The sequence below is a fragment of the Pusillimonas sp. MFBS29 genome, assembly GCF_020687695.1.
Lineage (GTDB): Bacteria > Pseudomonadota > Gammaproteobacteria > Burkholderiales > Burkholderiaceae_B > Pusillimonas_C.
In genome coordinates this window covers 1-55,166 of sequence record NZ_JAJEWL010000007.1, presented here as the reverse complement: position 1 = coordinate 55,166, position 55,166 = coordinate 1, and the positions used below count along the sequence as shown (strand labels likewise).

Here is a 55,166-nt window from a genome sequence, read left to right as displayed (position 1 = left end):
TGGTAACGCGTGCAGTGACCAAGATCTTTGAAGGCGATCGCACGCAAATTCGTAATGCGTCAGTGGAATTCGCCCTGAAGACCGCCCTGGAGATTATCTCGCCGCGTTGATGGCGTCGCGCGTGGCGCGTGCCGCCTCGGCTGCCGCTTCGCGCCAGTTGTCACCGCCGCTGGCGTACAGGATCGCACGCGAGGAATTGATCATCATGCCGGTGCCCTGGCTGTCACGGCCCGCCATCACGGTGGCCGGAATATCGCCACCTTGCGCACCAATGCCGGGAATCAGCAAAGGCATGTCGCCAACGCGTGAACGTACCTTGGCAATTTCTTCGGGGAAGGTGGCACCCACTACCAGAGCGCACTGACCGTTGGTATTCCACTTTTCGGCTGCCAGCGAAGCAACGTGCAGATACAGGGGCGTGCCGTCGGCAGACTCGATGAACTGCAGGTCGGATCCGCCCTGGTTCGAGGTACGGCACAAGATAATGACCCCTTTGCTTTTCCACGACAGGTAGGGCTCAAGCGTATCAAACCCCATATAAGGGCTAACGGTTACGGCATCTGCCTGGTAGCGTTCGAACGCTTCGCGGGCATACTGTTCAGCTGTCGATCCGATATCGCCGCGCTTGGCGTCGAGCACAATGGGCAGGCCAGGATGGTTTTCCAGGATATGGCTGCACAATGCTTCCAGCTGATCTTCGGCACGCTGGGCCGAAAAATAGGCGATTTGCGGTTTGATGGCACAGGCATACGGCGCGGTCATATCGATGATGGCGCGGCAGAACTCAAAAATCGCATCGGGCCGACCCTGCAATTCGGCGGGAAAGCGTTGCGGGTCGGGATCCAGGCCCACAGTAAGCATGGAGTTGGACGTTGCCCAGGACTTCTGGAGTTTTTGAGTGAAGATCATCGGTTACTCGGTAAATGGGTGCGTATCGGACCAGGCCGTAATTATAGATGCCAGGGCGGTCTGCCTTGCGTGAGGCCTGTCAGGCCAGATGCGAAACGATCACGCTCAGCCAGATTACCGTGCCAAAGAGTATAGACAGCATGACAGCTGCGCTGCCCAGATCCTTGGCGCGACCTATCAGAGGATGCTTTTCCAGCGTAATGGTATCGGCCAGCGCCTCCAGGCCGGAGTTCAGCAGCTCGATGACCAGCACGAAAACCAGTGTGCCCAGCAGCATCAGGACCTCGCCCAGGCCGCGGCCCAACCAGATGGCCACCGGTGCCAGCACCGCTACCAGCATCAGCTCCTGACGGAAGGCCGCTTCGTGCCGGAAGGCGGCGGCCAAGCCTTGTGCCGAGTAGCGCAGGGCGTTGAACAAACGGCGAAATCCGCCTTTGCTTTTATAGGGGGAGTCATGCGGAGTCATGCGTGTCCTGCGGTCAAGTGGAGGCCCATTATAGGATCCATTTTTTACAGCATGATCCGGTGCCTGCGGCGGAAAATAAAAAACCTCTGGCGAACCAGAGGTTTTGATCTGCGGTAATCCGGGTGGCGCGTACACCCGGATTCCTGTCAGGTGGGAAGTTGGCTTAGAAGCCGCCCATGCCACCCATACCGCCCATGCCGCCCATGTCGGGCATAGCAGGAGCTGGTTTGTCTTCAGCGATTTCAGCCACAGCGGCTTCAGTCGTGAGCAACAGGCTGGCTACCGAAGCAGCGTTTTGCAGTGCAGTGCGGGTTACCTTGGTGGGATCCAGCACGCCTTGCTCAACCAGGTCACCGTATTCGCCGGTAGCGGCGTTGTAACCGTAGTTGCCCTTGCCGTTTGCCACGTTGTTGACCACAACGCTTGGCTCGTCGCCGGCGTTGGCAACAATGGTGCGCAGCGGAGCTTCAACAGCTCGCAGGACCAGCTTGATACCGGCTTCCTGATCGACGTTTTCGCCTTTCAGTTTGGTAATGGCAGCCTTGGCGCGGATCAGTGCAACACCGCCGCCAGGAACGATACCTTCTTCAACTGCAGCACGGGTAGCGTGCAGAGCATCTTCAACGCGTGCTTTCTTTTCCTTCATTTCGACTTCGGTGGCAGCGCCAACACGAATCACGGCAACACCGCCTGCCAGCTTGGCAACGCGTTCCTGCAGTTTTTCGCGGTCGTAGTCGGAAGTGGCTTCTTCGATCTGAACGCGGATTTGCTTGACGCGTGCTTCGATCGATTTGCCGTCGCCGGCGCCGTCGATGATGATGGTGTTTTCTTTACCAACTTCAATACGCTTGGCTTGACCCAGATCTTCCAGCGTGGCTTTTTCAAGCGACATGCCGGTTTCTTCGGAAATTACAACGCCGCCGGTCAGGATGGCGATGTCTTCGAGCATGGCCTTGCGACGATCGCCAAAGCCAGGAGCCTTGACAGCGGTCGTCTTCAGGATGCCGCGGATGTTGTTCACAACCAGGGTAGCCAGTGCTTCGCCTTCAACGTCTTCTGCAACGATCAGCAGAGGACGGCTGGACTTGGCAACTTGCTCGAGCACGGGCAGCAGATCACGGATGTTGCTGATTTTCTTGTCGAAAATCAGGATATAGGGATCGTCCAGAACCGAGACTTGCTTGTCGGGGTTGTTGATGAAGTAGGGCGACAGGTAGCCGCGGTCGAATTGCATGCCTTCGACGACGTCAAGTTCGTTTTCGAGCGACTTGCCGTCTTCAACAGTGATCACGCCTTCTTTGCCGACCTTGTCCATTGCGTTGGCAATGATTTCGCCGATCGAGGAATCGCTGTTGGCCGAAATGGAGCCAACCTGGGCGATTTCCTTGCTGGTGGTGCAAGGCTTGGACAGCGACTTGAGCTCTTCAACGGCGACTGCAACAGCCTTGTCGATACCGCGCTTCAGGTCCATGGGGTTGATGCCGGCGGCAACGTATTTCAGGCCTTCTTCAACGATGGACTGGGCCAGTACGGTAGCCGTGGTGGTGCCGTCGCCAGCGTTGTCGGAAGTCTTGGAAGCAACTTCCTTGACCAGCTGAGCACCGATGTTTTCGAATTTGTCTTTCAGTTCGATTTCTTTGGCAACCGATACACCGTCTTTAGTAACGGTAGGAGCGCCGAAAGAGCGATCGAGCACCACGTTGCGGCCTTTGGGGCCCAAGGTGGTCTTAACAGCGTTGGCGAGAGTGTTTACGCCACGGACGATGCGCGTGCGGGCGTCGTCACCAAATAAAACTTGCTTAGCAGCCATTCTAAAATTCCTTGTTTGATTCGGGTGTGATTACAGAACCACGGCGAGGATTTCTTCCTCGCGGATGACGAGGACTTCTTCGCCATCAACCTTGACCGTTTGGCCGGCATACTTGCCGAACAGAACCTTGTCGCCCACTTTCAGGTCAACAGGCTGAACTTTGCCGTCGTCGGACCGTTTGCCGGGACCTACGGCAATGACTTCACCCTGGTCGGGCTTTTCAGTCGCACTTTCAGGGATAACAATACCCGAGGCTGTGGTGCGCTCGTTGTCCAGACGCTTGATGATCACGCGATCATGCAAAGGACGCAGTGCCATGGAGGAACTCCTGTTCAAAATTTAGGGTTAACAATAAAAAAGCTGAGAAGATGATGTTAGCACTCATCCCCTTCGAGTGCTAATTATAGGGACGAAGTATGAATCTTCAAGAGGGCGGGCGGGGCTTGTTACAAATTTGGGTGAGTTGTCGATTGTCATTTAGTTTGGCAATTCCGTCATTCAGTTTGGCAATTTGCGGGAAGGCTACGGGCAAGCCTACGGTTGATGGTGAAGCGGATACTACGCAAGTATAAGTATCCGCCGGATATGGCTGATGCGGCTGTGGAACTGGTGTTGCAGCAGGCCGAGGTGCTGGGCGACGAGTGGATTTAATTTGAAAGTTATGTGCACTGAGTCATGGCTTGCGATGCAAGTCTTTTCGCATCAGTGAATTTTGCAGCATCACGCCTCGACGAATGGGAAACCTTCGCTCCACCACTTGAAAACCGTGGTGTAAAAAGAATGGTTCAGCGCTCGTGCTTACATCTGCCGTGAGCTGGCTGATCCCCAACAGCCTTGCTTCGTCATGGATGCGGCTCATTAGCAAGGTGCCGACACCTTGTCGAGACTGGGCCCCTGACACAAAGAAATGATCGATGTATCCATTGGGCTGAATGTCAGCGTATCCAATAATTTTGCCTTTGGCTTCAGCGACAAACGGCTGTAATTCCCTCATGCGGCTAGCCCACACCTCTGGGGCACGGTCTGCTTGTGCCCAAGCCTCCACTTGTGCCGCCGTGTAGTCACGCGATGCGATGTCATGTATGGACGATAGAAAAACCTGAAATAATGCGCTCGCGTCCTCGACTCTGAAGCGTCTAATTTCCATGGATTCCTCGTTAAATAGCCACTTGAAGTGCTGCGTTTAACTTCCGTACTGAACTTTGGAAGATTGCTCCCGATGCTAAATGCATGCGGAATCCGTATTTTAATGCAAAGTGATGCATATAGTGATGCGCGGTTAACGGAGGCAGCAAATGCGAACCACAGTAACCATTGACGATGCACTGTTTGAAAGGGCACTGCAAGTAGCCGACCCAGGAATTGAAAAAGCGGACCTTATTCGTGAAGCAGTCAAGACGTATGTACGTGTACAGTCCGCGAAACGGCTGGCGGCTCTAGGAGGGGCAGTGCCACAGATGCCCGATATACCGCGTCGTCAGCCTGAGCCTTTCTCGTTGCGATGATAAGTATGCTGATGCAGGGCTAATAGGAAACAGAAATACCTGAAAGCCGGCCGTGATGCGCAAGCTCGCGCAGCAGCACGATGTCAGCGACGGCATCGCTGTCTTTGGTCCGCCCATGGGCCACTTCATAGTGGGTGTCCGAGAATGCTTGCTCTACCTGCTCGACCGAGTGATGTTCAGGGCCACTCAAATAGTGTTGCAGCCGGCCTGTTTTGTCGTTGACCTTTAATTGCAGCCCTTCGAACAACTTGCTGAACGGCATCAGCCAATCTTCGGCATGTTCGATTGCAGCCTCGATGTCGCTTTCCCGCAGTTGCGGGCCAGCTCCACCGAGTAGCGATGCAGCACCGCCGGCCAGGCGCGTCAGCAGCTTTTCGTCCAGCCAGAGTTCGTAGGCCTGGGGTTCAATGATCAGCAGCGGTTGGCTCATTGCGGTAACTCCAAATAGGTATCTTCATCATCTTAAGGTCAGTCTACAGTCTGCAAAACGGTTTGCGGCTCTCGGGGGGAGGGCAGCGCCACAGATGCGCTACTGAGGCAAGAAGTCAAAGTAATCATCCGGAAAGGGCTCATTGTCCAGCGTGAAGTGCCACCACTCTTTGGGGTAAGGCTTGAACCCGTGCTTCGTCATGACGGTTTGCAGCAATAGACGATTGGCGCGTTGCTGCGTCGTCAGCACCGGATGCTCGGGCCAGGACTCAGTGCCAAAGAAATCAAACTCTGAACCCATGTCCAGAGGTTCGGCCCCGTCAAGAGAGGTCAGCGTCAAGTCAACCGTGCTGCCGCGACTGTGGCCCGACCGTTCTGCGATGTAATCTTCCTTGAACAGGTTTTGCTTTTCAACTGCCGGGTAAAACTCGGGCTTGGTGCGTATGTCATCGAGGTCGCTCGCCCATTTCACGAAGTCATCAACTGCCCGCTGCGGCCGATAGGCGTCGAAAACCAACAAGGTCAGGCCAAAGCGCTTGAGATCCGCCTGCACTTTTACCAATGCTTCTGCGGCCCGCGTGCTCAGTACCGGGCGGGCCTCTTCGTATCCGGTTACGGGTCTGCCTACAAAGTTATGGCTGCCGGTGTAACGCAGCTCGACCTTCAGGTCGGGAATGACGTCGTCAAGATATACAAAGCCTGCCGGCAACCCGGCAGAAGCTGCGCCGGCCCAAGCAAACAATGCACAACATGTCCAAGCCTTCAGCCAAATCCACCTTGGCAATTTCATATTTTCTCCTTGGGCAAGATGTGCTGAAAGCGACGCAAGCTGATCCAATAAAAAGGCCAGGCTACGATTCAATAAAACGATGTTCAGAAGCTTGGCTCATCCAGAAATTATATATAAAAGCAAAAGCCATTCTTGTTTTATTGGTAATAGTTCTTATTATTAATTGATTTGACAAAACAGGGCTATTTATATATCTTAAGATATATCGTTAGACTTAAGTTTACTTGCATGGCTGCCACGACCATCATCGACCAATCTGGAATCCAGTCTCCGCTCCAGCGTGATGCGCGACTGACCAGGGGGCGCAAGTTCAACGCCGAAGAGTTGCAATTGCTGCTGCTTTGGTCTCTGGGGGGTGAACCGGCGCATGGTTACGAGCTCATCAAGCGCTTTGATGAGCTGTCCTACGGCTATTACAGTCCCAGTCCCGGTGTACTGTATCCAGCGTTGGGCCAGATCGAGTCTGCAGGTCTTGCGCAAGTCGAGCTCAAGGGCAAGCGCAAGAACTATCGCATTACCCCGGCAGGCCGTGACTATTTGCAGTGTCATGCCGAGCATACGCAGCATCTGCTTGCCATTTTCAGGCATGCTGCAAAAAAGATGTTATGGATGAATCAGTCCACCGAGAACGAGGCTGCTGCCGCGCAGGCCACCGGCTGGTTGCCGGAATTTGTGCGGGCCGGCAGAGCGTTAAGAGCATCGCTGCTGGCGCACAGCGAGGCAGACCACACCGAGCAACGACGCATTGCTGCCATTTTGCGGCGAGCTACCCAGGAAATTCAGCAAGTGCCCGCTGGCGACGACATTACCAGGGCAAACTCAAGAGAACAGTAATGACCACAGATAAATTCAAGGTAGAAAAAGTGCAGCATCCCATCAAGGTTCGTACCTTGACGGTGAAGCGGACTGCGCAATTAAGCCCGGCAATGCGGCGTATTACCCTGACGGGTGACGATCTTCACGGGTTTTATTCGGCTTCGTTCGACGACCACGTCAAGCTTATGGTGCCCGATGAACCGGGTGCCAGGCCCAATGTGCCGGTGGTAGGGTCCACAGGTCTGAATTTTGCGCCCGACAAGCCCAAGCCGGCCATGCGCGACTACACGCCGCGTCGCTACGATCCGGTGGCCAACGAGCTCGATATCGATTTTGTCCTGCATCAGGCCGGGCCGGCTACAGATTGGGCCGCCCATGCGCAGCCAGGGCATTTCGTGGGTATTGCCGGGCCACGCGGGTCGTTTCTGGTGCCTACGGCCTTCGACTGGCATTTATTGATCGGTGACGAAACCGCCATCCCGGCCATTGGCCGACGGCTCGAAGAGTTGCCGCCTGCGGCCAAGGCCATCGTGATCATCAAAATCAATAACGAAGATACCAGGCAAGCGTTTTCCTGCCAGTGCCGGCTTGATATTCAATGGGTGGTGGGTGATGGTCCGACCGAGGGCATGGGTGCCTTCGACTCGGCCTTGCGCGGCATCCGCCTGCCGGAAGGCGAGGGCTATGCCTGGGCGGCAGGTGAGTACAGTGAAATCAAGGCTGTCCGCCAGTACCTGACCGACGGCCTGGGGCTGGATAAAAGCCGTATTCGTGCCGCGAGCTATTGGCGCAAGGCGGCGGCCAGTTCGCACGAGCGATTTGAGTAGCGTCGCGGGTTACGGTCAGGCATGGCATGACTGATCATCAAGGGCGCGCAGTATTCCACACGAGGCCGCCGGCGCCGGGCTTGCGCATTTCTGGCGCAAAGTAACCAGATGCCGCTTTAGTTGCTGCAATTCTTCCATGCGGTTTTCGACGGCCTGTATGTGCTCGTCCAGCAGTGCATTGACGTCGCCGCAATCTTCATGCGGTGCGTCGCGAAACTGAAGCAGGGTTCGTACTTCGTCCAGCGCCATGTCCAGGCTGCGGCAATGCCTGATGAATCGCAGTCGTTCAATGTGCTCCCGGCCGTACAGCCGGTAATTGCCTGCGCTACGAAGCGGCTGAGGCAGCAGCCCTTCTTTTTCGTAATAGCGTATGGTTTCCACCGTGGATTCCGTGTGCCTGGCAAGCTCGCCTATCTTGATGTTCATGCCTGTCCTTGATGGTTAAACACTATAGCTACTATACATGCTTGACTCTGAAGTCGCTACAGGGTTTCTAATGGTTCCATATACAGGAGAAACCTTATGCAGTTTCATATCAAAGGCATGGATTGCGCCAGTTGTGTCAGCAAGATAGAAACGGCACTGGCGCGTATGTCGGGCGTTTCCGGTGTCAGTCTGAACTTTGCTGCTGAAAAGCTGGAGCTGACGCTGGCGCCTGGATCGTCCACCCAGGTCAGCGATGTTGAAAAAGTCATCAGGGGCCTGGGGTTTGGCGTGGTCGCGCTCGCCGGTCCGGGCACGGTGTCCAGGGCAGACGGATGCAATGACGCGGCCGGGCAAGATCAGCGCTGGTGGCAAACCACGCGCGGCAGGCAGGTTGTGGGTCTGGGTATCCTGATGGGCGCCGCTTACCTGATGGCAATACTTTTCCCCGGTTACGGGAGCTGGGTGTTCACTGTCGCGGTGCTTGCCGGAGTTTTTCCGTTTGCGCGCCGGGCGCTTGCGCTGGCACGCTCCGGTACGCCGTTCTCGATCGAAATGCTGATGTCGGTCGCTGCACTGGGAGCACTGTTGATAGGCGAGGCCGAGGAGGCTGCAGCCGTTGTATTTCTTTTTTCAGTCGGCGAGCTGCTGGAAAGTGTGGCCGCGAGCCGTGCCAGGGCGGGCATTAATGCATTGGTCGCCCTGGTGCCCAAGACCGCCGTTCTGCTTGATGCGGAAGGCGGGCAGCGTGATGTTCCCGCCGCGTCGTTGAGTGTGGGTGACCATGTGCTCGTACGTCCTGGCGACCGTGTGCCCGCTGACGGCATGATTATCCAGGGTGCATCCAGCCTTGACGAGTCGCCGGTAACGGGCGAGTCGATTCCTCTGGCCAGGTCGGTTGGCGGTCATGTCTTCGCCGGTTCCGTCAATATCGATCGGGTGCTGCATGTGCGTGTCGAGAAAACGGCCGCCGACAACACGATTGCGCGCATTATTCATCTGGTTGAACAGGCGCAGGCGACCAAGGCGCCTACTGCCCGTTTCATCGAACGGTTCAGTCGCTATTACACGCCGGCAGTAATGGCGCTGGCCGCGCTGATCGTCATGGTTCCGCCGCTGGCCATGGCGGGAGACTGGCAAACCTGGCTTTATCGTGGACTGGCCTTGTTGCTGATTGCCTGCCCGTGTGCATTGGTGCTGTCCACGCCGGCCGCGATTGCTTCGGGCCTGGCGGTGGCCACGCGTCGCGGGCTGCTGATCAAGGGCGGCAATGCCCTGGAAACCATAGGCCGGGTTGGCACCATCGCGTTCGACAAGACCGGCACGCTTACGCAAGGCCAGCCGCGTGTCACCGACATCGTATCGCTTACCGACGATAGCCAGGATGCCATTCTCGCGCTTGCCGCAAGTGTGGAGTCCGGCTCGAATCATCCGCTGGCGCACGCCATCTTGCGACGTGCCGGGTCTGCGAATATTCGTATCCCCGTCGCAACGCAGGCTTTTGTCTCGGCAGGCAAGGCGGTGCATGCAAGCGTGTCCGGCCGTGCTCTGGCAGTCGGATCGCCTGTTTACGCCGATCAGCAGGCCGTGCTTTTGCCTGAACACCACGCCCGCATCAAGACGCTGCAGAACGACGGCAAGACGGTGTCGGTGCTGTTTGATGAACAAGCCCGCAAGGCGCTGGGGCTGGTGGCGCTGCAGGACGAACCCCGAGAAGATGCACAGGCCGGTATTGCCCGGCTTCAGTCCATGGGTGTGCGCCCCGTCATGCTAACCGGTGACAACAGCCGTACCGCCCGGGCCATTGCTGGTCAACTGGGTATGGACTGGGAAGCGGAACTTCTGCCCGAAGACAAGCTGAGTCTGATCAATAAGATGAAGCGCGACGCCAAGGTCGCCATGGTGGGTGATGGCATCAACGACGCACCGGCACTGGCTGCGGCCGATGTGGGTATTGCCATGGGTGGCGGCACCGATGTGGCGATGGAAACGGCCGATGCTGCGCTGTTGAACAGTCGGGTTACGGATGTGGCCCATCTGGTTGCGCTATCGCGCGCGACCATGGCAAACATTCATCAGAACGTGGTCTTTGCGCTGGGGTTAAAGGGGATATTCCTGGTCACCACCGTGCTGGGAGTCACAGGCCTGTGGATTGCTGTGCTGGCCGATACCGGCGCTACCGCGCTGGTTACTTTGAATGCGCTGCGTCTGTTGCGCAAGAAGTTCGATTAAGGCCAGGGCCACCGGCAGGCCACAGCACCGATGCGTCGATATCGCTGACCGACCTGCAGCCACACTGCACCATGGCCATCTCAAACTCGGTTCTGAGTATGTGCATGACGTGAGCGACGCCGGATGGGCCGTTCGCCGCCAGACCATGAATGATGGGTCGGCCCAGCATGACGGCCCTGGCGCCCAGTGCCAGGGCTTTCAACACATCGGTGCCTCGGCGTATGCCCCCGTCGAGCAGTACCGGGGTCGTGCCGGCGGCTTCGACCACAGCAGGCAATGCTTCAATGCTCGCGGGTACGGTGTCCAGCACCCGCCCTCCGTGGTTGGACACGATCATGCCTGCCGCACCGGCCTGAATGGCGCGCCGTGCATCTTGAGGCGCAAGGATCCCTTTGATCAGGACCGGTAATCGCGTGTGAGCGACCACCCACTCTATATCGCTCCAGTCATGCAGCCTGGCCAATGCGGGGTTCTGGAACAGCGATGCGCCTGCGGGAACCGACAGTCCATGTGCGGGCAGTTTGCGGCCGTCCAGGTTTACGGCTGAGATGTGATCCGGCAGCACAAAACCTGCACGCTGCTCGGCATTACGGCAGCCATTCAATGCTGCGTCTACTGTGATGACCAGTGCCCGATAGCCGGCCTCTTCGGCGCGCCGTATCAACGCCAGGCTGTCGGCCTGTTCCGTTTGCAGGTAAAGCTGAAACCAAAGCGGAGAGGACGCCGTGTTTGCGATGTCTTCGAGTGTTGTGCTGGATAAGGTACTGACCACCATGGTCGCACGCATGGCCGAAGCGGCCAGTGCGCAGGCCTGTTCGCCGTCGGGATGAGCCAGCTTCTGGTAGGCGACGGGCGCAATCAGTATGGGGTAATCCAGCTTGGTGCCGAACAAATCAAGAGCGGTATTGCCTCCTTGCATATTCTGCAGATGACGGGGGCATAGCCGGATGTCGGTGAAGGCTTGCTGATTGCGCACAAAGGTAAGCTGATCGGCCGCGCCGCTCTGGAGGTATGCCCATGTTTGAGGGCTCAAGACTTGCTGGGCCAGTGTTTCGTAATCGGCAAGACAGGTGGGGGTTTCGTGGCTCATGGGTGTGGATCAGGTATTCGCCCAGCGGCGTACCAGGTTGTGATAAACGCCGGATAGCCGGATGACCTCGTCGGCGTTTGCGCCGCTGGCCGTCAGGGCCTGGATGGAGCCGTCCAGCTCGTACAGCAAGGCTCTTTGGCCGTCGTCCCGGATCATGCTTTGCACCCAGAAGAAGGCCGCGTAGCGCACGCCCCGTGTTACAGGGTTGACCCGATGCAGGCTGGTACCTGGATAAACCACTATATGGCCGGCCGGCAGCTTGACCGATTGCTGACCATAGGTGTCGTTGATGACCAGTTCTCCGCCATCGTAATCATCGGGCGCAGATAGAAACAAGGTGGCTGAAATATCGGTGCGCACGTATTCCTGCGTGGTGGGAATGGTCCGGATGGCGTTGTCGATATGGTCGCCATAGGTTTCAGTGCGGGCGTAGCGGTTCAGCATGGGCGGCAGTATGCGCAAGGGCAGGGTTGCCGATATGAAAGTGGGGTGCTGCGACAGCTGCGACAGGATAAGGTCGCCAACCTGTTGTGCCAATGGGTCGGCAACATCCAGCTGAGCATTCTGTTTTTGCCGCACGGCCAGGTGGCCCGCCGTTCCCTTGCCGTCTTTCCAGTCAGCCTGTTCAAGACGATCGACGATTTGTCGGGTCGTCTCTGTGGTTAGGATGTCGGGAATGCTCAGCAACATGCTTGCCGCTCCTTTTGCTGGTTGGCGGGTGAATACTGCATAAAAAAAGCGAGCGGAATACCGCTCGCCGCTACGCCTATTATCGCGTATTACTCATAACGGTAGGTTGCCGTCAGCATGTAAGAGCGACCGGCCCCTACATTGGCGAACAAGCCCACGTGCGAGGCGTCGTAGATCTCGGTGTCTGAAATGTTGTTGACGTTCAGCTGCAGCGAGAACTGTTTGTTGATGTCGTAGCGGGCCATGGCATCGTAGCGTACATGGGACGGCAGCGTCATGGTGTTGGCATCATCGACATAGCGTTCGCCCAGATATGAAACACCGCCGCCCACCAGGAACTGCGGATGCACCTTGTAGGTGGTCCACAGCGTAGCGCTGTGCTTGGCGATGAATTTCATCTGGTTGCCATCGTAGTTGTTTGCCCCGTTCTGGTATTCGGTCGTCTTGGGGTCCAGGTAGGTATAGCCCGCCCAGACATCCCATTTGGGCGTGATGGACCCGGTCAGGCCAAGTTCCAGGCCGCGCACGCGGTTGTTTCCTGCCAGGGTCACGTCGCCGGTAAGCGGGTCAGTGCTGCGGGCGTCTGTCTTCTTGGTTTCAAACAAGGCGGCGGTAAACGACAGACGGTCGTTCAGGAAGTCCCATTTGGTGCCCAGTTCCAGGCTGCGGCTCTTTTCGGGTTCCAGGTCGCGAATGGCTGCGCCGCTGGCGGCACCGTCGGCACCGCCTGCCTGGCCCAGATTCTCACCGCTGGGGTTGGCCGAGGTGGCATACGACAGATAAATGCTGCCGTTATGCGCCGGCTTGTACACCACGCCCAGCTGATAGTTGAAGAAGGTGTCTTTGCGTGAGTCAGTCTGGTTGGCCACCCGGAAGTTGTCATAGCGCAAACCCAGGTTGACCGAGAACTGTTCGTTCAGATCCATGGTGTCCATGACATAGATGGAGCTGGTCTTGATGTCACCATCTTTGGTTTTGGGGCCACGCGTCAGGTTGTAGCTATAGTCGCGATCGGGATTGGGGCTGTACAGGAAGTCACGATCACTGCCGGGCAGGCCGGATACCGATTTCGAATAAATGTCTTCCTTGCTGAACTCAAAGCCGGCGGCGAAGTTGTGCTTTACCGAGCCGGTCATTGCACTGCCGTACAGATCGGTCTGGTTGATGATGGTCTCGGAACTGCGCCAGCGTGCGCGGTCGCTGCGAGTGAATTGCACGCCGGGGCCTTCGGTGCTGCACGGTGGGCCATCGCCCACGTCGCAATTGTCAAAGGATGGTCGTGTCATCAGATAGTTGTTCAGTGTCGTGCCATAGCGTGTGGTGTTGCGTACGGTCACATCGCTGTTGATGTCGTGCTCAATCTGGGCGGTGGCCACGTCGAAGACGTTTTCCCGGAAGTCTACGTTGTGACGGCCATAGAAGTTGTTGCGGTCTACGCCGGGCGGGGTTGTACGGTCAGGATTGGCATCATTTCTGAACGGTACGCCCAGATCGGGCATGTCGTTGTTCTCAATGTGAGAGTAGCTTAGCGTGACCCGTGTTGGTGTGCCCAGCCCGAATGCGATCGACGGTGCAATACCCCAGCGATCCACGGTCACACCATCGCGGCCGGGCACGTCGCCGCCCATTTTCATCAGGTTCAGGCGGAAGGCGCCCGTATCGGAAAAGGCGATGTTGCCGTCGGCAGTCATGCGCCACTGATCTGCGTTGCCGAAGCCCGCCGTTGCCACGAAAAAATCATCCAGCTTGGGGGTTTTGGTCTGCAGGTTGATGCTGCCGCCGGTACCGCCCCGGCCCGTGTAGGCTGAGCTGGGTCCCTTGATGACTTCTATGGATTCCAGATTGAAGGTTTCGTGCGAGCCACGGCTGTAGTCGCGCACGCCGTCTACAAAAATATCAGTGCTGGCCTCGTAGCCCCGGATGAAGGGACGATCGCCCACGGGCGTGCCGCCCTCGCCGGAACCCAGCGTCACGCCCGGCGTGGTGCGCAGCACATCCTGCAGCGATGTGGCGCCACGATCCTCGATCAGCTGTTCGGGAATGATGGTGACGCTGCGTGGTGTGTCGAGCAGAGGGGCGGTGAACTTGGGCGAGCTGATGCTGTCCGGTGTTTTGTAGTCGCTCGCCTGGCCCTGCACGGTTACCGGGGCCAGTATGGTTGTGTTGTCTTGTGCCAGGGCCGGGTTGATGGCCAGGGCGCCACCCACCACGGCCGTGGCAAACATGGACTTGCGAAATGCGCCTTCGAATGACTCCGTTGGAATCAGGGTGTTGAGTTCCGGATGGTCGGGCACTGTTCCTGCTGACATGCGTTCTTCCTTTAGATGCGACGTTGTCCCTGGACGCGCGTAGCGAAATCAGGTCAAATCAGTGGTTTTCTTGGTAATAAGATTGGTTTGCATTAGCATTCTATTGATGCGGATGTGAAGCTGGCGTCAAGTTTTCTTGATGTCCATCAGGTTTTAGTGGTCAGGTCCCGCTGCTGGATCCAGGCAATCAAATTTTCTAGATGTATTTATGGACAGAGATAGTGCTTATTACTCCGCATATTCCATTCTGGTCGTGGAAGATGATGCCGCGCTGGCTGGTAATGTTCGCACGGCCCTGACTCTGAGCGGTTTTCTGGTCGATGCGGTCTATGACGGCAACATGGCGATTCATGCGCTGGCCGACAGGAAGTTTGATCTGCTGGTACTCGATATCGGCCTGCCAGGTAAGGATGGGTTGCAAGTTCTGGCCCACCTGCGTGACACGCTCAATTCCCGCATCCCGGTGATTCTGCTGACGGCAAGAGGCAGCCTCGAAGACAAGAAAGTCGGTTTTACGGTGGGGGCCGACGACTATCTGACCAAGCCTTTTGCACTGCAGGAGCTGGTTTACCGGATCAAAGCCTTGTTGCGTCGCGCCGATAACAGGCCTGGATTTCTGGTCGAACTTTGCCATGGCACATTGCGTATGTCGGTACGCAATCAGCAGGTATGGGTGGATGGCAAACAGGTCCATCTTCCCAAAAAGGGGATGTTGATACTGGAACTGTTGCTGACACATCCCGGACGCCTGATCAGCCGCGCAAGTCTTGAGCGTGCCTTGTGGAAAGACGGTCCGCCGAACTCCGATGCGCTGCGTAGTCAGGTACACATTCTCAGACGCATACTGGCGGAGCACGGTTATGCCGGGATAGAAACAGTTAGTGGCAGCGGTTGGCGTCTGAGCGATGCAAAATAGTTTTTCCGACCAGAAGCGGCCCAGCAGGCATTCGCTGGTCTTGCGCGTCACTTATGCTTTGACCGCATTGGTTTGGGTGTCTGTCGTTGCGGTGTGCTTTCTTGCTTACGAAGCTCAGAAAAGCATGGGCGAACGCGTGATCGCCCATCTCGTGCAAACCGAGGCCATGCGCTTGCAAGCCAAGAAATCCCTGGAAAGCGATAGTTGGACGCCGGCATTTGAACGTCAGTTGGGGCCCAATATGCACGCCTGGGGCGAGAGCGATGCACACCCTGCGGCGAACATGCCTGCGATATTGCGCACGCAGCCCCTGGGCTTGAGTCGCGTGCGCATAGAGGACAAAACCTGGCAGGTGATGGCGGTAGAGGCACGTGACGGCCGGTTGTATGTTGCCTACGATATACACAGTGCCCAGGCGTTTTCCGGAAGATTTGGCTGGGTGCTGCTTGGCATCGCGCTGTTTTTTATGGTGTTGTCATACCTGTTGGCTCGTTTGCTGGCCAAGTGGGCGGTACAGCCCATACAGGCGCTTACTGCTCACCTGGCGCGCTGGGCGCCCGGCCGTCCGCGCATGTTTGGCCTGGCTTCCAATGAAGGCGCGCAATTGACGGAAGCCTTCAACAGAATGCAGGATCGCATCGACCAGGCGCTGGCGGATCAAAAAGAATTTTCATCGAACTTCAATCATGAAGTCAGGACGCCGCTGGCACTGATCAGAACGGATGCGGAACTGGGTGGACTGGAAGCGGGCTGTCCGGACAAGGTGGCATTGCGCTTCGAGCGCATCATGCGATCGGCTGACGAAATGACACAGAGCCTGGAGGCCACGTACTGTTTGGCACAGGCAGAGCATGGTCAGGTTGAACCGATATCGATAAAAGAATGTGTCGACGATGTGTTTGCCCGTGCCGAACCCGAGGCCAGGTCACGCGGACTGGCGCTACGCAATCAGGTGGCCGGTGAGCATATCGAACACGTCAACCGCCATATGCTGCTGACCGTCATCAGGAATATCGTGCGCAACGCGGTAGCCCATGCGGCGCCTGCCACACTGGAAATTGCCTCGGCCGGTCATGGCCTCAGATTCAGCGATGACGGGCCGGGCATCAACCTGGAAGGCGTTCCATGCCTGTTTGACCGGTATTACAGTACCCGTCGAGTCGATGCCCGGTCCGGCCCGGGCACGATGCTGCATCCCGGCGACGAAGTCGGCCTGGGCCTGGCCATTGCCAAGCGCGTGTGCGTGGTCCAGGGGTGGGATCTTGAAGTTGTCGAGCCGACGGGGCCGGGCAAAGGCCTTACGCTGACTTTGTCGTTCAGGCCGGTCGCATAAGGCCATGCGCATGCATGTTGCGCTGGTGGTGCTTAGTCCCTGTGGCGGTGACGGCGATCGCGGTCACGGCTGCGGTACGAGTCTGACCTGCGCCTGTAATCGCGTTCACGGTAATCATCACGAGAACGATAGTCGCGGTCCTGAGTCAGGATATTGCCCAGCAGGCCGCCCGCTGCGGCGCCTCCCAGGGCATACACCGGGTCACCTCCAGAGACGACTGCGCCTGCGGCGGCTCCCAGCCCTGCACCCATCATTGTGTTGTTCGCTCTCCTGTCGTAAGAAGAGGTGCAGCCGGCCAGTGCAAATGCCATCAGGCCAACTACGATAACCCGTCCAAATTTACTTTTTGTGCTCATATTGCTGCTCCTGATTCAAAGAATATGGAGCCAGCGTAGTGGGCGTGCGCTATGGCCGCAAGCGCAATTGGCGGTTTTGAAATGCGCTGAAAGACTCCGGCTTTGATACGCTGTTTTTGTAATGGCCTGGAAGTATTCCAGACATGGTTTGGTGACATTTGCTGCGGTATGCAACAGCCTTTCAGTGCCACCCGGCGGGGCCTGGATCAGGACTTGCGCGGCATCAGATTGGCGGGGTCAGTAATGAAGTGGTGGTCATGCCTGGAAGGCAAACGTGTTGCGTTCGCGTTCGTCTATTTGTGCAAGCAGGCCGGTTTCCCATTCCAGGTACTTTCTTGCCGCCGCCTTGTTTCCGTCGTGCCGGTCATGCACGAAAAACAGATAGTCTATGCAGGCATCGTCCGGCATGTTCTCGTGGGACACGATCTGCAGTCCAGTGTCGTGTGGAAAGCCTGCTCCGACGACGCAAATATGAATGTTGGTGCAGCCGTTGGCCTCAAGTTCATGGGCAAGCAAAGACATGCGGGCGGTATCGTGGCCCATCAACACGGCACAATGGTTCGACAGGCCATCCAGTTCGATAGCCACGTTCGGCCTGATCACCCAGCGTGCGCCGGCTATGCTCGCTTCGCGAAACTTAAGGCTGGGGCGCGCGTCAAGCAACAGGGCGTCCGGGTTCTGCGTCAGAAATTGCGGCAAGTGCTCGGCCGCAAGCAAGCGGGTGTGCCTGAGCACCGGCTGATGGTGAACCGGTCGGGGCAGGTCGTGCAGGCTCCTGGGGTCTTCCAGCAGAAACACCTTCCATCCCAGCTGTTTAAGCCAGCTTGCAACGACGGGTGCACGGATGCCATCGGTATCGCACAATACAAGAGTGGCTTTGCGTACGCCCACGTACTGGTCGGTTGCCTGTATCAGTTGCCCTCCTGGGGTGTGCTGAACCATGGGTGGCAGGTCGGCCCGGGCGTGCTCCTCGGCGGTGCGGACGTCGCACAGAAACACGGACCGCGTCTGGTCGCGGAGCCAGCCTCCGACGGTTGCCGCATCAACAGACGGAATGCCAAAACGGTGGCGCAGGGCCTGGGAACGTGCCTGCAAGGCGGCCGTATTCTTTGTGTCAGTTTGCCGGGGATACAAACGGTTGGACCCATGCTCCAGCGGCAAGTCGGCCAGATACCAGCCTTGAGTGCCGTTCTCAAGAGCGTAGACCTTGTTAGGTATGCCAAGATTGATCAGGGTTTGGGCGCCAATAATGCTGCGCGTGCGGCCTGCGCAATTCACGACTATGGTGGTATCCGGGTCGGGCGCGATTTCATCAATGCGCAGCGGCAGCTCACCGTTGGGGCAGCAGATCGCCGACGGAATGTTCATTTTTCTGTACTCGGGTACCGGGCGGCCGTCGACGACCACGACTTTCTGCCGGCTATCGTGCAGCAGCGCGTTCAGATCAGTCGCTGATATATGCGGTGTACGGTATATGTGTTCCGCGATCTCGCCAAACGTTTTGCTGGGCAGGTTTACTCCGGCAAAGCAGGCGAATCCGGCGGTTTTCCAGGCGTCTGTACCGCCTTTCAGGATGTTCACGTCGGAATAGCCCAGGCCTTTCATGATCTGCGCTGCTGCCCGTACTGCGTGTTCGGTATGCCGGTCTCCGTAAAGCACTACCCGCGTTTGCAGGCGAGGCACCAACCGGCCAAGATGCAACTCCAGCTCGCTGTATGGCAGGGACACTGCAAAGAACAAATGGTCTTCGCCGAACTGTCCATATTCGCGTACGTCCAGTACGGCCACTTCATCTGCGTCGTGAATCCACTCTTTCAGCTGGTGTGCGCTCAATTCGGCGGGTGCCGGCATCCATGTCTCCGTATTTCGGGTTCACTATAGAGGCAAGCGGCCGGATGCACAATGGCCGTGATGCGTGCAGTGTCGCGGGCATCTCCCGGTACCTTTACGTGATGGATAAGCGAACCAGACAGCCGGGTGGGGGTATGATCTGGCATTCAATCCACCCCACAGCCTGGGGCACCAGACCCCGGCAAGCCTATAGCCGTACTATGACTTCAGAATCGAACCCTCGGGGACTTCCCGCTACAGCGTCATCCCGGAGCCGGTTTGCGACGATCTTGCTGGGCCTGAGCCTGATGCTCATTGCCTTGAATCTGCGCCCCTTGTTTGCCAGTCTCTCGGTGCTGCTGCCCGATCTGTTGCAGCAAACCAGTCTGTCGTCGGCGCAGGCCGGTTACCTGACTACATTGCCGGTGCTGTGTCTGGGCCTGTTTGCAACGCTTGCCCCGGGAATTTCGCAAAAAATTGGGCCGGAGCGCACGCTATTGTGCGTTTTGCTGGTAATCATGGTGGGTACTGCATTGCGTGGCACGGGCAGCCTGACAACCCTGTTTATCGGGTCGGCCCTGGCCGGTGCCGGAATTGCGATAGGCAATGTGCTTTTGCCCAGTGTGGTCAAGCGTGATTTTGCCGGCCATGCTGCCCTGATGACAGGGCTGTACACCATGGCCCTGTGCGGAGGCGCGGCCGCGGCGGCGGCGATTACCCTGCCTGTCGTGCATACGTTCGGAGGCTCCTGGAAGCTGGGCCTGGCATTCTGGGCGATTCCGGCCGCGCTTGTGGCATTGATCTGGGCGCCACAGGCACTGCGGGCCAGCGGGGCTGCCGGCCGTGCGCGACGCACAGTAACGGGCTTATGGCGTGATCCCCTGGCATGGCAGGTAACTTTCTTTATGGGGGTTCAGTCTGCGCTGGCCTATTCTGTGATGGGGTGGATGGCACCGATATTGCGCTGGCGTGGCCTGGATGGCATCGAGGCCGGGCTGGTTGCATCTGTGTCCATCATGGTGCAGGTGGTGACCTGTTTGCTGGTACCGACACTGGCCCTACGATTCAAGGATCAGAAATGGATCAACGCGGTTCTGGGGCTGGTCGCAGCCGCCGGACTGATAGGTGTGGTCCAGGCACCAGCGTCTACGATCTGGGCCTGGGCGATATTTCAAGGAATAGGCCAGGGCGGTTTGTTTGCCATGGCCATGACAGTCATCGTCCTGCGTTCACCCGATTCTCACGTGGCCGCGTATTTGTCCGGCATGGCTCAGGGCGTAGGGTATGTGCTCGCCACGCTCGGCCCATTGCTGGTGGGCGCGGTGTATAGCGCAACGGGAGGCTATGGCGCGACCGTATGGCTGTTCCTGATTTTCGGATTGGTGGTCGCCCTTAATGGCTGGGGTGCCGGTCGCCCGCTGCTGGTCAGGGCGCGTAGTGTTGCCGCGAGCGCGGGCGAGAAACATTGACCTGATTCGTGACATTGAATCAGGGTTAACCTTGCCCAAGCACGGGCGGCACTGTACACTAGTACCCGTCTGTTAGGCATTCGACCTATGCAAGTTCATCACGGAAACATTTCCGTGTTTTTTAATCGCCTTGTCATAGTTTAAGTCTATTGAATTAATAATATTAATCAATTTTACAAATCAATAGGGCTTGCCTATACTGATCGTGTACTCAGATTTTCTCAACCCTTTTCAACGATAAGGAAACGCAAATGTCCCTGATCAATACCAAAATCAAACCATTTAAAGCAACCGCATACCACAACGGCAAATTCATCGACGTCAGCGACGAGTCCGTAGCTGGCAAATGGTCGGTTTTCGTTTTCTATCCTGCTGACTTCACTTTTGTGTGCCCCACCGAACTGGAAGACCTGGCTGAGCAATATCCAGAGTTCCAGAAGCTGGGCGTTGAAATCTACAGTGTTTCGACAGATACCCATTTCTCGCACAAAGCATGGCACGACACTTCCGATGCAATCAGCAAAGTGAACTACCCCATGCTTGCTGACCCCACCCACGTGCTGGCCAAGAACTTCGAAGTTCTGATCGAAGAAGAAGGCATTGCGCTGCGCGGTACTTTCGTGGTTAACCCCGAAGGCGAAATCAAGGTTATGGAAGTGCACGACAACGGTATCGGCCGCGTTGCTTCCGAGCTGCTGCGCAAGGTCAAGGCTGCTCAGTACATCGCTGCGCACCCCGGTGAAGTTTGCCCGGCCAAATGGGAAGAAGGCGCTGCAACCCTGACTCCTTCGCTTGACCTGGTTGGCAAGATCTAAGCAAACGCTCGCTTGCGATAAGCAGGTTGACTATATCGTACGCCGCGCGCAGGCCATGAGCCTGTACGCGGCATTTCCTGAAATTCCTCTTATCAAGAAGGTGAATCGTTATGTTGGATGCAAATCTTAAAACCCAATTGAAATCCTATATGGAAATGGTCTCGCAACCCATCGAGATCGTGGCGTGCCTGGACGATGGCGCCAAGTCGCGGGAATTGCGCGAACTGCTCCAGGAAATCGAGGGAATGTCGGACAAGATTTCGCTGATCGAGCGTAACGATAGCGATGAGCGCAAGCCGTCATTCACCATCAACCGCAGCGGCACTGACATCAGCGTTCGCTTTGCGGGTATTCCCATGGGTCACGAATTTACGTCGCTGGTGCTGGCGCTGCTGCAGGTTGGCGGCCATACCATCAAGCTGGACGAGTCCGTGATCGAACAAATTCGCAATCTTGAAGGCGACTTCGAGTTTGAAACCTATTTTTCGCTGTCTTGCCAGAATTGCCCCGACGTCGTCCAGGCTTTGAACGTGATGTCCGTCATCAACCCGCGCATCAAGCACGTGGCCATTGATGGTGCCCTGTTCCAGGATGAGGTCGAAGCGCGCCAGATTATGTCTGTGCCCACCATGTTCCTGAACGGCGAAATCTTCGGACAAGGCCGCTCCAGCGTCGAAGAGATCCTGTCCAGGCTGGATACGGGCGCAGCCGCACGTCGTGCTGAAGAAATCAGCGCCAGGGAAGAATACGATGTGCTCATCGTCGGCGGTGGACCTGCCGGCGCTGCAGCAGCCGTTTATGCCGCACGCAAGGGCATACGTACTGGCGTTGTGTCTGAACGCTTTGGTGGCCAGGTGCTCGATACCAACAGCATAGAGAACTTCATTTCAGTTCCGGAAACCGACGGACCCAAGTTCGCCGCGGCCCTGGAGCAGCATGTAAAGGCCTACGACGTTGACATCATGAACCTGCAACGAGCCCAGGCATTGGTTCCCGGCAAGGGTTCGACCGAGGTGCGTCTGGCTGATGGCGGGGTGCTCAAAAGCAAGTCGATCATTCTTGCGACCGGCGCGCGCTGGCGCGAAATCAATGTGCCGGGCGAGAAAGAATACCGCAATAACGGTGTTGCCTATTGCCCGCACTGCGACGGCCCCTTGTTCAAGGGCAAGCGCGTTGCGGTCATCGGTGGCGGTAACTCCGGTGTCGAGGCAGCCATTGATCTGGCCGGCTTGGTGGCGCATGTAACGCTCATCGAATTCGGCGATGAATTGCGTGCTGACGCAGTATTGCAGCGCAAGTTGCGCAGCATGCCCAACGTAACCATCATCGTGTCGGCGCAAACCACCGAGATTCATGGCGATGGCAAGAAGGTCAATGGCCTGACATATAAAGATCGCACTAACGATCAGATGGTCAGGGTTGATCTGGAAGGCGTCTTCATACAGATAGGCCTGGTGCCTAATACCGAATGGCTGAAAGATACGCTGGCGCTGTCACGCCATGGTGAGATCGAGATCGACGCCAAGGGCCAGACATCGTTGCCCGGTGTTTTTGCCGCGGGTGACTGCACCACGGTGCCGTACAAGCAGATTGTCATTGCCGCCGGCGATGGCGCGAAGGCTGCACTTAGCGCGTTCGACCACCTGATTCGCAGTTCGGTGGCCGACGATGAAGTTGCAACCGCCGAGGCCGCAACCGCCTGATCGCCCCGGCTTAAGTTCGGATCCCCGCAAGGTGCAAGCCTTGCGGGGTTTTTTTTGGCTTCGGTACAATCAAACCCGTCATAATCTTGAATTAGTTGAACGCAAAGGATTTGCTGGTCATGGATAAAAAAATCAGAGTTGGTATCGTAGGTTACGGTAACCTCGGGCGTGGTGTGGAACAGGCGATCGCCCAGAATGCCGATATGACACTTGTAGCGGCATTCACGCGCCGCGACCCGGCCAGCGTCAAGACCTTGAAGGATCTGCCGGTTCATGCGCTGGCCGACATCGCAGGCTTTCAGAATGACATCGATGTTCTGGTGCTGTGCGGTGGTTCCAAAAATGACCTGCCCGAGCAAGGCCCGGCGCTCGCAGCCTTGTTCAATACGGTAGACAGCTACGACACCCATGCAAAGATTCCCGAGTATTTCGAAGCGGTGAACAAGGCGGCCGAATCTGGCGGCAACACCGCACTGATCTCGGTAGGCTGGGATCCGGGCCTGTTCTCGCTGAACCGTCTGTTTGGTGAGGCCGTGCTGCCCGAAGGGGCCACCTATACGTTCTGGGGCAAAGGACTCAGCCAGGGCCACTCCGACGCGGTGCGCCGCATAAAGGGCGTCAAGGGCGCAGTTCAATACACCATTCCGGTTGAGGCGGCTGTCGAGCAGGTGCGCAGTGGTTCCCTACCCAGTCTGACAACCCGCCAGAAGCACACGCGCGATTGTTATGTCGTGCTGGAAGAGGGCGCGGATGCCGCACAAGTCGAGCAGGCTATCGTGACCATGCCGGACTACTTTGCCGACTATGACACCACAGTCACTTTCATCAGCGAAGAAGCACTGAAGCGTGACCATGGCGCCATGCCGCACGGTGGTTTTGTCATCCGCAGCGGCAAAACAGGCCAGGATTCCACGCAGGTCATTGAGTATTCATTGAAGCTGGACAGCAACCCTGAGTTCACTTCCAGTGTGCTGGTGGCGTATGCACGTGCCGTTTTCCGCATGAGCCAGCAAGGTCAGTCGGGTGCCAAAACGGTGTTCGATGTTGCTCCGGGGCTGTTATCCCCCAAAGCGCCGGCACAATTGCGCAAAGAACTGCTGTAAAACCTTACGCAGGGCGACTGCCCTGCGGCTGGTTGCAATTGGTATTTTCAAGTTGCATTGCCAGCGTGCCGGCACGCCTACAATGAATGAAACCCGGCCCGTCCTGTCGCGGGCCAGGTGACAGACAATGGGGTGATGACGATGCCGCGCTACATCAAAATCATATTGGGGCTGTGCCTGGGGCTGATTCTCCCGCTGGTTTTGCTTGTGGCATTGCTGGCGTTTGCCGACTGGAACCACGCGCGACCCTGGATTAACCGCCAGGCCAGCGAACTGGCCAACCGCCCGGTTGCCATACAGGGTGATCTGGATGTCCAATGGATCAGGCCCGAAAATGAGCCGGGCTGGCGCGGCTGGCTGCCCTGGCCGCAAATCTCGGCCAACGATATCGTCGTCGAAAATCCCGCATGGCTTGCCGAACAGCAAACCATGGCCAGTATTTCGCACCTGAGCCTGCTGCTCAATCCTCTTCCCTTGCTTGACCACACTATCGAGATAGCCAGCCTGCATATAGGCCAGGCCGAGTTGTTGCTGCAACGCCAGGCCGATGGGAAGGCCAACTGGAATCTGTCCCAGGATGCGAAAACGGAGCCATCCGCGTGGAAAGTCGATTTGCAGACTTTGTCGCTTGACGAGGTGCGGGCGCAGGTAACGGATGCGGTCACCGAGCTTGATATGAAAGCAGACCTGGACACTTTGCCAGAGCAAGGTGCCGACGGCTACGGCATAGGGTGGAAGGCCGAGGGCTCGTACCGCGACGGCAAGGTCGCCGGAGACGGCAAGATGGGCGGGCTGCTGTCGCTGCGCAATGGCAGCGAGCCATTCCCCCTGCAGGGCAAGATGCGCATGGGTACGACCACCATAGAGCTCGAGGGCTCGGTGCTCAGGCCGCAGAATATTGCGAAGCTGGATGTGAACCTCACGCTGGCCGGCGACACCATGGCCGACCTCTATCCCTTGCTGGGCGTGGCCTTGCCGAACACGCCGCCATACCGGACCAAAGGGCATCTTGTGGGTGAGCTTGAGGGCGATGATACCTGGCGCTATGAGTCATTTACGGGCACGGTCGGCAAGAGCGACCTGCAGGGTACGCTGGTATACCAGGTGCGCGAGCCCAGGGCTTTGCTGACCGGTTCACTTGAGTCGAAGCTCTTGCGGCTGAAGGACCTGGGGCCGCTGATTGGTGCTGACACCAGCGATGTCAAATCGAAAGGGAATTCGGCCGAGTCACCTGCGCAGCCGGCCGACAAGGCTTTGCCCGTAGCTGAGTTCAACACCGAGAGCTGGGGCGTCATGGACGCCGACGTCAGGTTCAAGGGCGAGCGCATCCTGCGGGACAAGGACTTGCCTCTGGATAACATCGAGGCCCATGTCCAGCTGGACAACAAGGTGCTCTCGTTCACACCGCTTAATTTCGGCATGGCGGGTGGCACCCTGAGCAATACGCTCAAACTGAACGGGCAAGGGCCCAGCATCAGGGCTGATCTAAAAACCTCCGCCCGCCACATGAAGCTCAAGCAGCTGTTTCCAGGCGCCGAAAGCATGGATGCGAGTTTTGGTGAGGTGCACGGTGACGCCAACCTCACTGCGCAAGGGCGATCGGTGGCTGAGTTGCTGGCGCACTCGAACGGTGACATCAATGCGGCGGTCAGTCGCGGCACCATCAGCAGTTTCCTGCTTGAGGCCGCCGGCCTGAACGTGGCCAATATGGTGATACTGAAGCTCTTTGGTGATGAGCAGATCGTGCTGAACTGCCTGGTCAGCGACTTTGGCGTGAAGCACGGCGTCATGACAGCCAGAACCTTTCGGCTGGAGACTGACGATACCATCGTCGATGTCAGCGGCACCGTTAATCTGGCCAAGGAAGAAATTGATCTGGATATTCAGCCCGCCAACAAAACCGTACGCATCTTTACGCTGCGCTCGCCTTTGTATGCACGAGGGACTTTCAAGAATCCGGATGTCGGCGTTGAAACAGGGCCTTTGCTGGCCAGGGCCGGGACGGCCGTGGTGCTGGGTGTGGTGGCCACACCGTTTGCTGCGCTGTTGCCTTTGCTTAATGTAGGAACCGATGAAGCGACCGGTTGTACGTCATTGGGTGGAAAGACGGGTACCAAGGGCGGGAAACAGCCGGACAAGGCAAAATCGGGAAACCAACATGATAAGGCCGGCGATGACGTGAATCGCGAGAACTGGCCGTCCATGCAGTCTAATCCATAGGAAAGCTGTGGGTTAGAATAGCGGGCTTTACATCAATTTGGCGAAAAAATCATGCGCTTGATCATTGCCCTTATACTGCCTTGGCTGACGTTTTTCACCATCGGGCGTCCGATAGCGGGCATCATCTGCCTGGTGCTTCAAATTACGCTGATAGGCTGGATCCCCGCCACCATCTGGGCTGTCTACGCCTTAAGCCAATATAAAACCGACAAAAAGATAGAGAAGGCATTGGGCCAACGATAGCCGGATGGCGTGCCCGGGCAATGGTGCGTGGTTCATGCACTAGGGTTATCCCCTTGCGGAAAATGGCCGGTTTAACGGTAGAATTTTCGGTGCGGGTTCGCCTGTGCCATGTGTGGGCAGCATAAAGAGAATAAATGACTCCTCGACTTGCACTTAAAAATATCTCAAAGCGTTATCCGGCCGTGGTTGCCAACGATGGCGTCGATTTGACGGTGCAAGCAGGGCAAATCCATGCTGTTCTGGGCGAAAATGGCGCGGGCAAGTCCACGCTCATGAAGATTATCTACGGAGTCACTTCGCCCGACTCCGGACAAATGCTCTGGAACGGACAGGAAGTCAGCATAAGCAGTCCCGCTGCGGCACGCCAGCTTGGCATCGGCATGGTCTTCCAGCATTTTTCCCTGTTCGACACCCTCACGGTCACAGAAAACATTGCGCTGGGTCTGCCGGCCGACACACGGCTCAAAGAGCTTGAGCATCGTATTGCCCAAACCGCCAGTCAGTACGGACTTGATCTCGAGCCCTCGCGGCATGTGCATACCTTGTCCGTTGGTGAATGCCAGCGAGTGGAAATTGTCCGTGCCTTGCTGGGCAAGCCGCAGTTGCTCATTCTTGATGAGCCCACTTCAGTACTGACACCTCAGGCAGTGAACAAGCTGTTCGAGACGCTGCGTCAGCTGGCGTCCGAGGGGTGCAGCATTCTTTATATCAGCCATAAGCTCGACGAGATACGTGCGCTGTGCGACAGCTGCACCGTCATGCGTGGTGGCAAAGTTACGGGTGTTTGCGACCCGCGCGAGCAAACCGATGCAAGCCTGTCGCGCTTGATGATTGGTGCAGAGCCGCCGGCCGTCACCCACAGGCAGACGCCGCCCGGCAAGGCAGTGCTGTCCGTGCGTTCGCTGTCTCTGCCCAAGGCTCATCCTTTTGCCACAGAGCTTTCGAATATAGATTTCGATGTCCATGCCGGTGAAATCCTTGGTGTGGCCGGGATTTCGGGCAACGGGCAGCAAGAGCTGCTGGCGGTGCTCTCGGGCGAAGATACCCGGGTTGAGGCTGAAACCGTCCTGCTCGACGACGTGTCTGTAGGCCGACGCTCAACAGCCTGGCGTCGTGCGCGCGGGCTGGCGTTTGTGCCCGAAGAGCGCCTGGGGCGCGGTGCGGTTCCTGAACTTTCACTGGCCCATAACATTCTGCTGTCCCACCAGGGCGATGCCACCGTCAGGCAAGGCTTTATACGCATGGGTGCCATAAAACGACTGGCTGCCGAAATTATTGAACGTTTCCGGGTCAAGGCCCATGGTGACCAGGCACGGGCGGACAGCCTGTCGGGCGGCAATCTGCAAAAATATATTATCGGCCGCGAGGTCTTGCGCAAGCCCAGGGTGTTATTGGTGGCGCAACCAACCTGGGGTGTCGATGTCGGTGCGGCTGCCCAGATTCGATCCGAGCTGTTGGCCTTGCGTGATGAGGGCTGTGCGGTTCTGGTCATCTCCGAAGAGCTCGACGAGCTGTTTCAGATATCCGACCGGCTGGTCGTCATCGCCAAGGGCAGGGTTTCACCGTCCATCAAGACCACGGAGGCTGACCTCGACCTGATCGGACAATGGATGAGCGGCCTGTGGGCCGGCAACGAGCCGTTGGCTGCGGAGTCTGCACATGCTTAAGCTGGAACCGCGCGCGCAGCCTTCGGTATGGATGTCATGGCTATCGCCTGTCCTGGCGGTGTTGCTGACCATGGCATGCGGCTTTGTTTTGTTTCTTGCTGTGGGCAAGGACCCTTTCGCCAGTCTGGCCGTTTTCTTTCTTGAACCGCTCAAGGATTTGCGCGGCTGGTCTGAAGTAGGTGTCAAGGTCGCACCATTGCTGCTGATTTCCGTGGGCCTGGCCATGTGTTTCCGTGCCAGCGTCTTCAATATCGGTGCAGAAGGGCAACTGGTGGTGGGTGCCATTTCGGCTGGCGCCGTGATCCTGTACTTTGACAATGAAACCAATGGTGGTTTCTGGTTGATCTCACTGGCGCTGCTGGCTGGTGCCGCCGGAGGTATGCTGTGGGCAGCAATCACTGCCTGGTTGCGTGACCGCTACAACGCCAACGAAATTCTGGTTTCGCTGATGCTGGTGTATGTGGCCGAGCTTCTGCTCAGCTATCTGGTGCACGGTGTCATGATGGATCCCGATGGCTTTGGTTTTCCCCAGTCACGGCTGTTTTCCGATGGCTTTTTGTTGCCCATAGTCTTGCCGGGCACAAGGTTGCACCTGGGTATTGTGCTGGCCTTGGTTGCGGCAGTCATAGGCTGGCTTTATCTGTCGCGCAGCTTCTCCGGTTTCAAGCTGCAGGTCGGCGGCATGGCGCCCCGGGCAGCCCGATACGCCGGTTTCTCTTCGCGTCGCAGCCTCTGGACGGTTCTGTGCATATCGGGTGCCCTGGCGGGCCTGGCCGGTGCCAGTGAAATCATGGGGCCCATAGGGCAGCTGACGCCATCGGTCTCACCAGGCTACGGATTTGCCGCCATCATTGTCGCCTTCGTGGGGCGCCTTCATCCCATAGGCGTGATTTTTTCCAGCTTCATCATGGCCTTGCTGTACATCGGTGGCGAACTGTCGCAAAGCCGCCTGGCCATGCCCAGCGCCATTACCGGCATCTTTCAGGGCATTTTGCTGTTCTCGCTGCTGGCCTGCGATGTACTGATCCATAACCGACTGCGCTGGAGAAAATAATGGATGCACTGGCGCCGCTTATCGCTTCTGCCATCAATGCCGGCACGCCCCTGATGCTGGCGGCACTGGGCTTGCTGATCAACGAGAAATCAGGTGTTATCAATCTGGGGGCCGAAGGCATGATGCTGGTTGCCGCTGTGGTCGGCTTTGCCATCACGGTGCACACCGACAGCATCACCCTGGGCTTTGCAGCAGGCGCGCTGGCGGGCATGTTCATGGCCGGGTTCTTCGCCTGGCTGACCGTGTGGCTGGGGGCCAACCAGATTGCGACCGGACTGGCATTGTCCCTGTTCGGATCAGGCGCCTCGGCCTACATCGGCATTTCCTATGTGGGTGACACCCTGAAATCGGGTGGCTACGGAATTCCCCTGCTCAAGGACATCCCGTTTGTCGGCGAGGCCTTGTTCAGCCAGCATCCCATGGTGTATTTGTCGCTGCTGCTGTGCTTGGGCATCTTCTGGTTCCTGCACCGCTCACGGGCGGGCCTGGTTTTGCGTGCCGTCGGCGAGTCTCCGTCATCGGCGCATTCGCTGGGCTACGACGTAAGGCGTATCCGCCTGGCGGCGCTGCTGTTTGGCGGCGCTTGTTGCGGCATGGCCGGCGCGTTCATGTCGCTGGTGTATACGCCCATGTGGGTCGAGGACATGGTGGCCGGACGCGGTTGGATCGCGCTGGCACTGACCACTTTTGCGACCTGGCGTCCCGGACGTGTGCTGATTGGCGCATATTTGTTTGGCGGAATCACCATTCTTACCTATCATATGCAGGCGTTGGGCGTGCCCATCGCATCGCAACTGCTTTCCATGCTGCCGTATCTTGCAACGATTCTGGTGCTGGTCCTGATTTCACGCAACGCAAACTGGATCAGGCTGAACATGCCTGCTTCGCTTGGTAAAAACTTTAACCCGAATACGTAAGGATAATCATGCCTGCAAAAATACTATCGAAAGCGCTTTGTGCGGCGGCCCTGATTCCCGCACTGGCTTTTACAGGCACCGTTGGTGCTGCCGAAAAAGAACCCCTGAAAATCGGCTTTGTCTATGTCAGCCCCATTGGTGAAGCGGGCTGGACCTGGCAGCAGGATATCGGCCGCAAAGAGATGGAAAAAGCCCTGGGCGACAAGATCAAAACCACATACGTCGAAGACGTCCCTGAAGGCGCTGATGCCGAGCGCGTCATTCGCGATCTTGCACAGCAAGGCAACAAGCTTATTTTCACGACGTCTTTCGGCTATATGAACCCCACGCTGAAAGTGGCCAAGCAGTTTCCCGACGTGAAGTTCGTACACTCTACAGGCTACAAGACAGCACCCAATGTGGCTACGACCAATTCGCGTTTCTACGAGGCACGCTATCTTGCGGGTATCATCGCCGGCAAGATGACCAAGTCGAACGTGGCTGGCTACGTGGGCGCTTTCCCCATTCCCGAAGTGCTGCAGGGTATCAATGCCTTTACCCGGGGCATGCGCAGTGTGAACCCGCAGGCCGAGGTGCGCGTCATCTGGGTAAACAGCTGGTTTGATCCGGGCAAAGAGCGAGACGCAGCGCTGGCCCTGATGGGGCAGGGTGCCGACATCGTTACGCATCACACCGACTCGACCGCTACCGTCCAGGCAGCTGAAGAGCAAGGTAAATACGCCATTGCCTACCATTCCGACATGAGCAAGTTCGGGCCCAATGCGCAATTGGCAGCGGTTACCCATCACTGGGGCAAATACTTCACGAAGGCCGCACAGCAGGTGCTCGACGGCACCTGGAAGTCGGACAGCACCTGGGGCGGAATCAAGGCAGGCATGGCTGCAATTGAAGGTTTCGGTCCGGCCTTGCCTGATGACGTCAAGAAGCTGGTGGAAGAAAAACAGGCCGAGATTGTTGCCGGCACGCTTGCACCGTTTGCAGCGCCCATTACCGACAATCAAGGCAAGGTTCAGCTTGAATCAGGCGTGCTCGACGACGCCGGCTTGAACAAGATGAACTACTACGTGCAGGGTGTGGCAGGGCAGCTGCCTGGCAAGTAAGCAGGCGTTTGCTTGCCACGGTCGGCGCTGGGCGCCATGGCTGAATCCTCCAGCCATGGCGCCCTGTGAAGTATATGGCTGGCACAGAAGCTTGCCAGGTTATCAATAGCCTGAGAATCAGCGCCCGAAAAACGGATACTGGGGATCGTTGTAGCCGGGTGTTGATGCGTGCCCAGGGGTGACCAGGCTATCGACCAGAGCCTCTTCTTCGGGGCTTATTTCCAGATCTACAGCCGGATAGTAGTCTTCCAGCTGTGCCAGGGTGCGTGGCCCGGCAATGACCGCGCTGACGTGTTTGTTGGCAAGCACCCAGGCCGTTGCGAAATGGGCCGGTTTTACACCGCGTGCCTGGCAATGTGCGTTTAGTTGCTGCGCAATCAGCAGCGATTCTTCACGAAATTCGGTTTCCAGAATGCGCTTGTCGTTTCGGCCGGCGCGGCTGCCTTCCTGGGGCGCCTGGCCGGGTTGATACTTGCCGGTAAGCACTCCGCGAGCGATGGGGCTGTAAGGCACCACCCCCAGGCCGTAGTGACTGCAGGCCGGCAGGATTTCCACCTCGGGATTCCGGTTAAGCAGGTTGTAGTACGGCTGGCAGGCCACAGGCGCCGGTACGTTAAGTTGCCGGCACAGGTGCACGACTTCGGCGATACGCCAACCGCGGAAATTCGATAGCCCGAAGGCGCGAATTTTTCCGGCTCGTATCATGTCGCCCAGGGTATGAATGGCTTCCTCAAGGTTTTCCTCATGGAAGTCGCGATGCAGGTACAGGATGTCTATATGATCTGTACCCAGCCGGCGCAGGCTGTTGTCGATTTCCTTGATTATCCAGTTGCGTGAATAATGCGACTGATTGGGTTGCTGGCTCATGGCATTGCCCAGCTTGGTGGCCAGCACCCAGTCATGACGGTTCGACGCCAATACCTGGCCCAGCATCTCTTCCGAGCCGCCTTTGCTGTAGATATCGGCGGTGTCGACAAAGTTGATGCCATGCTCGTGAGCCGAAGCGATCATGTTCCTGGCTTCTGCCAGGTCGGTCTGGTCGGCAAACATCATGGTGCCCAGACAAAGAGAGGATACTTTCAGGTTGCTGCGGCCTAGTCGTCGGTAGTGCATAAGCTCGTTCCTTGGTCGTGTTGGAAAGAAAACCTGGCATGGCAAGCGTTGCCTGGCGATATCATTGTGCTGGTTGGTCGCTTCAGGCGCTGCGAGGCAGGGCCCATGTACTGATGGCCTGGGCGACCGGGCTACCGCCTGCCGCTGGCTCAAGCAGAACTTCTCCGGCGGTCAGCCTGCCTGTCTTTAGTATATTTGCACGTGCCACGACACCGCCAGGCGGGGTTTTGCGCAAAAAATTGATGCTCAGGCTGGATGTAACTGCCTCGGCATTGCCGGTTGCCCCCACGACGGCGGCGTACAAGGCCAGGTCGGCCAGGCCCATCAGCATGGGGCCGGCCACAATGCCGCCCAGGCGCTGATGCGAGCGGTTGTCGGCCAGCAGCAGTACGGAAGTGCCGTGGCCGATCTCCAGGATCTCGATACCCAATACCGCAGCAAATGGATGATGTGTTTCCAGCAATTGATTGAAGTCAGAAAGACTTATTTTTGCAGTTGTAGCGGGTGTCATGTCGGGCGCAGGCAGGGTGTTATAAGTTATGCTCCATGGTACACGTTAATGCAGGCACAGACCGATGCAAGCCCGGTGTTGTGCCGTGCCGCCAGGCAGGTTTGCCACAGTACAATTTAGTCAATCTAGGAGCCCTCCGTGAAAACATTCGTTCTGGCCAGTCTGGTCGCCTTCAGCAGTGTCGCCTTTGCCCACGCCGATCATGCCAAGCAACACGGCCATGCCCACGCTGCGGGCGGGCAAGACATGCAGGCGCGCGCTGATCAGGCCAGGCTGTCCGACTCCATACAGGTGTCGGCCTGCTGGATCCGCTCGTTGCCGGCGCCTGCTCCGTCTGCAGGATATTTCCTGGTTACCAACAACGGCAGCAAGGAAGTCAAGCTGCAGGCCGCGGTATCGCCTGTTTACGGCATGGTCATGCTGCACCAGACCACTAATCACGATGGCATGAGCAGAATGTCGGAAACTCACGACATTGCCATTCCTGCCGGTGGCGAACTCGAGTTCAAACCTGGCGGCTATCACGCTATGCTGGAGCAGGCAAAAACGGTGCCCGCCGTTGGCAGCCAGGTCGCCATGGATTTCCTGTTCGACACGGGCGAGAAAGCCAGTGCGCAATGCGAAGTGAAGCCTGCCAATACTCGCGCGCATTAACCCTCTTGTTGCGGTGCGCTGCCATGCTGAATGCAGCGCGCGCAACGGCGGGGCAACGTGTCGGGGCCTTAGTGCTCCACCTGGTTCAGAAAATCAAGCACCGCCTGATTGAAGGCTTTGGGGTTGCCCAGATTCATTCCATGTGAAGCCAATGGAATGGTTACCCGTTCAGCCTGTGTGATGGCTTGTTCCAGCCTGTCTATCCTGCTGCCATAGCGCGACGGACTATTGGCGCCGCCTATCAGCAATACCGGACACTGCAGGCTTGTGGCATCGTCCATTTTTACGGGCAGATTGATTTCATGCACCTGCGACAGCAGTGTGTAGGCGTTATCCTTGACCATGGTTTTGAACCAGCCCACCATATGCCGCCAGGTATTGGGCGCGTTGACGCTGTCTATGAAGTCTGCCAGTGCTTCCTCAACGTCGCCTTGCCGGAGCCGGTCTACCACCCTGGTGTGGAAGGCGGCTGCAGGCGGCTCGTTCTCGAAGCGAAAACCAGGGTCTGCCAGAATAAGGCTGCGTACCGCTTCCGGGGCGTTTGCTGCCAGCTGCAGGGCAACCTGTGCGCCGCGGGAATGCCCAAGCACGTGTACGGGCCGGGCGGGGCTGGTCTCTTGAATAAGGGCCTGCAGATCGCTGACGTGCCGGGCAATGCTGTAAGAATCGTCTTCCCGGGTAAGGGCCTCGGGCCAGCAGCCTCGCAAGCTGGGCGCGATAACGCGGTAATCCTGGCTCAGGGCGGGTAACTGCCAGCGCCAATATCGATAATCACATAGTGAACCATGTATCAGCAGCAGGGTTGCGCCATTTCCGGTCTGAACGTAGTGCAGGGGGTGGTTCTTGCCCCCCGCGTGAATTTCCTGATGCACTTTATTTATAGAAGCTGTAAACGGCTTTTTGCTGTCTCGGCAGCCGATGTGTTGGGGTAGTCTTTGACGATTTTCTGAAGACTGGACTTGGCGCCCGCCAGATTTCCAAGCTCGATCTGGCTGGCCGCTATGACCAGCAGCGCGTCGGGTGCGCGAGGATCTTGCGGCGTGGCCTGGACCATGGACTGCAGCCCCTGTATGGAGCCCTTGAAGTCTTTGCTGGCGTATCGGCTGCTGCCTTGATAGAAGCGTGCCTCGGGGGCCAGCTGGCTGTTGGGATAGGCCTGCAGGAAATCGTCAAAGCTGGCGGCTGCTTCTTTGTATTTGCCGCTACGGAACAGGCCCATGGGGCCTTCGTAAGCCGCCTGCTCCTGGGGATCGGCGACTTGTGTGGAATTGCCGCCTGTCTGATCCTGGCTGGCGCGTTGCTGCAGGTCAGCTTGCCAGTTCAGTTGCTCAAGTTGTCCACGTAGCCGTGCCATTTCGTGCTGCATGGCTTCCATTTGGTCGGCCAGTTGCAAACGTGCCTGCCGGTTCTGGGCCGCCTCGCGGTTAACCTGCTCGCGCAATTCGAGTATGGCACGACGCGCTTCATCGTCAGAAAATGCCTGCGCAGGTGCTGTAAAGGCGGCCGACAGGGCAAGGGTCGCGGTAAGCAGCGCAATGCGCAGTGGCTGGGTGGGTACGCTCATTTTTGTCTTCCGTTCAAATAAAAAACGCCGCGGCGTCAGCCGCCACGGCGTTAGTGTGACACGTGTTCAGAATTAACGCTGATACACGATATCGGCACGACGGTTTTCAGCATAGTCGGCTTCGGTGTTGCCCAGAGCCCTGGGTCGTTCCTTGCCGAAGCTGATAGCTTCGATTTGACTGCTGTTAACGCCAAGCAAGGTCATCATGCGGCTGACGGCTTCCGAGCGACGCTGGCCCAGGGCCAGGTTGTATTCGGAGCCGCCGCGCGCGTCAGCATTGCCTTCGATGAGGACTTTTTGCTGTGCGTGGCTGGCCAGGTATGACGCGTGCATTTCGACAAGACTGCGGTACTGGTCAGGTACGCTGTAGCTGTCAAAGTCGAAATAGACCGAACGCTGTTGTGCGAGCGGGCTTTGCGGGTTGAATGGGTCCATGACCTGCCCTGCGCTGGCCGAGTCGGAGCCGCCGGTCGAGCCTGAAGTGCCAGACTGATCGAGAGGTACCGAACTACATGCAGCCAAAGTAGCTGCAAATGCGGCGATGGTAAGGCTTTTTGCGATGCGCGAGCTCATTAAGATTCCTTTAAAGTAGAGTCACACTTAAGTTAATTGGTGAATGGTCCCCAGGTTGGTTCGCGTACCTTGCCGTTAAGCGCTGATAGTGTTTGGCGGACACGACCGTCGACAGAAGTAACGGCTAAAACACTGCGACCACCTTGTACAGAACTATAAAGGATTTGCATTCCGTTGGGTGCAAAACTTGGTGACTCATCATCGGGGCCGGCTGTTAGCAACTGTTCTGAACCGGTTCCCATGTTTTGTAATGCAATACGGAAAGCACCATTCCTTCTTGTAACGTACACCAGGCTGTTTCCATCTGGCGAGATGGCAGGTGAGATATTGTAACTGCCGTTGAAGGTAATACGCTGAGCGTCACCGCCGCCGACGGGGACCTTGTATATGTGAGGGCTGCCGCCGCGGTCGCTGGTGAAAACCAGTGATCCACCATCGGCTGTGTACTGAGGTTCGGTGTCGATAAGCGGCGAGCGCATTACGCGGCGCAGGCCGGAGCCATCGGCATTGATGGTGTAGATTTGGGAAATACCGTCGCGTGACAGTACGATAGCCAGGTTCTGGCCATCGGGCGACCACGCCGGGGCGCTGTTATTGCCCTTGAAATTGGCGAGCGGTACACGTTGTCCGGTGGCGAGCGTTTGTACATACACAACTGGCTTGCCGGTTTCGAAACTCACGTAGGCCAACCGCTTGCCGTCAGGCGACCAGGCTGGCGAGATGATCGACTCCTTGGAGCGCAGCATGACCTGTGGGTTCTGGCCGTCTGCGTCTGCAATTTGTAACTCATATGTGTTGCCTGTCTGCAACACATAGGCCAGGCGTGTAGAGAACACACCGCGCACGCCGGTGATCTTTTCGTAGATACGATCAGCAATCTGGTGCGATATGCGGCGCAGTTCTTTTTCGGTGCCGGAAAACGCCACACCGTCGAGCTGGGTCTTGCGCACAGTGTCTACAAGCCGGTAACTGACGTTGTACTGACCGCCGGATTGGCTGATGGAGCCATAAGCCAGGTAATCAGCACCACGGCCGCGCCATTCCTCGTGCGCAATGGAACTCTCGGCGTTCAGGTTGCTGCCTGTGGCGTTGATCAGGCGAAACTGGCCGGAACGGGTCAGGTCGGCCCTTATTACTTCGCCGATGGTCTGGCCACCGGCGTCACCCGAGAAATCAGCGATGGCAATGGGATACTGGGTTGCACCCACCCCCGATATATCGACCCGTAGCTGGGCCTGGGACGGGCGTGCTGCGACAAGACTGATTGTCAGCACAAGTAGTCCCAGTATCCAGGCGCGCCAATGTGCGGCGTTTTTTGCTGGAGTGACGGCTGTCATATCTGTGATCTCCTAATCGTACATTCGGTAGTCGCCTTCGATAGACGAGGGGTATTTGCCTGAAGATGGTTTCGGGAAGGGCGAGCAGGCCTGAATCCCCTTTTGGACCGCGCTATCAAAGCGCTGGTTCCCTGAGGAGTGGCGTATGCTTACATTTTCCACCGTGCCATCCGATTTCAGTTTTACCCGGTATTGTACTGTCGGGTTGGCTGAACCTTGGCGGGGTGGCACGTTATAAATTACACGCGGGCGTACGCAAGCACGGACTTTGGCAGCATAGCCTCCATCTCCGCCTCCGCCGCCGGTTTGGTTACGGTTGGCTGTACCGCCCGGAATGCCGGCGGCTCCCAGCGCATCGCCGTGCATGGCTTCGCGCAGAGCCTTGAGCTTGGCAGCCTTTTCTGCGGCGGCTTTCTTCTCGGCAGCGGCCTTCGCGGCGGCAGCTTTCTTTTCAGCCGCGGCTTTTTCAGCAGCAGCTTTCTTCTCTGCGGCTTTCTTCTCTGCTGCAGCTTTTTCGGCAGCCGCCTTCTCGGCAGCAGCTTTCTCGGCAGCAGCTTTCTCAGCAGCAGCTTTCTCGGCAGCGGCCTTCTCGGCAGCGGCTTTCTCAGCAGCAGCTTTCTCAGCAGCAGCTTTCTCAGCAGCAGCTTTCTCAGCAGCAGCTTTCTCAGCAGCAGCTTTCTCAGCAGCAGCTTTCTCGGCAGCGGCTTTCTCGGCAGCGGCCTTCTCGGCAGCGGCTTTCTCGGCAGCGGCTTTCTCAGCAGCGGCTTTCTCAGCAGCGGCTTTCTCGGCAGCAGCCTTCTCGGCAGCGGCCTTCTCAGCAGCAGCCTTCTCGGCAGCGGCCTTCTCAGCAGCGGCCTTCTCGGCAGCAGCCTTCTCGGCAGCAGCAGCAGCGGCTAGTCTGGCAGCCTCTTCTTCCTGTTCGCGTTTCTTGCGTGCTTCTTCCAGGGCGATGTCGGGATCGACCTCGGGCTCGGGCAATGGCTCGGCTTCGGGTGATGGCGTTTGCTCAGTCGCGGCCGGAGCAGGTTCTGGCTCAGGTTCCGGTTGGGGCTCGGGTTGTGGTGGTTCGGGCTGCGACTCGGGCTGAGGTTCAGGCTGAGGCTCCGGTTCCGGTTCCGGTTCTGACTCCGGCTCGCTAGGGGTGACATCGGGCTCGGTAACTTCCTCTCCTGTCACATCCGGCTCGGCAGCTGTGGGTGTGGTGCCGTCTGCCCACAGTTCGATCTGTACCGGATTTGGACTCTTGGGCGCGGCAATAAAGCTCAGCAGCATGAAAGCGAACAAGGCGGCATGTATTGCGCCGGCATACACCAACCCGCGGCGGTCATCACGCTGCTCGGGGGTTAGCTCTGACGTTCTGCCCATAAGATTCTTGATTCGCTTCATTCGATTGCATATCGGGCGGGCAGCCTGTGCCTGGCCCGCCAGTTTCACCTAGTTTGCTTGCGCCGGGGTATTGGGTTGCTGATCGACCAGCAGGCCCAGACGAGTGACGCCGCTGCTGCGCAGCTGATCCATGACTTTCATGACGGTCTCGTAGGGAACGCGTCCGTCGGCTGCTATGACCACCGGCGTGTCGGCGGTCATTCGGCTTTGGACTTCGTTGACCAGACTTTCACTATTGATTTCGACGAATTCTGCGCCGGCATCACGTACGCGCAGCGCAATTTTTCCGTCTTCACTGACCTGCACTTCGACAGGTTTGGCTTGAACCTCGGAGGCCTGGCCCACCGACGGCAGCTCGATGAGCCCCGGCGTAATCATGGGCGCGGTGACCATAAAGATGACCAGCAGCACCAGCATCACGTCGATGTATGGCACCACATTAATCTCATTTTTCAGACGACGATTGCGGCCAGTGCCGCCACGAACGGAAGGCATTAGCGCACCTGACGTTGCAAGATATTCAGGAATTCGTCGATGAAACTGTCGAAACGAATGGAGAGCCGGTCGATTTCGTTGGTGTAGCGGTTGTAGGCGATAACGGCCGGAATGGCTGCGAACAGGCCTATGGCTGTGGCAATCAGGGCTTCGGCAATGCCAGGAGCCACTGCGGACAATGTCGCCTGTTGCATGGAAGACAGGCCGATAAAGGCGTGCATGATGCCCCAGACAGTACCAAGCAGGCCGATGTACGGGCTGACCGAACCGGCTGACGCCAGGAAGTTCAGGTGCGACTCCAGGCTGTCCATTTCGCGCTGATAGGTAGCGCGCATGGCCCGGCGTGGCCCGTCAAGCACGGCGTCGCTACTGCTGCTGTTTCGGCGTGCCTTGATGAATTCAGTCATGCCCGCATCGAATATGCGGGCCAGGGCGCCGTGCTCGGCGCGGCGTGTGGCAATGGCTTGCTGCAACACTGACAGATCACCGCCAGCCCAGAAATCATCTTCAAATCGGCGGGTCTGTTCATTGGCGCGTTTCAGGGCAGCGCGTTTGCTGAAAATATATGCCCACGACAAAATCGAAATGCCCAGCAAGACGAGCATGACGAATTGCACGGGAATGCTGGCATCGAGCAGTAAGGTAATCAGCGACAGATCGCTAGAAGCTTGCATGGTTAGTTCTTGGCCTTTTTCAGTAGGTTGCTGAGTTCAGGGGTCATTGCAACAGGTTGCATGGTGTCAGCGTCGACGCAGCAGACTTGGATACTGCTTTCACATAACAGTTCCCCGTCGCGCAGGGCCGATTGCTGGAAACTGATGGAAGCAGGGCCAACCCGGGTGATTGTGCTGTGTATGACCAGTAAATCGTCGAGCCTGGCAGGTTTGCGGTATTGTATTTCAAGGTTTTTTACTACGAATAGTCGGCGCTTTTGCGTTGCGTAGGTTGACTGATCCACACCCAGGCGCCGCAGCCATTCTGTCCGGCCTCTTTCGAAAAACTTCAGATAGTTGGCGTAGTACATGACGCCGCCTGCGTCGGTGTCTTCGTAATATACGCGAATATCCAGCTGGAAAAACGGTTTGCTTGTGTCTGTAGGCATGTCTTTCGTTAAGTGGTGTGACATCGTCCGGTTGCTTCGTGCATTTACCCGCGCCGGTTCAGGTAGGCCGGCAGCGGGCGGATTTTTGCCTGCTAGAGGGCGCTCAGCTGCTCAAGTGCATAAACAGCAGCATCGGAAACGGCGATCTTGTCGGCGGTCTCCTGGCGGCGGGTCTGAATCTCGACAATACCGTCTTTCAGGCCACGATCCCCGACCGTGATGCGCAGGGGTACGCCAATCAGCTCCCAGTCGGCGAACATGATGCCGGGGCGTACGTCCCGGTCATCGAGCATGACTTCCACGCCTTGCGTCTGCAGGCTCTGGTACAACTGTTCCGCCGTGTTGCGAACTGTTTCACTTTTACTCCATCCCATGGGGCAGATCACAACCTGGAAGGGGGCGATGGATTTAGGCCAGATAATGCCTTTTTCATCGTGGCATTGTTCTATGGCGGCGGCAGCGATGCGGCTGATTCCTATGCCGTAGCAGCCCATTTGCAGCAAGGCGGGCTTGCCGTCGGTGCCCAAAAACGTTGCATTCAATGCTTTGGAGTATTTGTCGCCCAGGAAGAAAACATGGCCGACTTCGATCCCGCGCTGTATGGCCAGCTGGCCGCCTTGCGGGTCGGGGTCACCGGCTACGACATTGCGCAGGTCGGCTACCTTGGGTTCGGGCAGGTCGCGGCCCCAGTTGACCCCGGTGTAGTGAAAGTCTTCGGTATTGGCGCCACAAATGAAGTTGCTCATGTTGGCGACGGTGTGGTCGGCAATGACGGTAACGGGTTTGACGGTATTCACCGGTCCCAGGTAGCCCGGGATGCAGCCGAAGGTGTCCAGAATCTCGGCTTCGGTAGCAAAGCGATAACCGTTCTCGAAGCCTTCAAGTTTGCCCGTCTTGATTTCATTCAATTCGTGGTCGCCGCGCAGCAATAGCAGCCAGATGGTGACCTGTGAGGGTTCGTCGGGGTTCTCGGTGGCAAGAACGATGGACTTGACGGTGTCAGACAGCGGCTTGCCCAGTTGTTCGGCAACCAGCTCGCATTTGGGTGCGTTGGGCGTTGGGGTCTTGACCAGTTCTTCGGTTGCCGCGCCACGTTCTGGAATCAGGCAGGGCGCTTCAGCAAGCTCGATGTTGGCCGCGTACTGTGTGTCGGGGTTGTATACGATCAGGTCTTCACCGGTGTCGGCAATCACCTGGAATTCGTGGCTGCGAGACCCGCCTATCGACCCTGTGTCGGCCGCAACGGCGCGAAAGGTCAGGCCCAGGCGTTCAAAGATGCGCATGTAGGCGTTGAACATCGCATCGTAGCTGGCCTGCGCCGAGTCTTCGTCACGGTCAAAGGAATAGGCGTCCTTCATGGTGAATTCGCGCCCGCGCATCAGGCCGAAACGAGGACGACGTTCGTCACGGAACTTGGTTTGTATGTGATAGAAATTCAGTGGCAGCTGACGCCAGCTGTGGATCTCGTTGCGGGCAATGTCGGTGATGACTTCTTCAGACGTGGGTTGCAGCACGAAGTCGCGCTGATGGCGATCCTTGATGCGCAGCAATTCGGCACCATATTGTTCCCAGCGCCCGGATTCCATCCAGAGCTCGGCCGGCTGCACGACCGGCATGAGCAGCTCGATTGCGCCCGCGCGATCCATTTCTTCGCGGACGATGTTTTCTATCTTGCGCAACACCTTCAGGCCTAGCGGCATATAGGTGTATATGCCGCCGGCCGCCTTGCGGACCATGCCGGCGCGTGTCATGAGCTGATGGCTTGCTACTTCGGCTTCCGTGGGGGCTTCTTTGAGCGTATTAATGTGATACTTGCTTGCATGCATGGTGAGGATCTCGACAGATACGTATAATCAACGGTAATTGTATTGAATTCGCTTTGAGGTGGCCTATGTTAGACCGAGAAGGCTACCGTCCTAATGTCGGCATTATCCTCGTAAATCAAAAAAATGAGGTTTTCTGGGGTAAACGTATTCGTGAACACGCATGGCAATTCCCGCAAGGGGGCATCAAGTACGGGGAAAGTCCCGTGCAAGCCATGTATCGCGAGCTTCACGAAGAGGTGGGCTTGCGGCCCGAACATGTTCGTATCTTAGGACGGACGCGCGATTGGCTGCGCTACAACGTACCGAGCAATTTTGTTCGGCGTGATTCGCGTAGCCACTATAAGGGGCAAAAACAGATCTGGTTTTTGTTGCGTATGGTCGGGCGTGACTCCGACGTCAGCTTGCGGGCGACCAGCAGTCCCGAGTTCGATGCCTGGCGCTGGAGCCACTATTGGGTTCCCTTGGAAGCGGTTATTGAGTTCAAGCGCGAGGTCTACACGCTTGCCTTGAATGAACTGGCGGCCATATTGTTCAAGCGCGGGCAGGAAACGCGCTATCTACGGCAGCGCGGGCAGAATCAGCGCTCGGCCATCAGTACAGACAACAAGAGCAGCCATGCGCGTATTACTGGTTGAAGATGAGCGCGAAATGGCGGCCTGGCTCGAAAGGGCACTGGCGCAAAGCGGATTTTTGCCCGAGCACGCACCCGATGCCCGCACCGCCGAGGCCTTGCTGACCGCATCGGAATACGACGCCGTCATCATGGATTTGCGCCTGCCAGACAAGCACGGTCTGGTGCTGTTGCGCGAAATGCGCAACCGTGGCGATGTTACCCCCGTTCTGATTCTGACCGCCCAAGGCGCACTCCAGGATCGTGTCCGGGGGCTGAATCTCGGTGCCGATGATTTCCTGACCAAGCCCTTTGCGCTTGAAGAGCTCGAGGCCAGGCTTTCGGCCCTGGTGCGGCGTAGCCGGGGGCGACAGGCTCCGTGCATGCAGTGTGGTTCGCTGGTTTACGACAGCGAGAGCCGTGCTTTCGGCCTGGGTGGCGCCATTCTGCATCTTACGCCCCGGGAACAGGCCGCCTTGTCGGTATTGATTACCCGCAGCGGCATGCCCGTGGAAAAAAGCCAGCTTTTCAATCGTGTTTTCGAGCATGACAGCGACGCCAGCCTGGACGCCATCGAGGTAGTCCTGCATCGCCTGCGCAAAAAGCTGGCCGGCAGCGACGTACACATCGTGACTGTGCGTGGCCTGGGCTATATGCTTGAAAGCATAGAAGAAGACGCCTGACTCATGGCCTTGTTCAGCCGGAAACCGCCGGGCAGCATACGCTTCTGGCTGCTGTCGCTCCTGATTCCGGGTACGGTAGGGCTGATGGTGTTCGACAGCTGGAATGACTACTACGCCCTGAGGGCCGTCACCAGCGCGGTATACGACAGCGCCTTGCTTGATCCGGCCAAGGTGTTGGAAACCAGCGTGGCGTTCAATCCTGATGGCTCGTTGCGCATAGACCCTCCGTTTTATGCGCAAGTCATGCTGGAATCACGCGCGGGCGATCGCAAGTACTTCCGGGTAGAAGATGTCAGTGCCGTCGAACAGCCCTTGTCGGGTATGCCGGGCAATGCCATAGAGGGGGAGACTCTGCTGGGCATGCAGGGCCTGCCCAGACCCAAGGCGTTTGCCGAGAGCGAAGGCATGCCTGTGTTCTATACCGGTATGTATCGCAATGACGAGGTCCGTATGGTCGCTCTGTGGCGCGATCTATACTACGAAGGCAGTCGCCGGCAAATCGTCGTGCTGGTGGGTGAAAGCGTTGATGTGCGCATGCGTACCCAGCAGGAAGCGTGGCGCCAGGGTTTGTTTCGCGACGCGCGCATGCTGATACTGGTGGTGCTGCTGGTCTGGTTCAGTGTGGCCTGGGCCCTGCGCCCGTTGAATGAGCTGCGGCGCGAGATCAAGGCGCGTGATATCGATAACCTGCTGCCCCTGGATCAGAACAAGGTGCCACACGAGGTTGTACCGATGGTCAGGGCGGTCAATCACCATATCGGCCTGTACCGTCAGGTACTGGGAAAGCAGGCCCAGTTCCTGGCCGACGCTTCCCATCAGTTGCGTACGCCGCTGGCGATCATGCGTACGCAGGCCCAATATGCCAAGCGCGAGCCTGATATTGCCCGCACGCGGGAGACCCTGGGTGCCATCGTTCAGCAATTGGGGCAGGCGTCCCGTCTGACCGAACAGCTGCTGTCGCTGGCCCATGCCAGCGGTAGCGAGATAGCGCCGCAAGGCCGTGTCGACCTGAACACGCTGACCCGCGATATCGTGCTGCAGTACCTGACACTCGCACGCGAGAAGCATCAGGACCTGGGCTGGATTGATTGTCGCGACCTGGAAACGGGTACGCCTGACGGGCGGGTGCTGGTGCTGGGTAGTGAGGCTGAAATCCACGAGGCAGTCGCCAACCTCGTGCATAACGCCATCAACCACGCCGGCGAGGGCTGCACGATCACCGTTTCAACCGGGGCCGATGGAGAGCAAGCCTGGGTCAGTGTCAGTGACAGTGGAGTAGGGCTCGACCCTTCCCTGCGCGAGACGGTATTCGGGCGCTTTGATCGCGGAGGACAGGGGCACAAGAGTCCCAACAGTGGATCGGGTCTGGGGCTGGCGATTGCGCTGGCTTACGCCGAGCGCAATCATGGCACTATCGTGCTGGAAGATGGCGACCCGTCGGCAGACGGGGGGACAGGTTTGCGCGCTTTGCTGAAACTGCCCCTGTATCGCCCGCAAGGTGAGTGATCAACCGCGCAGTCGCTTGATCAGGCTGGATGTATCCCAACGATTGCCGCCCATTTGCTGCACATCGGCATAGAACTGGTCGACCAGTGCCGTGACAGGCACGCGTGCGCCATTGCGCTTGGCTTCCGACAGCACCAGGCCAAGATCCTTGCGCATCCAGTCAACGGCAAAACCGAAGTCGAACTTGTCTTCGATCATGGTTTTTCCGCGGTTCTCCATCTGCCAGCTTTGCGCAGCACCCTTGCTGATCACGCCCAGTACCTGTTGCATGTCGAGTTCGGCAGCCTGTCCGAAAGCTATGGCTTCAGATAGCCCTTGTACCAGGCCGGCGATGCAGATCTGATTGACCATCTTGCACAGCTGCCCGGCACCCGGTGCGCCCAGCAGGGTGACTGCCTGGGCGAAATGAAATGCCAAGGGTTGTATCGCGTCGAAGTGTGCCTGCTCGCCGCCGCACATGACGGTCAGCATGCCGTTCACTGCACCGGCCTGGCCGCCTGAAACGGGGGCATCAACAAAGCCTACGCCCAGTGCTGCGGCTTTCTCGTGCAGCTCACGTGCGACTTCGGCCGAGGCGGTGGTGTGATCAACCAGGATAGCGCCCGATGCCATGCCCGCCAGCGCGCCGTTTTCGCCAAGTATGACGCTGCGCAGATCATCATCGTTACCTACGCAGCAAAACACGATGTCGGCACCTTGAGCCGCTTCCCTGGGAGTAGGTGCTGCCTTGCCGCCGAACTCCTCGGTCCATGCCTGGGCTTTCTCGAAGGTTCTGTTATAGACCGTGACACTGTGACCGGCTTTGGACAGGTGTCCCGCCATGGGAAAGCCCATGACACCCAGGCCCAGGAATGCAACCTTGGCAGCTGGCTGGGTTTCGTAGGATCTGTCGTTGATCGATGGCATATCGTTGTTCTCCGGATTAGGTTTATGTGTGTTTGCTCCAGCCATAAGATTAACAAATAAAAAACCCGCCGGATGCGCAATGTGCACCGGCGGGTTGAGGTTCGATGAAAACCTTGTTTCGTTAAGGCTTTAGCCTTCGTCCACGAATGCTTCCTCGCGACGTTTCTTGACTGAGGGCAGTGCCACCAGTACGACCAGTATCGCGGCTGCAATCAGCAGGGACATGGACAGTGGGCGCGTTACGAACGTGGTGTAGTCACCGCGTGCCAGCAGCAGCGCGCGCCGGAAGTTCTCTTCCATCATTGGCCCCAGGACCAGGCCGAGCAGCAACGGTGCACCTTCACATTTGAGCTTGGCCCAGATGTAACCCAGCAGGCCGAAGGCGGCAGTCATCCAGATGTCGAACACGTTGTAGTTCAGCGTGTAGACACCGATGGTGCAGAACACCAGGATGGCAGGGAAAAGTATGCGGTAGGGTACGTTCAGCAGCTTGACCCACAAACCCACCAGCGGCAGGTTCAGAACGACCAGCATCAGGTTGCCTATCCACATGGACACGATCAGGCCCCAGAACAGATCGGGGTGGCTGGTCATGACCTGAGGACCAGGCTGAATGTTGTGGATGGTCATGGCGCCGATCATCAGTGCCGTAACCGCGTTGCCAGGAATACCCAGGGTCAGCAGAGGAATGAACGAAGCCTGCGAGCCGGCGTTGTTGGCCGATTCGGGGCCGGCCAGACCTGCAGGATGGCCTTTGCCGAAGCGCTCGGGGGTTTTCGAGAGTTTCTTTTCCAGTGTGTAGGAAGCAAACGAAGACAGCACAGCGCCGCCGCCTGGCAGAATACCCAGTGAGCAGCCCAGTGCGGTACCGCGTACGCATGCGGGCCAGGCTTCCTTGAATTCCTGCTTGTTCGGATAAAGGCTACCGACCTTGCTGGTCAGATCGACGCGTTGGTCTTTCAGTTCCAGGTTGCTCATGATTTCGGCAAAACCGAAAACACCCATGGCGACCGCTGCGAAGTCGATGCCGTCTTGCAGTTCGGGGATGCCGAAGTCGTAGCGGGCAACACCCGAGTTGACGTCAGTGCCGACCATACCCAGCAACAAGCCCAGCAAGATCATGCAGATGGCTTTGGGCAGCGAGCCCGATGCCAGCACCACAGCACCGATAAGGCCCAGTACCATCAGCGAGAAATACTCGGCCGGGCCGAACTTGAATGCGACCTCAGCCAGAGGAGGTGCAAAGCCGGCAATCACCAGTGTGGCCACACAACCGGCAAAGAACGAGCCCAGGGCGGCAATGGCCAGCGCAGCACCTGCCCGACCATTACGAGCCATCTGGTGACCATCGAGTACGGTCACGACCGCCGATGTTTCACCCGGCAGGGCAACCAGAATGGCAGTGGTGGAACCGCCGTAAGCAGCGCCGTAATAAATACCTGCCAGCATGATGAGGCCGGCAACGGGTGGCAAGACATACGTAATGGGCAACAGCATGGCGATGGTGGGCACCGGGCCAACGCCCGGCAGAACGCCAATCAGTGTTCCCAGAATACAACCCAGCAGACAGTACGCCAGGTTTTCCATTGTCAGGGCTACCGAGAAGCCCAGCATCAAGTGTTCGATTAATTCCATGTTCCGGCTCTCCTTACATGCCTAGAAAGCTGGGCCACAAGGGGAAGATCAGTCCTAATCCCTTGATAAACGCAAGCCATACAAACAAAACCAAAAACAAGCCGGTAATAATGGAGACTGTCCAGCTGAACTCGTGACTGGCGAAGCTGCTGCCTACGACCAGCAGGAACACGGTCAAGTAGATGCCCAGAGAGCTTAGCAGGACGCCGGCAAGGGCGACGGAACCGACGACGATGGCAGCGATCTTCCAGTCGAATTTTCCGATTTCCGTTTCTTCTGCTTTGGGTGACAGGGCGCCCAGGGCAACGATTGCACCCAACAGGGCCAGCAATACGCCCAGCCAGAAAGGGAAATAGCCCGGGCCCATTCGGGCAGCGGTGCCCATTGAATAGCTGGTGGCCCCTAGGGCGAATCCCGTGCCTATGGCAAGGAACATGATTCCGGACCAGAAGTCCTCTTTATTTCTGAGCTGCATGTTGAACTAATCTCCCTGACAGCAGTAAAACAAATGTTAAAAGCGTTCCAGTCATCCCTGGGGATGGCGCGGGCGCCGATGATGCAAAGACGGTCAGTAAATACCGAAAGGTGAGGCATGGTAATAGACGGTCGGAACCCTGAAAACCCCGGTTTGCCCTCAGTTATTTAGGGTTTACCCCCAATATTCATAATTTTTTCATAATGTGAGCCGACTGGACCAGCTACTCGGCTCAGTTTGAAAGAAGGTTGAAAGGATTTGGAAAGAGCCATGAAAGGTTATGATGGCGGTTAAATTTTTCCTATTCACTTTCTGTCGCGATGGTTTACGATAACGCCCATGTTGCAAGATCTTGATTCTCTCGCCGCCCGTATCGGGCAACTGGTGCAGTTCACCCGCCAACTGCAGAACGAACGCGCTGCCATGCAAGCACGCGTGAAAAGTCTCGAACAAGAGCGCGATGCCATGCGCGAGCAGCTTCAGCGCCGCGAAGCTGAGTATTCCGACTTGTCTGCAAGCATGAGCACGCACGATACACAGCTTAAGGCGCTGCAGGCCGAAGCCCAGGCCGAGCAATCCCGTCAGCAGACCGAGCTCGCTCAATGCAAGGCCGAATCCGAAGCATACCGGCAGCGGCTTGCTGCCAGCCAGGCCGACACTTCTCATCTGCGTCTGGTGGCCGACAAGGCCAGGGAACAGATCGATTCAATTTTGGTGCGCCTGCCTGGCGCGCCTCAGGAGTAAATGGCTATGGAACGCGTAGACGTATCTATCTTGGGGCGCGATTATTCACTGGCATGCCAGCCCGCCGAAAAGGAAACCTTGCTGGCGGCGGTCCGCCACGTCGATCAGCGCATGCTGGGCGTCAAGGGGTCAGGCAAGGTTTCAAGTAACGAGCGCATAGCTGTTATGGCAGCCATACAGATTGCCGGAGAACTGCTATCCATGCGCGCACCTGACGGGCCGCTAGGCAATGTTGCCGTGGGTGATTTCAAGCGCAGGATGGACGACATGAACGCGCTGCTCGATCAAGTCGTCGTTCCGGTCGTTCAGGAACAAAGTTAAAGATTTTTGATTTCCGAATACACGGCATGTGTGTTCAAATAGCTAAACCCTGCAGTGTTCGAGACATGGCCATACATTCCTTGAACCAATGCTTTTGGCATCAGGTTGCTCGATTGACAAGTAGGAGCGATCTTCTCTCGAAGAACCCGAAGCTTGACTGAAGGCGACCACCTTGGACCTCCGGTTCCAGGATGCCGGCCTTGACGGCACAGGCGGGGCCATTTTCCAAAGCTCGTCTCCGGACGAGCTTTTCCTTTATGGGGCGTCAATATGTATCTTTCCAAGCAGAAACGTAATTGCCTGTTAGCAATGGCTTTAGGTCTGAGTGCCGGTGTTGCCGCGCTGCCTGCCGTGGCGCAGCCGCCCGAGCGCGCAGGGCACCATCATGTGCACCAGAAGTGGCCGCAAGCCCAGTTGCAGGCTGAAGCCAATGCGGAAATTGCACAAGACACCGTGAAGATAACGCTGGCGGCCGAACTTAGCGATGCAACGCAAACGGCCGTCGCAGATGCGCTGACGAAAGTACTGGAAGACACGATGAAGCAGGCCAAGGCGGGGGCGCAAGGCAAAACCGCCATCAAGATCAGTAGCGGTAACTACCGTATCTGGCCCATGAACAACAAAGACGGGAAGATCACGAACTGGCGTGGCCGTGCCGAGATACTGCTGGAGTCGACAGATTTACCCGCCGCATCCGAGCTTGCATCCAGCTTGAGCGACCGTATGCCCATAGACAACCTGCGTTTTTTCGTGTCGCCGCAAGCCCGCGCTGAAAAGGAAGCTGCACTGCTCGAAGAAGCGGTGAAGGCGTTCCGTGACCGTGCGCAGGCGCTTACGCAGGCCTTTGGTTTTGCCAGCTACAGCATCAAGGAAATCAACCTGGGTGGATCCGGTGCACGCTATGAATCGGCACCGCGAATGATGGCCATGGCTGCCGACAAGGCTTCCGTGCCACTGGAAGGCGGCACGGAAATGGTCAGCGTGGCGATCAGTGGGTCGATTTTTTTCCAGCAACAACAAAAATAATCGCACCAATCAGGATCATGGGCAGTGAAAGCAACTGACCCATGCTCAGGCCGGCGGTCAGCAAGCCCAGGTATTGGTCGGGTTCACGGGTGAATTCCACAAGGAAGCGGAAGGTGCCGTAGCCCATCAGGAACAGTGCGCTGACCTGGCCGGTAGCGCGAGGCTTGCGCGCAAACCACCACACGACTGCAAACAGCACAAAGCCTTCAAGCCCCATTTCGTACAACTGCGAGGGGTGTCTGGCCAGGCCATCGCCGCTTTGCGGAAAGACCATGGCCCACGGCAGATCGCTTGGGCGGCCCCACAGTTCGCCATTGATGAAGTTACCCAGCCGGCCAGCAGCCAGACCCAGGGGGATGAGCGGTGCAATGAAGTCGCCCACTTCGAGCAAGCTTTTTTGATGCTTGCGGGCGAACAGAAGCAGGACCACGATAACGCCGATCAAACCGCCATGAAACGACATGCCGCCTTGCCACAGAAAGAATATTTCCAGGGGGTTGGCCAGGTATTCCGATGGTTTGTAGAACAACGCATAACCCAGTCGGCCACCCACTACAACGCCCATTACGCAATAGAAAATCAGGTCTTCCAGATCGCGCAAAGACAGGTCCGTTTTACCTTGCTTGATGCGCCAGCGGCCCAGCAGCCATACCTGCGCAAATCCGAGAAGGTACATGAGCCCGTACCAGTGGATGGAAACAGGCCCGATCTGCAATGCGACGGGGTCGATCTGGGGATACTGAAGCATGTAAGGTGTGTCCTGATTGAATATCGCCGATAATACCGCGATAACTCACCGGAGGTGCAGTGCACATACCGGTTTTCAACTACGATATTCAGGTGTAGTCCATGGTTGCTAGAAGTATGTCAGTGTTGTTAGGTTTGCTGGGCGTATGCCTGGTGCCGCTCGCTAATGCGCAAATGGTGGGTGTCGATCTGGCCAGGGCCAAGAATTGCCTGTCTTGTCACCAGGTAGATAAAAAAGTGGTGGGCCCGGCCATGACTGTAATCGCCGAACGCTTTGCCGGTGGCCAGGAAGGTGCCCGGAATTACCTTGCCCAGGCCATACGTAATGGTGGCCGGGGGCGGTGGGGGCCTGTACCTATGCCGGCACAGCCGCAGGTTAACGAGGCTGAAGCACAACTGCTGGCAGCATGGATACTTTCATTGGCCGAAACAGGGCCTGAAACTCAAACCAAGGAATAGTCATGACGGAAACGGCAGTCTTTGGAGGTGGGTGCTTCTGGTGCACCGAGTCGGTGTTTCTTTCGTTGCGGGGTGTCATCAGTGTTGCGCCTGGCTATAGCGGCGGCCACGTCGAACAACCTACCTACGAGCAGGTGTGCGGCAAGGCTACAGGGCACATTGAAGTTGTACGGCTGGTGTTCGACCCCGATATCATCACTTTCGAAACGCTGCTGCAGGTGTTCTTTGCCACCCATGATCCAACCACACTGGACCGGCAAGGCGGCGATATAGGGCCGCAATATGCATCGGCGATTTTCTTTCAGTCAGAGTCGCAGCGGGAAATCGCACAGCACATGATTGAGCAAGTGCAAACCGAAATTGGTGTGCCGGTGGTAACCCGGCTTCTTCCGGCTCAAACTTTCTGGCCTGCTGAAAGTTACCATCATAATTACTATGCCCGTAACCCCGGGCAAGGCTACTGTCAGGTGGTTATTTCCCCCAAGCTGGCCAAGTTCAGAAAGCGTTATGCTCAGTTGCTGGCCAGTTGAGCTTCGCGTCGAATCTTGCTGCCCGGCCTGGTAAGCCGGGCCAGCAGCGCAATAATCACCAGGGTCACCAGTACACGGCCGACCAATACCACCCAGATATCGGCACCCAAGGCTACTATCAGCAAGGTATCTTCGATCAGGCCGTGTGAGAGCGACATCCACGACAGCGCAAGGAAACGGGTCCTGCGTGAAAAATTCTGTTTTTTTGCTTCTTCGATGATGAGCGCGCCGCCGTAAGTCAGGCCCATCAGCACTCCTACAGTAGTCACGGGCGCGACCCTTGCGTCCAGCCCCGACAGTTTCAGCAGCGGCAGCATGGCCGTCGTGATGCGGCGGGTAATGCCCAGCTTGTCGAGAATATCCAGCAACAGGACGAGAACCACGATCACGGCAAACGTCAGGGCCAGGGAGAATGCCGTTGATTGTGCCCATGCCATCCAGCCCGAGCCTTCCGTGCCCGACATAACGGACGAACCGCCCAGCCATTCAAACGACATGGGCTGGCTCAATGTGCCAGTCAGATGACAGAACCAGGATACGGCGGTGCCGTACAGGATGGCGGTGCCCAGGCGCAGTGCTGCCGTGGTATTGAAAGAGGCCCCGGCACGGCGCACGATGGCCTGTTCAACCGGAATGGCATGCGCGAACAGCATCATGGCGCCCAGTGTGCTGACTTGCGCTGCATTCATCTCGATGGATGCAGCCAGGCCTGCAAGCGATGCGATGCCGCCATAGATGCCTGTGAACACCGTGGCAGCCCAGACGATACCGGCTTCCGGCGGCAGGTTCAGCAGAGCCATGGCCGGTGCAATCAGTTCGCCGACCCGGTCCACCAGTCCCAGCTGCTGGCCTATTTGTACGACCACCATAACCGGCAGCATCAGTTTGGTGACGGCAACGAACATCCGCCAGCAGCGCTGCAGCAGCGCAAGTGCATAGGCCCGCATTTTTTGTCCTTGGTTAATAAACGAAACGTAGAAACTCAACCAAAGAATTGTATAGGTTTGCCGGGAATAGGACAGTGGCCTGCCTTATCCGATCTACTCAGTTGTTTTCAAAACGCCACGGCGCATTTGATCCAGTTCTATCGATTCGAACAAGGCCTTGAAGTTCCCTTCACCAAACCCGTCATTGCCCTTGCGTTGAATGATCTCGAAGAAGATCGGTCCAATCTGATTTTCGGTGAAAATCTGCAATAGCAGTCCGCCTTCTGCGGCGCCATCAAGCAATATCCGGTTTGCCTCCAGGCGGACAGTGTCTTCACCGTGATTGGGGAGACGACGGTCCAGCAGCTCATAATAAGTGGAGGGCGTATCCAGAAACTTAAGGCCGCCGGCGCGCAGCTGCTCGACCGTTGTGTAGATATCGTTGGTCGCCAGGGCGATATGCTGAATGCCTTCGCCGCGGTAAAGATCCAGGTACTCTTGTATCTGGCCTTTTGCCTCGGTGCCTTCTTCGTTGATGGGGATGCGAATGTTTCCGCAGGGCGAGGTCATCGCCTTGGATTTCACGCCGGTAACCTTGCCTTCAATATCGAAATAGCGGATCTCGCGGAAGTTGAACAGACGCTCGTAGAATTCGGCCCATTCGTCCATCCGGCCCTTGTGTACGTTATGCGTCAGGTGATCGACCAGCATCAGACCAGCGCCCGCGTGGTTACGATCGGCTTCGGCCGTCTCGGTGTGTATGGGTTCGAAATCTACGTCGTAAATGCTGATATCGCCAATACCACCATGGCCGTTCTTGCCTTGCCAACGATCAACCAGGTAAATCAGCGAATCGCCTATACCCTTGATGGCTGGAATGTTCAGCTCCATGGGGCCGCTGCCTGAGTCAAAACCCCAGGCGCCCAGTTCCAGCGCCCGCTTATAGGCTTTTGCAGCGTCGTCGACGCGAAAGGCAATGGCACAGATGGATGGGCCGTGCAGACGTGCGAATCGCTGGGCGAATGAGTCGGGCTCGGCATTGATCAGGAAGTTGATGCCGCCCTGGCGATAAAGCGTGACGTTCTTGTTGCGATGGCGTGCGATCGCCTTGAACCCCAGTGTTTCGAACACTTTGCCCAGGGCAACGGGATCGGGGGCTGTGTATTCGATGAACTCAAAGCCGGCGGTGCCCATGGGATTGTCCCAGGTGGCATTAGGGTTGTGCATGGTGGGTCTCCATTAATGTGATTGCTGTGCGTCAAAGCGTGTACGTGGCGGTAGCGGCAATCCGCTATCTGCCCTGACACAGGTTGCGACAAACCAAAATTCTAAGCAAATATTCAGGGCAGGTGATTGCGAAATGCACTTGCTAAACTTGATCTAAAGCAATTTAATTGCTTCATATAAAGAATATGGAGCGTTAAATGTCACAAAATCAGCTGGACAGGACAGATAGGCAAATACTGATGGAATTGCAGCGTGACGGACGCCTGAGCAATCAGGAGTTGGCCGATCGGGTGTCGCTGTCGCCCAGCCCATGCCTGCGCCGGGTCAGGCGTCTGGAGGACGAAGGCTATATAGAGCGTTATGTTGCGCTGGTGAACCCGGACAAGGTGGGTCTGAAGTTGCTGGCCTATATAACAGTCAGGTTGAACAAGGTGTTTCGTGCCAGTCATTCGCCGGTATCGGATTTCGCACGTGACGTGCAGGATTGGCCCGAGGTGGTGGAGTGCTACGCGATGTCGGGTGATATGGATTATCTTTTGCGTGTGCAGGTCGAGGATCTGAGTCAGTTCTCCCGTTTTGCCATGGATACATTGATGCAGCATCCGGCTGTTATCGATATGAGGTCCAGTTTTACTTTGCAGCGTATAAAGGAAACTACAGAGCTGTCTATATAGGCTATGTGCTGTATATATAGTAGTAGAGCAGTAGATGGTCTATCCGTCTCTCTATATATCTAGTTCTCTGCTCTATTCGGCTTTGTTATTTACAGCCTTTTCGGCTGCTTGATTGCAGCCCTTTCGTTTTCTGCTTTTTTTACAGCCTTTTCGTTTTTACAGCCTTTTCGTTTTTACAGCCTTTTCGGTTTCTTAAGAAAGAGGGGTGTCTCAGGGGCCGTTCCGGCTTCACGCGCTACGTCCCTGGCTGCGCCAGGGATGCCCGATTCATGACGGGCTGACGAGGCGGTTGCCGAACTCGCCCGAATGAACAGCCACTGGCTGTTCATAAACGCCGGGCTCGAGCAGCGGCAACCTTGTATCCTCGTCATCCCGCCCTGAATCGGCGTGCGCGAGGCGCCTGCACAGCCCCTGAGACACCCCGCTTTTTAAGATATCGAATGGTGGAAGGCTGTTTTTTGGGATGCGTCTGGATAGGGTTCGCATCTATTACAGTCAATGCCATTTGAGTATTGCCTGGCCAGGGCGATCGAAAAGCCGAGGCGCCGGCCGTCAGTGTCCGGCCAAGCCGAAACATGGCGGCCGATGCGCCGTCCCCACGCGAAGCCGTAACGGATCGAGTCAGCCCACGATTCAGGCGCCCCGGTACTCGAGTATCTAAGCGCTGGGGTGTGCCGTGCCGGGTGGAGAGCCGTTTGAGCCAGCCGGGACCGCAGCGATCGGCTCGTAATCCGGCACGGCACACCCCAGCGCCTTTAGAAACCCGAGTATCCGCCAGAATCCAAAGCATTCAATAAGAATGCTTTTGGATTTAACGACCCGTTCCCAGCCCGAGTTAGCCCGTTCCCGCGCTAATTACCCTTGGATCTACCTGTCTCACACCCCTCGCGCCAACTATTTTCAATTTGGTTAAAAATATATTTCATTTATATTTCAATAGCTTGCTTTTCGTTGACGTAAAAAACCTGGCTAAAAGTGGGTTTTGCTTGGTTTTCCAGTTGCACGGGTTAAAAAAGCTATGCTATAGTTCTGTTCTTTCGCAGCCAACACATCAGGGTTTACCCGAATGTGACGGCGATTCAAGCGGGACTGCTTTGAGCGGGCACATTTGAAT

General features: G+C 57.3%; 58 protein-coding genes, 1 other RNA gene and 1 pseudogene (1 of these 60 running past the window's edge). 30 read left to right on the top strand and 30 right to left on the bottom strand.

The annotated features are described in order from the left end of the window. Window positions 1–110: the 3' portion of a CinA family protein gene (locus tag LKR43_RS11315; RefSeq protein WP_227684172.1), read on the top strand. Its footprint begins 397 nt before the window's first position; 110 of the gene's 507 nt are visible here — the last part of the coding sequence; its start codon lies beyond the left edge, outside the window; the stop codon is at window positions 108–110. Here LKR43_RS11315 and pyrF read toward each other — a convergent pair. The 4 genes from pyrF to LKR43_RS11295 all read right to left on the bottom strand — a co-directional run bounded on the left by pyrF (window position 94) and on the right by LKR43_RS11295 (window position 3,503). Then, entirely contained in the window at window positions 94–909 is an 816-nt protein-coding gene (gene pyrF / locus LKR43_RS11310) for an orotidine-5'-phosphate decarboxylase (RefSeq protein ID WP_227684171.1), read from the bottom strand. The two genes, LKR43_RS11315 and pyrF, sit on opposite strands and share 17 nt — an antisense overlap. Window positions 910–988: 79 nt before the next feature. Then, complete coding sequence (locus LKR43_RS11305) at window positions 989–1,375, bottom strand: diacylglycerol kinase (RefSeq protein ID WP_227684170.1); 387 nt, start codon at window positions 1,373–1,375, stop codon at window positions 989–991. Window positions 1,376–1,538: 163 nt separating this feature from the next. Next, window positions 1,539–3,185: a chaperonin GroEL gene (groL, locus tag LKR43_RS11300; protein ID WP_227684169.1), complete on the bottom strand. Its 1,647-nt coding sequence runs from the start codon at window positions 3,183–3,185 to the stop codon at window positions 1,539–1,541. A gap of 30 nt (window positions 3,186–3,215) precedes the next feature. After that, window positions 3,216–3,503, bottom strand: coding sequence for a co-chaperone GroES (locus tag LKR43_RS11295; protein ID WP_013744695.1), 288 nt, complete (start codon window positions 3,501–3,503; stop codon window positions 3,216–3,218). 186 nt (window positions 3,504–3,689) lie between these two features. Between LKR43_RS11295 and LKR43_RS11290 the strand changes: the two are divergent. Then, window positions 3,690–3,836, top strand: a pseudogene (locus LKR43_RS11290) (type I restriction enzyme endonuclease domain-containing protein); the annotation flags it as partial. A 22-nt stretch (window positions 3,837–3,858) separates the two neighbouring features. Here the strand turns inward: LKR43_RS11290 and LKR43_RS11285 are convergent. After that, window positions 3,859–4,332 (bottom strand): GNAT family N-acetyltransferase, encoded by a 474-nt coding sequence (locus LKR43_RS11285; protein WP_227684167.1) that lies wholly within the window; start codon window positions 4,330–4,332, stop codon window positions 3,859–3,861. Window positions 4,333–4,480: 148 nt separating this feature from the next. Between LKR43_RS11285 and LKR43_RS11280 the strand changes: the two genes are divergently transcribed. Beyond that, window positions 4,481–4,690 (top strand): type II toxin-antitoxin system VapB family antitoxin, encoded by a 210-nt coding sequence (locus LKR43_RS11280; protein ID WP_227684166.1) that lies wholly within the window; start codon window positions 4,481–4,483, stop codon window positions 4,688–4,690. A 19-nt stretch (window positions 4,691–4,709) separates the two neighbouring features. On the opposite strand, the gene LKR43_RS11275 is transcribed toward LKR43_RS11280, so the two are convergent. Then, entirely contained in the window at window positions 4,710–5,120 is a 411-nt protein-coding gene (locus LKR43_RS11275) for a hypothetical protein (protein ID WP_227684165.1), read from the bottom strand. Window positions 5,121–5,219: 99 nt separating this feature from the next. Next, window positions 5,220–5,861, bottom strand: a complete 642-nt coding sequence (locus tag LKR43_RS11270) for a M15 family metallopeptidase (RefSeq protein WP_227684164.1) — start codon at window positions 5,859–5,861, stop codon at window positions 5,220–5,222. An 8-nt stretch (window positions 5,862–5,869) separates the two neighbouring features. On the opposite strand from LKR43_RS11270, the gene LKR43_RS11265 reads away from it, so the two are divergent. The 3 genes from LKR43_RS11265 (at window position 5,870) to LKR43_RS11255 (ending at window position 7,552) form a co-directional block, all read left to right on the top strand. Then, window positions 5,870–6,076: a hypothetical protein gene (locus LKR43_RS11265; protein ID WP_227684163.1), complete on the top strand. Its 207-nt coding sequence runs from the start codon at window positions 5,870–5,872 to the stop codon at window positions 6,074–6,076. A 61-nt stretch (window positions 6,077–6,137) separates the two neighbouring features. Then, window positions 6,138–6,743: a PadR family transcriptional regulator gene (locus LKR43_RS11260; RefSeq protein ID WP_227684162.1), complete on the top strand. Its 606-nt coding sequence runs from the start codon at window positions 6,138–6,140 to the stop codon at window positions 6,741–6,743. Beyond that, window positions 6,743–7,552, top strand: coding sequence for a siderophore-interacting protein (locus LKR43_RS11255; RefSeq protein ID WP_227684161.1), 810 nt, complete (start codon window positions 6,743–6,745; stop codon window positions 7,550–7,552). The genes LKR43_RS11260 and LKR43_RS11255 overlap by 1 nt, the downstream gene beginning before the upstream one ends. Window positions 7,553–7,567: 15 nt before the next feature. Here the strand turns inward: LKR43_RS11255 and cadR are convergent, their stop codons facing one another. Beyond that, window positions 7,568–7,978 (bottom strand): Cd(II)/Pb(II)-responsive transcriptional regulator, encoded by a 411-nt coding sequence (cadR, locus tag LKR43_RS11250; RefSeq protein WP_227684160.1) that lies wholly within the window; start codon window positions 7,976–7,978, stop codon window positions 7,568–7,570. A 96-nt stretch (window positions 7,979–8,074) separates the two neighbouring features. Between cadR and LKR43_RS11245 the strand changes: the two genes are divergently transcribed. Then, entirely contained in the window at window positions 8,075–10,207 is a 2,133-nt protein-coding gene (locus LKR43_RS11245; protein ID WP_227684159.1) for a heavy metal translocating P-type ATPase, read from the top strand. On the opposite strand, the gene LKR43_RS11240 is transcribed toward LKR43_RS11245, so the two are convergent. The 3 genes from LKR43_RS11240 to LKR43_RS11230 form a co-directional block, all read right to left on the bottom strand. Then, the gene (locus LKR43_RS11240) at window positions 10,164–11,297 is read right to left on the bottom strand and encodes an alpha-hydroxy acid oxidase (RefSeq protein WP_227684158.1); all 1,134 of its coding nucleotides are present in this window, start codon (window positions 11,295–11,297) and stop codon (window positions 10,164–10,166) included. The two genes, LKR43_RS11245 and LKR43_RS11240, sit on opposite strands and share 44 nt — an antisense overlap. A gap of 9 nt (window positions 11,298–11,306) precedes the next feature. Further along, window positions 11,307–11,987 carry a Fe2+-dependent dioxygenase gene (locus tag LKR43_RS11235; RefSeq protein WP_227684157.1) on the bottom strand — a complete coding sequence of 227 codons (681 nt, stop codon included), beginning with the start codon at window positions 11,985–11,987 and terminating at the stop codon, window positions 11,307–11,309. A gap of 89 nt (window positions 11,988–12,076) precedes the next feature. Then, window positions 12,077–14,296, bottom strand: a complete 2,220-nt coding sequence (locus LKR43_RS11230; protein ID WP_227684156.1) for a TonB-dependent siderophore receptor — start codon at window positions 14,294–14,296, stop codon at window positions 12,077–12,079. 208 nt (window positions 14,297–14,504) lie between these two features. On the opposite strand from LKR43_RS11230, the gene LKR43_RS11225 reads away from it, so the two are divergent. Together LKR43_RS11225 and LKR43_RS11220 are read left to right on the top strand one after the other, a co-directional pair. Continuing rightward, window positions 14,505–15,212 (top strand): response regulator transcription factor, encoded by a 708-nt coding sequence (locus LKR43_RS11225; protein ID WP_227684155.1) that lies wholly within the window; start codon window positions 14,505–14,507, stop codon window positions 15,210–15,212. Continuing rightward, window positions 15,202–16,545 (top strand): HAMP domain-containing sensor histidine kinase, encoded by a 1,344-nt coding sequence (locus tag LKR43_RS11220; RefSeq protein ID WP_227684154.1) that lies wholly within the window; start codon window positions 15,202–15,204, stop codon window positions 16,543–16,545. Before LKR43_RS11225 ends, LKR43_RS11220 begins: the two co-directional genes overlap by 11 nt. Before the next feature lie 32 nt (window positions 16,546–16,577). On the opposite strand, the gene LKR43_RS11215 is transcribed toward LKR43_RS11220, so the two are convergent. Then, the gene (locus LKR43_RS11215; protein ID WP_227684153.1) at window positions 16,578–16,901 is read right to left on the bottom strand and encodes a hypothetical protein; all 324 of its coding nucleotides are present in this window, start codon (window positions 16,899–16,901) and stop codon (window positions 16,578–16,580) included. Between the two features lie 255 nt (window positions 16,902–17,156). Beyond that, on the bottom strand, window positions 17,157–18,752 hold the full coding sequence (locus tag LKR43_RS11210; RefSeq protein ID WP_227684152.1) for a rhodanese-like domain-containing protein: 1,596 nt from the start codon (window positions 18,750–18,752) through the stop codon (window positions 17,157–17,159). A gap of 200 nt (window positions 18,753–18,952) precedes the next feature. Between LKR43_RS11210 and LKR43_RS11205 the strand changes: the two genes are divergently transcribed. The 10 genes from LKR43_RS11205 to LKR43_RS11160 all read left to right on the top strand — a co-directional run bounded on the left by LKR43_RS11205 (window position 18,953) and on the right by LKR43_RS11160 (window position 31,022). Next, complete coding sequence (locus tag LKR43_RS11205; protein WP_227684151.1) at window positions 18,953–20,200, top strand: MFS transporter; 1,248 nt, start codon at window positions 18,953–18,955, stop codon at window positions 20,198–20,200. Window positions 20,201–20,451: 251 nt separating this feature from the next. Continuing rightward, window positions 20,452–21,015: an alkyl hydroperoxide reductase subunit C gene (gene ahpC / locus LKR43_RS11200; protein WP_227684150.1), complete on the top strand. Its 564-nt coding sequence runs from the start codon at window positions 20,452–20,454 to the stop codon at window positions 21,013–21,015. Window positions 21,016–21,125: 110 nt separating this feature from the next. Beyond that, entirely contained in the window at window positions 21,126–22,718 is a 1,593-nt protein-coding gene (gene ahpF, locus LKR43_RS11195) for an alkyl hydroperoxide reductase subunit F (RefSeq protein WP_227684149.1), read from the top strand. Window positions 22,719–22,837: 119 nt separating this feature from the next. After that, complete coding sequence (locus tag LKR43_RS11190; protein ID WP_227684148.1) at window positions 22,838–23,821, top strand: diaminopimelate dehydrogenase; 984 nt, start codon at window positions 22,838–22,840, stop codon at window positions 23,819–23,821. A gap of 141 nt (window positions 23,822–23,962) precedes the next feature. After that, complete coding sequence (locus LKR43_RS11185) at window positions 23,963–26,041, top strand: AsmA family protein (protein WP_227684147.1); 2,079 nt, start codon at window positions 23,963–23,965, stop codon at window positions 26,039–26,041. A 51-nt stretch (window positions 26,042–26,092) separates the two neighbouring features. Continuing rightward, window positions 26,093–26,284, top strand: coding sequence for a YqaE/Pmp3 family membrane protein (locus LKR43_RS11180; RefSeq protein WP_227684146.1), 192 nt, complete (start codon window positions 26,093–26,095; stop codon window positions 26,282–26,284). Between the two features lie 134 nt (window positions 26,285–26,418). Continuing rightward, window positions 26,419–27,951, top strand: coding sequence for an ABC transporter ATP-binding protein (locus LKR43_RS11175; protein WP_227684145.1), 1,533 nt, complete (start codon window positions 26,419–26,421; stop codon window positions 27,949–27,951). Beyond that, on the top strand, window positions 27,944–29,005 hold the full coding sequence (locus LKR43_RS11170) for an ABC transporter permease (RefSeq protein WP_227684144.1): 1,062 nt from the start codon (window positions 27,944–27,946) through the stop codon (window positions 29,003–29,005). Before LKR43_RS11175 ends, LKR43_RS11170 begins: the two co-directional genes overlap by 8 nt. Next, window positions 29,005–29,922: an ABC transporter permease gene (locus LKR43_RS11165; protein ID WP_227684143.1), complete on the top strand. Its 918-nt coding sequence runs from the start codon at window positions 29,005–29,007 to the stop codon at window positions 29,920–29,922. Before LKR43_RS11170 ends, LKR43_RS11165 begins: the two co-directional genes overlap by 1 nt. Before the next feature lie 8 nt (window positions 29,923–29,930). Beyond that, on the top strand, window positions 29,931–31,022 hold the full coding sequence (locus tag LKR43_RS11160) for a BMP family ABC transporter substrate-binding protein (RefSeq protein WP_227684142.1): 1,092 nt from the start codon (window positions 29,931–29,933) through the stop codon (window positions 31,020–31,022). A 117-nt stretch (window positions 31,023–31,139) separates the two neighbouring features. On the opposite strand, the gene LKR43_RS11155 is transcribed toward LKR43_RS11160, so the two are convergent. Next, a complete protein-coding gene (locus LKR43_RS11155; protein ID WP_227684141.1) occupies window positions 31,140–32,135 on the bottom strand; it encodes an aldo/keto reductase in 996 nt (331 codons plus the stop codon). Window positions 32,136–32,217: 82 nt separating this feature from the next. After that, window positions 32,218–32,646 carry a PaaI family thioesterase gene (locus LKR43_RS11150; protein WP_227684140.1) on the bottom strand — a complete coding sequence of 143 codons (429 nt, stop codon included), beginning with the start codon at window positions 32,644–32,646 and terminating at the stop codon, window positions 32,218–32,220. A gap of 138 nt (window positions 32,647–32,784) precedes the next feature. Between LKR43_RS11150 and LKR43_RS11145 the strand changes: the two genes are divergently transcribed. Next, window positions 32,785–33,300, top strand: a complete 516-nt coding sequence (locus tag LKR43_RS11145; protein WP_227684139.1) for a copper chaperone PCu(A)C — start codon at window positions 32,785–32,787, stop codon at window positions 33,298–33,300. Between the two features lie 68 nt (window positions 33,301–33,368). Here the strand turns inward: LKR43_RS11145 and LKR43_RS11140 are convergent, their stop codons facing one another. The 9 genes from LKR43_RS11140 to LKR43_RS11100 all read right to left on the bottom strand — a co-directional run bounded on the left by LKR43_RS11140 (window position 33,369) and on the right by LKR43_RS11100 (window position 41,583). After that, window positions 33,369–34,172 (bottom strand): alpha/beta fold hydrolase, encoded by an 804-nt coding sequence (locus LKR43_RS11140; protein ID WP_227684138.1) that lies wholly within the window; start codon window positions 34,170–34,172, stop codon window positions 33,369–33,371. Window positions 34,173–34,177: 5 nt separating this feature from the next. After that, entirely contained in the window at window positions 34,178–34,864 is a 687-nt protein-coding gene (ybgF, locus tag LKR43_RS11135; RefSeq protein ID WP_227684137.1) for a tol-pal system protein YbgF, read from the bottom strand. Window positions 34,865–34,936: 72 nt separating this feature from the next. Beyond that, complete coding sequence (gene pal, locus LKR43_RS11130) at window positions 34,937–35,437, bottom strand: peptidoglycan-associated lipoprotein Pal (protein WP_227684136.1); 501 nt, start codon at window positions 35,435–35,437, stop codon at window positions 34,937–34,939. Between the two features lie 32 nt (window positions 35,438–35,469). Further along, window positions 35,470–36,774, bottom strand: a complete 1,305-nt coding sequence (tolB, locus tag LKR43_RS11125) for a Tol-Pal system beta propeller repeat protein TolB (protein WP_227684135.1) — start codon at window positions 36,772–36,774, stop codon at window positions 35,470–35,472. A 12-nt stretch (window positions 36,775–36,786) separates the two neighbouring features. Next, a complete protein-coding gene (gene tolA, locus LKR43_RS11120) occupies window positions 36,787–38,160 on the bottom strand; it encodes a cell envelope integrity protein TolA (protein WP_227684134.1) in 1,374 nt (457 codons plus the stop codon). 48 nt (window positions 38,161–38,208) lie between these two features. Beyond that, entirely contained in the window at window positions 38,209–38,655 is a 447-nt protein-coding gene (gene tolR / locus LKR43_RS11115) for a protein TolR (protein WP_227684133.1), read from the bottom strand. Beyond that, window positions 38,655–39,329 carry a protein TolQ gene (gene tolQ / locus LKR43_RS11110; RefSeq protein ID WP_227684132.1) on the bottom strand — a complete coding sequence of 225 codons (675 nt, stop codon included), beginning with the start codon at window positions 39,327–39,329 and terminating at the stop codon, window positions 38,655–38,657. Before tolQ ends, tolR begins: the two co-directional genes overlap by 1 nt. A 2-nt stretch (window positions 39,330–39,331) precedes the next feature. Continuing rightward, window positions 39,332–39,757 (bottom strand): tol-pal system-associated acyl-CoA thioesterase, encoded by a 426-nt coding sequence (gene ybgC / locus LKR43_RS11105; RefSeq protein WP_227684131.1) that lies wholly within the window; start codon window positions 39,755–39,757, stop codon window positions 39,332–39,334. 92 nt (window positions 39,758–39,849) lie between these two features. Further along, window positions 39,850–41,583, bottom strand: coding sequence for a proline--tRNA ligase (locus LKR43_RS11100; protein ID WP_227684130.1), 1,734 nt, complete (start codon window positions 41,581–41,583; stop codon window positions 39,850–39,852). A 65-nt stretch (window positions 41,584–41,648) separates the two neighbouring features. Here LKR43_RS11100 and LKR43_RS11095 point away from each other — a divergent pair, with 65 nt between their 5' ends. The 3 genes from LKR43_RS11095 to LKR43_RS11085 are packed head-to-tail and all read left to right on the top strand — an operon-like array spanning window position 41,649 to window position 44,382. Continuing rightward, window positions 41,649–42,218 (top strand): RNA pyrophosphohydrolase, encoded by a 570-nt coding sequence (locus LKR43_RS11095; protein ID WP_227684129.1) that lies wholly within the window; start codon window positions 41,649–41,651, stop codon window positions 42,216–42,218. Beyond that, window positions 42,199–42,876, top strand: coding sequence for a response regulator (locus tag LKR43_RS11090; protein ID WP_227684128.1), 678 nt, complete (start codon window positions 42,199–42,201; stop codon window positions 42,874–42,876). Before LKR43_RS11095 ends, LKR43_RS11090 begins: the two co-directional genes overlap by 20 nt. A gap of 3 nt (window positions 42,877–42,879) precedes the next feature. Beyond that, complete coding sequence (locus LKR43_RS11085; RefSeq protein WP_227684127.1) at window positions 42,880–44,382, top strand: sensor histidine kinase; 1,503 nt, start codon at window positions 42,880–42,882, stop codon at window positions 44,380–44,382. Here the strand turns inward: LKR43_RS11085 and LKR43_RS11080 are convergent, their stop codons facing one another. From LKR43_RS11080 to LKR43_RS11070, 3 genes are all read right to left on the bottom strand, one after another. Continuing rightward, on the bottom strand, window positions 44,383–45,288 hold the full coding sequence (locus LKR43_RS11080) for an NAD(P)-dependent oxidoreductase (protein WP_227684126.1): 906 nt from the start codon (window positions 45,286–45,288) through the stop codon (window positions 44,383–44,385). Between the two features lie 129 nt (window positions 45,289–45,417). Next, on the bottom strand, window positions 45,418–46,923 hold the full coding sequence (locus LKR43_RS11075) for a tripartite tricarboxylate transporter permease (protein ID WP_227684125.1): 1,506 nt from the start codon (window positions 46,921–46,923) through the stop codon (window positions 45,418–45,420). Between the two features lie 13 nt (window positions 46,924–46,936). Continuing rightward, complete coding sequence (locus LKR43_RS11070; protein ID WP_227684124.1) at window positions 46,937–47,398, bottom strand: tripartite tricarboxylate transporter TctB family protein; 462 nt, start codon at window positions 47,396–47,398, stop codon at window positions 46,937–46,939. A 339-nt stretch (window positions 47,399–47,737) separates the two neighbouring features. Here LKR43_RS11070 and LKR43_RS11065 point away from each other — a divergent pair, with 339 nt between their 5' ends. The 4 genes from LKR43_RS11065 to LKR43_RS11050 all read left to right on the top strand — a co-directional run bounded on the left by LKR43_RS11065 (window position 47,738) and on the right by LKR43_RS11050 (window position 49,489). Further along, complete coding sequence (locus LKR43_RS11065; protein WP_227684123.1) at window positions 47,738–48,142, top strand: hypothetical protein; 405 nt, start codon at window positions 47,738–47,740, stop codon at window positions 48,140–48,142. Window positions 48,143–48,148: 6 nt separating this feature from the next. Beyond that, window positions 48,149–48,463 (top strand): cell division protein ZapA, encoded by a 315-nt coding sequence (locus LKR43_RS11060; RefSeq protein ID WP_227684353.1) that lies wholly within the window; start codon window positions 48,149–48,151, stop codon window positions 48,461–48,463. A 43-nt stretch (window positions 48,464–48,506) separates the two neighbouring features. Next, window positions 48,507–48,686: non-coding RNA, 6S RNA (ssrS, locus tag LKR43_RS11055), on the top strand. Window positions 48,687–48,772: 86 nt separating this feature from the next. Beyond that, window positions 48,773–49,489 (top strand): SIMPL domain-containing protein, encoded by a 717-nt coding sequence (locus tag LKR43_RS11050; protein ID WP_227684122.1) that lies wholly within the window; start codon window positions 48,773–48,775, stop codon window positions 49,487–49,489. Here the strand turns inward: LKR43_RS11050 and lgt are convergent. Continuing rightward, the gene (gene lgt / locus LKR43_RS11045) at window positions 49,452–50,237 is read right to left on the bottom strand and encodes a prolipoprotein diacylglyceryl transferase (protein WP_227684121.1); all 786 of its coding nucleotides are present in this window, start codon (window positions 50,235–50,237) and stop codon (window positions 49,452–49,454) included. The two genes, LKR43_RS11050 and lgt, sit on opposite strands and share 38 nt — an antisense overlap. A gap of 101 nt (window positions 50,238–50,338) precedes the next feature. Between lgt and LKR43_RS11040 the strand changes: the two genes are divergently transcribed. Next, entirely contained in the window at window positions 50,339–50,695 is a 357-nt protein-coding gene (locus tag LKR43_RS11040; protein WP_370632100.1) for a c-type cytochrome, read from the top strand. A gap of 2 nt (window positions 50,696–50,697) precedes the next feature. Beyond that, a complete protein-coding gene (gene msrA / locus LKR43_RS11035) occupies window positions 50,698–51,225 on the top strand; it encodes a peptide-methionine (S)-S-oxide reductase MsrA (RefSeq protein WP_227684120.1) in 528 nt (175 codons plus the stop codon). Here msrA and LKR43_RS11030 read toward each other — a convergent pair. Further along, window positions 51,207–52,172, bottom strand: a complete 966-nt coding sequence (locus tag LKR43_RS11030) for a nucleoside recognition domain-containing protein (RefSeq protein ID WP_227684119.1) — start codon at window positions 52,170–52,172, stop codon at window positions 51,207–51,209. The genes msrA and LKR43_RS11030 overlap by 19 nt on opposite strands. Before the next feature lie 93 nt (window positions 52,173–52,265). Beyond that, on the bottom strand, window positions 52,266–53,378 hold the full coding sequence (gene hppD / locus LKR43_RS11025; protein ID WP_227684118.1) for a 4-hydroxyphenylpyruvate dioxygenase: 1,113 nt from the start codon (window positions 53,376–53,378) through the stop codon (window positions 52,266–52,268). A 197-nt stretch (window positions 53,379–53,575) separates the two neighbouring features. Between hppD and LKR43_RS11020 the strand changes: the two genes are divergently transcribed. Beyond that, window positions 53,576–54,052, top strand: a complete 477-nt coding sequence (locus LKR43_RS11020; RefSeq protein ID WP_227684117.1) for an Lrp/AsnC family transcriptional regulator — start codon at window positions 53,576–53,578, stop codon at window positions 54,050–54,052. Window positions 54,053–55,166 lie beyond the last annotated feature (1,114 nt).

Bases quoted from the DNA above. Each gene is read 5' to 3' on its own strand.
- LKR43_RS11210 (WP_227684152.1), bottom strand. From the start codon at position 18,752: ATGCCGGCACCCGCCGAATTGAGCGCACACCAGCTGAAAGAGTGGATT.
- cadR (WP_227684160.1), bottom strand. From the start codon at position 7,978: ATGAACATCAAGATAGGCGAGCTTGCCAGGCACACGGAATCCACGGTG.
- LKR43_RS11205 (WP_227684151.1), top strand. From the start codon at position 18,953: ATGACTTCAGAATCGAACCCTCGGGGACTTCCCGCTACAGCGTCATCC.
- LKR43_RS11190 (WP_227684148.1), top strand. From the start codon at position 22,838: ATGGATAAAAAAATCAGAGTTGGTATCGTAGGTTACGGTAACCTCGGG.
- LKR43_RS11230 (WP_227684156.1), bottom strand. From the start codon at position 14,296: ATGTCAGCAGGAACAGTGCCCGACCATCCGGAACTCAACACCCTGATT.
- groL (WP_227684169.1), bottom strand. From the start codon at position 3,185: ATGGCTGCTAAGCAAGTTTTATTTGGTGACGACGCCCGCACGCGCATC.
- tolQ (WP_227684132.1), bottom strand. From the start codon at position 39,329: ATGCAAGCTTCTAGCGATCTGTCGCTGATTACCTTACTGCTCGATGCC.
- tolR (WP_227684133.1), bottom strand. From the start codon at position 38,655: ATGCCTTCCGTTCGTGGCGGCACTGGCCGCAATCGTCGTCTGAAAAAT.
- LKR43_RS11070 (WP_227684124.1), bottom strand. From the start codon at position 47,398: ATGCAGCTCAGAAATAAAGAGGACTTCTGGTCCGGAATCATGTTCCTT.
- LKR43_RS11060 (WP_227684353.1), top strand. From the start codon at position 48,149: ATGGAACGCGTAGACGTATCTATCTTGGGGCGCGATTATTCACTGGCA.
- LKR43_RS11215 (WP_227684153.1), bottom strand. From the start codon at position 16,901: ATGAGCACAAAAAGTAAATTTGGACGGGTTATCGTAGTTGGCCTGATG.
- hppD (WP_227684118.1), bottom strand. From the start codon at position 53,378: ATGCACAACCCTAATGCCACCTGGGACAATCCCATGGGCACCGCCGGC.
- ahpC (WP_227684150.1), top strand. From the start codon at position 20,452: ATGTCCCTGATCAATACCAAAATCAAACCATTTAAAGCAACCGCATAC.
- LKR43_RS11285 (WP_227684167.1), bottom strand. From the start codon at position 4,332: ATGGAAATTAGACGCTTCAGAGTCGAGGACGCGAGCGCATTATTTCAG.
- LKR43_RS11240 (WP_227684158.1), bottom strand. From the start codon at position 11,297: ATGAGCCACGAAACCCCCACCTGTCTTGCCGATTACGAAACACTGGCC.
- LKR43_RS11050 (WP_227684122.1), top strand. From the start codon at position 48,773: ATGGCTTTAGGTCTGAGTGCCGGTGTTGCCGCGCTGCCTGCCGTGGCG.
- LKR43_RS11265 (WP_227684163.1), top strand. From the start codon at position 5,870: ATGTCCAAGCCTTCAGCCAAATCCACCTTGGCAATTTCATATTTTCTC.
- LKR43_RS11100 (WP_227684130.1), bottom strand. From the start codon at position 41,583: ATGCATGCAAGCAAGTATCACATTAATACGCTCAAAGAAGCCCCCACG.
- pal (WP_227684136.1), bottom strand. From the start codon at position 35,437: ATGAGCTCGCGCATCGCAAAAAGCCTTACCATCGCCGCATTTGCAGCT.
- LKR43_RS11245 (WP_227684159.1), top strand. From the start codon at position 8,075: ATGCAGTTTCATATCAAAGGCATGGATTGCGCCAGTTGTGTCAGCAAG.
- lgt (WP_227684121.1), bottom strand. From the start codon at position 50,237: ATGCTTCAGTATCCCCAGATCGACCCCGTCGCATTGCAGATCGGGCCT.
- pyrF (WP_227684171.1), bottom strand. From the start codon at position 909: ATGATCTTCACTCAAAAACTCCAGAAGTCCTGGGCAACGTCCAACTCC.
- LKR43_RS11275 (WP_227684165.1), bottom strand. From the start codon at position 5,120: ATGAGCCAACCGCTGCTGATCATTGAACCCCAGGCCTACGAACTCTGG.
- LKR43_RS11170 (WP_227684144.1), top strand. From the start codon at position 27,944: ATGCTTAAGCTGGAACCGCGCGCGCAGCCTTCGGTATGGATGTCATGG.
- LKR43_RS11080 (WP_227684126.1), bottom strand. From the start codon at position 45,288: ATGCCATCGATCAACGACAGATCCTACGAAACCCAGCCAGCTGCCAAG.
- tolB (WP_227684135.1), bottom strand. From the start codon at position 36,774: ATGACAGCCGTCACTCCAGCAAAAAACGCCGCACATTGGCGCGCCTGG.
- LKR43_RS11075 (WP_227684125.1), bottom strand. From the start codon at position 46,923: ATGGAATTAATCGAACACTTGATGCTGGGCTTCTCGGTAGCCCTGACA.
- LKR43_RS11150 (WP_227684140.1), bottom strand. From the start codon at position 32,646: ATGACACCCGCTACAACTGCAAAAATAAGTCTTTCTGACTTCAATCAA.
- LKR43_RS11090 (WP_227684128.1), top strand. From the start codon at position 42,199: ATGCGCGTATTACTGGTTGAAGATGAGCGCGAAATGGCGGCCTGGCTC.
- LKR43_RS11255 (WP_227684161.1), top strand. From the start codon at position 6,743: ATGACCACAGATAAATTCAAGGTAGAAAAAGTGCAGCATCCCATCAAG.
- ahpF (WP_227684149.1), top strand. From the start codon at position 21,126: ATGTTGGATGCAAATCTTAAAACCCAATTGAAATCCTATATGGAAATG.
- LKR43_RS11185 (WP_227684147.1), top strand. From the start codon at position 23,963: ATGCCGCGCTACATCAAAATCATATTGGGGCTGTGCCTGGGGCTGATT.
- LKR43_RS11040 (WP_370632100.1), top strand. From the start codon at position 50,339: ATGGTTGCTAGAAGTATGTCAGTGTTGTTAGGTTTGCTGGGCGTATGC.
- LKR43_RS11225 (WP_227684155.1), top strand. From the start codon at position 14,505: ATGGACAGAGATAGTGCTTATTACTCCGCATATTCCATTCTGGTCGTG.
- LKR43_RS11175 (WP_227684145.1), top strand. From the start codon at position 26,419: ATGACTCCTCGACTTGCACTTAAAAATATCTCAAAGCGTTATCCGGCC.
- LKR43_RS11160 (WP_227684142.1), top strand. From the start codon at position 29,931: ATGCCTGCAAAAATACTATCGAAAGCGCTTTGTGCGGCGGCCCTGATT.
- ybgF (WP_227684137.1), bottom strand. From the start codon at position 34,864: ATGAGCGTACCCACCCAGCCACTGCGCATTGCGCTGCTTACCGCGACC.
- LKR43_RS11220 (WP_227684154.1), top strand. From the start codon at position 15,202: ATGCAAAATAGTTTTTCCGACCAGAAGCGGCCCAGCAGGCATTCGCTG.
- LKR43_RS11165 (WP_227684143.1), top strand. From the start codon at position 29,005: ATGGATGCACTGGCGCCGCTTATCGCTTCTGCCATCAATGCCGGCACG.
- LKR43_RS11030 (WP_227684119.1), bottom strand. From the start codon at position 52,172: ATGCGGGCCTATGCACTTGCGCTGCTGCAGCGCTGCTGGCGGATGTTC.
- LKR43_RS11305 (WP_227684170.1), bottom strand. From the start codon at position 1,375: ATGACTCCGCATGACTCCCCCTATAAAAGCAAAGGCGGATTTCGCCGT.
- tolA (WP_227684134.1), bottom strand. From the start codon at position 38,160: ATGAAGCGAATCAAGAATCTTATGGGCAGAACGTCAGAGCTAACCCCC.
- LKR43_RS11155 (WP_227684141.1), bottom strand. From the start codon at position 32,135: ATGCACTACCGACGACTAGGCCGCAGCAACCTGAAAGTATCCTCTCTT.
- LKR43_RS11180 (WP_227684146.1), top strand. From the start codon at position 26,093: ATGCGCTTGATCATTGCCCTTATACTGCCTTGGCTGACGTTTTTCACC.
- LKR43_RS11065 (WP_227684123.1), top strand. From the start codon at position 47,738: ATGTTGCAAGATCTTGATTCTCTCGCCGCCCGTATCGGGCAACTGGTG.
- LKR43_RS11085 (WP_227684127.1), top strand. From the start codon at position 42,880: ATGGCCTTGTTCAGCCGGAAACCGCCGGGCAGCATACGCTTCTGGCTG.
- LKR43_RS11095 (WP_227684129.1), top strand. From the start codon at position 41,649: ATGTTAGACCGAGAAGGCTACCGTCCTAATGTCGGCATTATCCTCGTA.
- msrA (WP_227684120.1), top strand. From the start codon at position 50,698: ATGACGGAAACGGCAGTCTTTGGAGGTGGGTGCTTCTGGTGCACCGAG.
- LKR43_RS11295 (WP_013744695.1), bottom strand. From the start codon at position 3,503: ATGGCACTGCGTCCTTTGCATGATCGCGTGATCATCAAGCGTCTGGAC.
- LKR43_RS11235 (WP_227684157.1), bottom strand. From the start codon at position 11,987: ATGTTGCTGAGCATTCCCGACATCCTAACCACAGAGACGACCCGACAA.
- LKR43_RS11020 (WP_227684117.1), top strand. From the start codon at position 53,576: ATGTCACAAAATCAGCTGGACAGGACAGATAGGCAAATACTGATGGAA.
- LKR43_RS11260 (WP_227684162.1), top strand. From the start codon at position 6,138: ATGGCTGCCACGACCATCATCGACCAATCTGGAATCCAGTCTCCGCTC.
- LKR43_RS11280 (WP_227684166.1), top strand. From the start codon at position 4,481: ATGCGAACCACAGTAACCATTGACGATGCACTGTTTGAAAGGGCACTG.
- ybgC (WP_227684131.1), bottom strand. From the start codon at position 39,757: ATGCCTACAGACACAAGCAAACCGTTTTTCCAGCTGGATATTCGCGTA.